Source organism: Ancylobacter sp. (assembly GCF_965229075.1).
Taxonomy (GTDB): Bacteria; Pseudomonadota; Alphaproteobacteria; order Rhizobiales; family Xanthobacteraceae; genus Ancylobacter.
On the sequence record NZ_CBDDIO010000001.1, the window covers coordinates 54,057 to 105,346 of the forward strand.

The 51,290-nt window shown below is 63.5% G+C and carries 74 protein-coding genes and 2 pseudogenes (2 of these 76 cut by a window edge); 51 read left to right on the plus strand and 25 right to left on the minus strand.

Annotation, left to right across the window (positions count from 1 at the left end; all coding sequences use genetic code 11):
• From ACO07Z_RS00290 to ACO07Z_RS00300, 3 genes are all read left to right on the plus strand, one after another.
• Positions 1–256, plus strand: the end of a protein-coding gene (locus ACO07Z_RS00290) for an FCD domain-containing protein (RefSeq protein WP_421696856.1). The gene continues 524 nt to the left of window position 1, outside the view; the window shows 256 of its 780 coding nt (coding positions 525–780); its start codon lies beyond the left edge, outside the window; it ends in the stop codon at positions 254–256.
• A 166-nt stretch (positions 257–422) separates the two neighbouring features.
• Positions 423–965, plus strand: coding sequence for a superoxide dismutase family protein (locus ACO07Z_RS00295; protein WP_421696857.1), 543 nt, complete (start codon positions 423–425; stop codon positions 963–965).
• Positions 966–1,214: 249 nt separating this feature from the next.
• Positions 1,215–10,292 carry an autotransporter-associated beta strand repeat-containing protein gene (locus ACO07Z_RS00300; RefSeq protein WP_421696858.1) on the plus strand — a complete coding sequence of 3,026 codons (9,078 nt, stop codon included), beginning with the start codon at positions 1,215–1,217 and terminating at the stop codon, positions 10,290–10,292.
• A 24-nt stretch (positions 10,293–10,316) separates the two neighbouring features.
• Here the strand turns inward: ACO07Z_RS00300 and ACO07Z_RS00305 are convergent, their stop codons facing one another.
• Complete coding sequence (locus ACO07Z_RS00305; protein ID WP_421696859.1) at positions 10,317–11,216, minus strand: DMT family transporter; 900 nt, start codon at positions 11,214–11,216, stop codon at positions 10,317–10,319.
• 112 nt (positions 11,217–11,328) lie between these two features.
• Here ACO07Z_RS00305 and ACO07Z_RS00310 point away from each other — a divergent pair, with 112 nt between their 5' ends.
• The gene (locus ACO07Z_RS00310; RefSeq protein WP_421696860.1) at positions 11,329–11,709 is read left to right on the plus strand and encodes a DUF6481 family protein; all 381 of its coding nucleotides are present in this window, start codon (positions 11,329–11,331) and stop codon (positions 11,707–11,709) included.
• Positions 11,710–11,715: 6 nt separating this feature from the next.
• Here the strand turns inward: ACO07Z_RS00310 and dcd are convergent, their stop codons facing one another.
• Positions 11,716–12,273, minus strand: a complete 558-nt coding sequence (gene dcd / locus ACO07Z_RS00315; protein WP_421696861.1) for a dCTP deaminase — start codon at positions 12,271–12,273, stop codon at positions 11,716–11,718.
• Between the two features lie 256 nt (positions 12,274–12,529).
• Between dcd and ACO07Z_RS00320 the strand changes: the two genes are divergently transcribed.
• From ACO07Z_RS00320 to ACO07Z_RS00330, 3 genes are all read left to right on the plus strand, one after another.
• On the plus strand, positions 12,530–13,099 hold the full coding sequence (locus ACO07Z_RS00320; protein ID WP_421696862.1) for an NADPH-dependent FMN reductase: 570 nt from the start codon (positions 12,530–12,532) through the stop codon (positions 13,097–13,099).
• A 1,255-nt stretch (positions 13,100–14,354) separates the two neighbouring features.
• Positions 14,355–14,984 carry a hypothetical protein gene (locus ACO07Z_RS00325; protein WP_421696863.1) on the plus strand — a complete coding sequence of 210 codons (630 nt, stop codon included), beginning with the start codon at positions 14,355–14,357 and terminating at the stop codon, positions 14,982–14,984.
• Positions 14,950–16,161 (plus strand): DNA-packaging protein, encoded by a 1,212-nt coding sequence (locus tag ACO07Z_RS00330; protein WP_421696864.1) that lies wholly within the window; start codon positions 14,950–14,952, stop codon positions 16,159–16,161. The genes ACO07Z_RS00325 and ACO07Z_RS00330 overlap by 35 nt, the downstream gene beginning before the upstream one ends.
• 44 nt (positions 16,162–16,205) lie before the next feature.
• Here the strand turns inward: ACO07Z_RS00330 and ACO07Z_RS00335 are convergent, their stop codons facing one another.
• From ACO07Z_RS00335 to ACO07Z_RS00445, 23 genes are all read right to left on the minus strand, one after another.
• On the minus strand, positions 16,206–17,216 hold the full coding sequence (locus ACO07Z_RS00335) for a tyrosine-type recombinase/integrase (protein ID WP_421696865.1): 1,011 nt from the start codon (positions 17,214–17,216) through the stop codon (positions 16,206–16,208).
• Positions 17,217–17,910: 694 nt separating this feature from the next.
• Positions 17,911–18,210: a hypothetical protein gene (locus ACO07Z_RS00340; RefSeq protein ID WP_421696866.1), complete on the minus strand. Its 300-nt coding sequence runs from the start codon at positions 18,208–18,210 to the stop codon at positions 17,911–17,913.
• Positions 18,207–18,476 (minus strand): hypothetical protein, encoded by a 270-nt coding sequence (locus ACO07Z_RS00345; RefSeq protein WP_421696867.1) that lies wholly within the window; start codon positions 18,474–18,476, stop codon positions 18,207–18,209. The genes ACO07Z_RS00340 and ACO07Z_RS00345 overlap by 4 nt, the downstream gene beginning before the upstream one ends.
• Positions 18,473–18,715 (minus strand): hypothetical protein, encoded by a 243-nt coding sequence (locus ACO07Z_RS00350; RefSeq protein WP_421696868.1) that lies wholly within the window; start codon positions 18,713–18,715, stop codon positions 18,473–18,475. Before ACO07Z_RS00350 ends, ACO07Z_RS00345 begins: the two co-directional genes overlap by 4 nt.
• A gap of 239 nt (positions 18,716–18,954) precedes the next feature.
• On the minus strand, positions 18,955–19,209 hold the full coding sequence (locus ACO07Z_RS00355; protein ID WP_421696869.1) for a hypothetical protein: 255 nt from the start codon (positions 19,207–19,209) through the stop codon (positions 18,955–18,957).
• On the minus strand, positions 19,202–19,411 hold the full coding sequence (locus ACO07Z_RS00360) for a hypothetical protein (protein WP_421696870.1): 210 nt from the start codon (positions 19,409–19,411) through the stop codon (positions 19,202–19,204). Before ACO07Z_RS00360 ends, ACO07Z_RS00355 begins: the two co-directional genes overlap by 8 nt.
• Positions 19,411–20,088 (minus strand): Lar family restriction alleviation protein, encoded by a 678-nt coding sequence (locus tag ACO07Z_RS00365; protein ID WP_421696871.1) that lies wholly within the window; start codon positions 20,086–20,088, stop codon positions 19,411–19,413. Before ACO07Z_RS00365 ends, ACO07Z_RS00360 begins: the two co-directional genes overlap by 1 nt.
• On the minus strand, positions 20,081–20,353 hold the full coding sequence (locus ACO07Z_RS00370) for a hypothetical protein (RefSeq protein WP_421696872.1): 273 nt from the start codon (positions 20,351–20,353) through the stop codon (positions 20,081–20,083). The genes ACO07Z_RS00365 and ACO07Z_RS00370 overlap by 8 nt, the downstream gene beginning before the upstream one ends.
• A gap of 1 nt (position 20,354) precedes the next feature.
• Positions 20,355–21,320, minus strand: a complete 966-nt coding sequence (locus tag ACO07Z_RS00375) for a hypothetical protein (protein ID WP_421696873.1) — start codon at positions 21,318–21,320, stop codon at positions 20,355–20,357.
• Positions 21,310–21,627 (minus strand): hypothetical protein, encoded by a 318-nt coding sequence (locus ACO07Z_RS00380; RefSeq protein ID WP_421696874.1) that lies wholly within the window; start codon positions 21,625–21,627, stop codon positions 21,310–21,312. Before ACO07Z_RS00380 ends, ACO07Z_RS00375 begins: the two co-directional genes overlap by 11 nt.
• Positions 21,624–21,764 carry a hypothetical protein gene (locus ACO07Z_RS00385; RefSeq protein ID WP_421696875.1) on the minus strand — a complete coding sequence of 47 codons (141 nt, stop codon included), beginning with the start codon at positions 21,762–21,764 and terminating at the stop codon, positions 21,624–21,626. Before ACO07Z_RS00385 ends, ACO07Z_RS00380 begins: the two co-directional genes overlap by 4 nt.
• A gap of 306 nt (positions 21,765–22,070) precedes the next feature.
• Positions 22,071–22,244 (minus strand): hypothetical protein, encoded by a 174-nt coding sequence (locus ACO07Z_RS00390; RefSeq protein WP_421696876.1) that lies wholly within the window; start codon positions 22,242–22,244, stop codon positions 22,071–22,073.
• A 263-nt stretch (positions 22,245–22,507) separates the two neighbouring features.
• On the minus strand, positions 22,508–22,927 hold the full coding sequence (locus tag ACO07Z_RS00395; protein WP_421696877.1) for a hypothetical protein: 420 nt from the start codon (positions 22,925–22,927) through the stop codon (positions 22,508–22,510).
• Positions 22,928–23,167: 240 nt separating this feature from the next.
• On the minus strand, positions 23,168–23,473 hold the full coding sequence (locus ACO07Z_RS00400) for a hypothetical protein (protein WP_421696878.1): 306 nt from the start codon (positions 23,471–23,473) through the stop codon (positions 23,168–23,170).
• A gap of 7 nt (positions 23,474–23,480) precedes the next feature.
• Positions 23,481–23,660 (minus strand): hypothetical protein, encoded by a 180-nt coding sequence (locus tag ACO07Z_RS00405; protein WP_421696879.1) that lies wholly within the window; start codon positions 23,658–23,660, stop codon positions 23,481–23,483.
• Positions 23,657–24,025, minus strand: a complete 369-nt coding sequence (locus ACO07Z_RS00410; RefSeq protein ID WP_421696880.1) for a hypothetical protein — start codon at positions 24,023–24,025, stop codon at positions 23,657–23,659. The genes ACO07Z_RS00405 and ACO07Z_RS00410 overlap by 4 nt, the downstream gene beginning before the upstream one ends.
• Before the next feature lie 89 nt (positions 24,026–24,114).
• Complete coding sequence (locus ACO07Z_RS00415) at positions 24,115–24,411, minus strand: hypothetical protein (protein ID WP_421696881.1); 297 nt, start codon at positions 24,409–24,411, stop codon at positions 24,115–24,117.
• A gap of 33 nt (positions 24,412–24,444) precedes the next feature.
• Positions 24,445–24,675: a hypothetical protein gene (locus tag ACO07Z_RS00420; RefSeq protein ID WP_421696882.1), complete on the minus strand. Its 231-nt coding sequence runs from the start codon at positions 24,673–24,675 to the stop codon at positions 24,445–24,447.
• 36 nt (positions 24,676–24,711) lie between these two features.
• On the minus strand, positions 24,712–24,939 hold the full coding sequence (locus ACO07Z_RS00425) for a hypothetical protein (protein ID WP_421696883.1): 228 nt from the start codon (positions 24,937–24,939) through the stop codon (positions 24,712–24,714).
• A gap of 81 nt (positions 24,940–25,020) precedes the next feature.
• Complete coding sequence (locus ACO07Z_RS00430) at positions 25,021–25,257, minus strand: hypothetical protein (protein WP_421696884.1); 237 nt, start codon at positions 25,255–25,257, stop codon at positions 25,021–25,023.
• Positions 25,257–25,538 carry a DUF6948 domain-containing protein gene (locus ACO07Z_RS00435; protein ID WP_421696885.1) on the minus strand — a complete coding sequence of 94 codons (282 nt, stop codon included), beginning with the start codon at positions 25,536–25,538 and terminating at the stop codon, positions 25,257–25,259. The genes ACO07Z_RS00430 and ACO07Z_RS00435 overlap by 1 nt, the downstream gene beginning before the upstream one ends.
• Before the next feature lie 173 nt (positions 25,539–25,711).
• Positions 25,712–25,924, minus strand: a complete 213-nt coding sequence (locus ACO07Z_RS00440) for a hypothetical protein (protein WP_421696886.1) — start codon at positions 25,922–25,924, stop codon at positions 25,712–25,714.
• Between the two features lie 7 nt (positions 25,925–25,931).
• Positions 25,932–26,261, minus strand: a complete 330-nt coding sequence (locus tag ACO07Z_RS00445; protein ID WP_421696887.1) for a helix-turn-helix transcriptional regulator — start codon at positions 26,259–26,261, stop codon at positions 25,932–25,934.
• 93 nt (positions 26,262–26,354) lie between these two features.
• Between ACO07Z_RS00445 and ACO07Z_RS00450 the strand changes: the two genes are divergently transcribed.
• From ACO07Z_RS00450 to ACO07Z_RS00665, 44 genes and pseudogenes are all read left to right on the plus strand, one after another.
• On the plus strand, positions 26,355–26,561 hold the full coding sequence (locus ACO07Z_RS00450; RefSeq protein ID WP_421696888.1) for a helix-turn-helix transcriptional regulator: 207 nt from the start codon (positions 26,355–26,357) through the stop codon (positions 26,559–26,561).
• Positions 26,558–27,295, plus strand: a complete 738-nt coding sequence (locus ACO07Z_RS00455; protein WP_421696889.1) for a hypothetical protein — start codon at positions 26,558–26,560, stop codon at positions 27,293–27,295. The genes ACO07Z_RS00450 and ACO07Z_RS00455 overlap by 4 nt, the downstream gene beginning before the upstream one ends.
• Positions 27,258–27,719 (plus strand): hypothetical protein, encoded by a 462-nt coding sequence (locus ACO07Z_RS00460; RefSeq protein ID WP_421696890.1) that lies wholly within the window; start codon positions 27,258–27,260, stop codon positions 27,717–27,719. Before ACO07Z_RS00455 ends, ACO07Z_RS00460 begins: the two co-directional genes overlap by 38 nt.
• A gap of 184 nt (positions 27,720–27,903) precedes the next feature.
• On the plus strand, positions 27,904–28,593 hold the full coding sequence (locus ACO07Z_RS00465) for a GIY-YIG nuclease family protein (protein ID WP_421696891.1): 690 nt from the start codon (positions 27,904–27,906) through the stop codon (positions 28,591–28,593).
• Positions 28,590–28,865 (plus strand): hypothetical protein, encoded by a 276-nt coding sequence (locus ACO07Z_RS00470; RefSeq protein WP_421696892.1) that lies wholly within the window; start codon positions 28,590–28,592, stop codon positions 28,863–28,865. The genes ACO07Z_RS00465 and ACO07Z_RS00470 overlap by 4 nt, the downstream gene beginning before the upstream one ends.
• Positions 28,866–28,884: 19 nt before the next feature.
• Positions 28,885–29,295 (plus strand): annotated as a pseudogene (gene ssb / locus ACO07Z_RS00475) (single-stranded DNA-binding protein); the annotation flags it as partial.
• A 113-nt stretch (positions 29,296–29,408) separates the two neighbouring features.
• Positions 29,409–30,176, plus strand: coding sequence for a hypothetical protein (locus ACO07Z_RS00480; protein WP_421696893.1), 768 nt, complete (start codon positions 29,409–29,411; stop codon positions 30,174–30,176).
• Positions 30,173–30,880, plus strand: a complete 708-nt coding sequence (locus ACO07Z_RS00485; protein WP_421696894.1) for an ERF family protein — start codon at positions 30,173–30,175, stop codon at positions 30,878–30,880. The genes ACO07Z_RS00480 and ACO07Z_RS00485 overlap by 4 nt, the downstream gene beginning before the upstream one ends.
• A gap of 2 nt (positions 30,881–30,882) precedes the next feature.
• Positions 30,883–31,749, plus strand: a complete 867-nt coding sequence (locus tag ACO07Z_RS00490; protein WP_421696895.1) for a hypothetical protein — start codon at positions 30,883–30,885, stop codon at positions 31,747–31,749.
• 1 nt (position 31,750) lies between these two features.
• Complete coding sequence (locus tag ACO07Z_RS00495; protein WP_421696896.1) at positions 31,751–32,188, plus strand: hypothetical protein; 438 nt, start codon at positions 31,751–31,753, stop codon at positions 32,186–32,188.
• Entirely contained in the window at positions 32,185–32,556 is a 372-nt protein-coding gene (locus ACO07Z_RS00500) for an HNH endonuclease (protein WP_421696897.1), read from the plus strand. Before ACO07Z_RS00495 ends, ACO07Z_RS00500 begins: the two co-directional genes overlap by 4 nt.
• Positions 32,517–32,927, plus strand: coding sequence for a RusA family crossover junction endodeoxyribonuclease (locus ACO07Z_RS00505; RefSeq protein ID WP_421696898.1), 411 nt, complete (start codon positions 32,517–32,519; stop codon positions 32,925–32,927). The genes ACO07Z_RS00500 and ACO07Z_RS00505 overlap by 40 nt, the downstream gene beginning before the upstream one ends.
• A gap of 333 nt (positions 32,928–33,260) precedes the next feature.
• A pseudogene (locus ACO07Z_RS00510) lies at positions 33,261–33,509 on the plus strand (helix-turn-helix domain-containing protein); the annotation flags it as partial.
• Entirely contained in the window at positions 33,506–33,775 is a 270-nt protein-coding gene (locus ACO07Z_RS00515; protein WP_421696899.1) for a hypothetical protein, read from the plus strand. The pseudogene ACO07Z_RS00510 and the gene ACO07Z_RS00515, both read left to right, overlap by 4 nt.
• Positions 33,772–33,966 carry a hypothetical protein gene (locus tag ACO07Z_RS00520; RefSeq protein WP_421696900.1) on the plus strand — a complete coding sequence of 65 codons (195 nt, stop codon included), beginning with the start codon at positions 33,772–33,774 and terminating at the stop codon, positions 33,964–33,966. The genes ACO07Z_RS00515 and ACO07Z_RS00520 overlap by 4 nt, the downstream gene beginning before the upstream one ends.
• Entirely contained in the window at positions 33,956–34,636 is a 681-nt protein-coding gene (locus tag ACO07Z_RS00525) for a DNA-methyltransferase (RefSeq protein ID WP_421696901.1), read from the plus strand. The genes ACO07Z_RS00520 and ACO07Z_RS00525 overlap by 11 nt, the downstream gene beginning before the upstream one ends.
• Positions 34,636–35,229 carry a hypothetical protein gene (locus ACO07Z_RS00530; protein WP_421696902.1) on the plus strand — a complete coding sequence of 198 codons (594 nt, stop codon included), beginning with the start codon at positions 34,636–34,638 and terminating at the stop codon, positions 35,227–35,229. Before ACO07Z_RS00525 ends, ACO07Z_RS00530 begins: the two co-directional genes overlap by 1 nt.
• Before the next feature lie 115 nt (positions 35,230–35,344).
• Entirely contained in the window at positions 35,345–36,127 is a 783-nt protein-coding gene (locus tag ACO07Z_RS00535) for a hypothetical protein (protein ID WP_421696903.1), read from the plus strand.
• Positions 36,124–36,408, plus strand: coding sequence for a hypothetical protein (locus ACO07Z_RS00540; protein WP_421696904.1), 285 nt, complete (start codon positions 36,124–36,126; stop codon positions 36,406–36,408). Before ACO07Z_RS00535 ends, ACO07Z_RS00540 begins: the two co-directional genes overlap by 4 nt.
• Entirely contained in the window at positions 36,395–36,607 is a 213-nt protein-coding gene (locus ACO07Z_RS00545; RefSeq protein ID WP_421696905.1) for a hypothetical protein, read from the plus strand. The genes ACO07Z_RS00540 and ACO07Z_RS00545 overlap by 14 nt, the downstream gene beginning before the upstream one ends.
• Entirely contained in the window at positions 36,604–36,804 is a 201-nt protein-coding gene (locus ACO07Z_RS00550) for a hypothetical protein (protein ID WP_421696906.1), read from the plus strand. The genes ACO07Z_RS00545 and ACO07Z_RS00550 overlap by 4 nt, the downstream gene beginning before the upstream one ends.
• Positions 36,804–37,013 (plus strand): hypothetical protein, encoded by a 210-nt coding sequence (locus ACO07Z_RS00555; RefSeq protein WP_421696907.1) that lies wholly within the window; start codon positions 36,804–36,806, stop codon positions 37,011–37,013. The genes ACO07Z_RS00550 and ACO07Z_RS00555 overlap by 1 nt, the downstream gene beginning before the upstream one ends.
• A gap of 110 nt (positions 37,014–37,123) precedes the next feature.
• Positions 37,124–37,816, plus strand: coding sequence for a transcription termination/antitermination protein NusG (nusG, locus tag ACO07Z_RS00560; RefSeq protein WP_421696908.1), 693 nt, complete (start codon positions 37,124–37,126; stop codon positions 37,814–37,816).
• 1,080 nt (positions 37,817–38,896) lie between these two features.
• The gene (locus tag ACO07Z_RS00565) at positions 38,897–39,133 is read left to right on the plus strand and encodes a hypothetical protein (protein ID WP_421696909.1); all 237 of its coding nucleotides are present in this window, start codon (positions 38,897–38,899) and stop codon (positions 39,131–39,133) included.
• 789 nt (positions 39,134–39,922) lie between these two features.
• Complete coding sequence (locus tag ACO07Z_RS00570; protein ID WP_421696910.1) at positions 39,923–40,141, plus strand: hypothetical protein; 219 nt, start codon at positions 39,923–39,925, stop codon at positions 40,139–40,141.
• A gap of 4 nt (positions 40,142–40,145) precedes the next feature.
• Complete coding sequence (locus ACO07Z_RS00575; protein WP_421696911.1) at positions 40,146–40,415, plus strand: hypothetical protein; 270 nt, start codon at positions 40,146–40,148, stop codon at positions 40,413–40,415.
• Positions 40,412–40,624: a hypothetical protein gene (locus ACO07Z_RS00580; RefSeq protein WP_421696912.1), complete on the plus strand. Its 213-nt coding sequence runs from the start codon at positions 40,412–40,414 to the stop codon at positions 40,622–40,624. The genes ACO07Z_RS00575 and ACO07Z_RS00580 overlap by 4 nt, the downstream gene beginning before the upstream one ends.
• Positions 40,624–40,992, plus strand: coding sequence for a hypothetical protein (locus ACO07Z_RS00585; protein ID WP_421696913.1), 369 nt, complete (start codon positions 40,624–40,626; stop codon positions 40,990–40,992). Before ACO07Z_RS00580 ends, ACO07Z_RS00585 begins: the two co-directional genes overlap by 1 nt.
• A gap of 7 nt (positions 40,993–40,999) precedes the next feature.
• On the plus strand, positions 41,000–41,275 hold the full coding sequence (locus ACO07Z_RS00590; RefSeq protein WP_421696914.1) for a hypothetical protein: 276 nt from the start codon (positions 41,000–41,002) through the stop codon (positions 41,273–41,275).
• Positions 41,276–41,296: 21 nt separating this feature from the next.
• Positions 41,297–41,761, plus strand: a complete 465-nt coding sequence (locus tag ACO07Z_RS00595) for a hypothetical protein (protein ID WP_421696915.1) — start codon at positions 41,297–41,299, stop codon at positions 41,759–41,761.
• Positions 41,706–43,265: a phage terminase large subunit gene (gene terL / locus ACO07Z_RS00600; protein WP_421696916.1), complete on the plus strand. Its 1,560-nt coding sequence runs from the start codon at positions 41,706–41,708 to the stop codon at positions 43,263–43,265. Before ACO07Z_RS00595 ends, terL begins: the two co-directional genes overlap by 56 nt.
• A gap of 2 nt (positions 43,266–43,267) precedes the next feature.
• Complete coding sequence (locus ACO07Z_RS00605) at positions 43,268–45,391, plus strand: cell envelope integrity protein TolA (protein ID WP_421696917.1); 2,124 nt, start codon at positions 43,268–43,270, stop codon at positions 45,389–45,391.
• Complete coding sequence (locus tag ACO07Z_RS00610; protein WP_421696918.1) at positions 45,375–45,842, plus strand: hypothetical protein; 468 nt, start codon at positions 45,375–45,377, stop codon at positions 45,840–45,842. Before ACO07Z_RS00605 ends, ACO07Z_RS00610 begins: the two co-directional genes overlap by 17 nt.
• Positions 45,839–46,033 carry a hypothetical protein gene (locus ACO07Z_RS00615; protein WP_421696919.1) on the plus strand — a complete coding sequence of 65 codons (195 nt, stop codon included), beginning with the start codon at positions 45,839–45,841 and terminating at the stop codon, positions 46,031–46,033. Before ACO07Z_RS00610 ends, ACO07Z_RS00615 begins: the two co-directional genes overlap by 4 nt.
• A complete protein-coding gene (locus ACO07Z_RS00620; RefSeq protein ID WP_421696920.1) occupies positions 46,033–46,431 on the plus strand; it encodes a hypothetical protein in 399 nt (132 codons plus the stop codon). Before ACO07Z_RS00615 ends, ACO07Z_RS00620 begins: the two co-directional genes overlap by 1 nt.
• Positions 46,431–46,667 carry a hypothetical protein gene (locus ACO07Z_RS00625; RefSeq protein ID WP_421696921.1) on the plus strand — a complete coding sequence of 79 codons (237 nt, stop codon included), beginning with the start codon at positions 46,431–46,433 and terminating at the stop codon, positions 46,665–46,667. The genes ACO07Z_RS00620 and ACO07Z_RS00625 overlap by 1 nt, the downstream gene beginning before the upstream one ends.
• On the plus strand, positions 46,667–46,870 hold the full coding sequence (locus ACO07Z_RS00630) for a hypothetical protein (protein WP_421696922.1): 204 nt from the start codon (positions 46,667–46,669) through the stop codon (positions 46,868–46,870). The genes ACO07Z_RS00625 and ACO07Z_RS00630 overlap by 1 nt, the downstream gene beginning before the upstream one ends.
• A complete protein-coding gene (locus ACO07Z_RS00635; protein ID WP_421696923.1) occupies positions 46,867–47,103 on the plus strand; it encodes a hypothetical protein in 237 nt (78 codons plus the stop codon). The genes ACO07Z_RS00630 and ACO07Z_RS00635 overlap by 4 nt, the downstream gene beginning before the upstream one ends.
• Complete coding sequence (locus tag ACO07Z_RS00640) at positions 47,100–47,345, plus strand: hypothetical protein (protein WP_421696924.1); 246 nt, start codon at positions 47,100–47,102, stop codon at positions 47,343–47,345. Before ACO07Z_RS00635 ends, ACO07Z_RS00640 begins: the two co-directional genes overlap by 4 nt.
• Positions 47,342–48,214, plus strand: coding sequence for a hypothetical protein (locus tag ACO07Z_RS00645; protein WP_421696925.1), 873 nt, complete (start codon positions 47,342–47,344; stop codon positions 48,212–48,214). The genes ACO07Z_RS00640 and ACO07Z_RS00645 overlap by 4 nt, the downstream gene beginning before the upstream one ends.
• Positions 48,214–48,831 (plus strand): hypothetical protein, encoded by a 618-nt coding sequence (locus tag ACO07Z_RS00650; protein WP_421696926.1) that lies wholly within the window; start codon positions 48,214–48,216, stop codon positions 48,829–48,831. Before ACO07Z_RS00645 ends, ACO07Z_RS00650 begins: the two co-directional genes overlap by 1 nt.
• Before the next feature lie 140 nt (positions 48,832–48,971).
• Positions 48,972–49,544, plus strand: coding sequence for a hypothetical protein (locus tag ACO07Z_RS00655; RefSeq protein ID WP_421696927.1), 573 nt, complete (start codon positions 48,972–48,974; stop codon positions 49,542–49,544).
• A 12-nt stretch (positions 49,545–49,556) separates the two neighbouring features.
• Entirely contained in the window at positions 49,557–50,465 is a 909-nt protein-coding gene (locus ACO07Z_RS00660; protein ID WP_421696928.1) for a Mu-like prophage major head subunit gpT family protein, read from the plus strand.
• 27 nt (positions 50,466–50,492) lie between these two features.
• Positions 50,493–51,290 carry the 5' portion of a hypothetical protein gene (locus ACO07Z_RS00665; protein ID WP_421696929.1) on the plus strand. Its footprint extends 93 nt past the window's final position, so only the first 798 of its 891 coding nucleotides appear in the window; it begins with the start codon at positions 50,493–50,495; its stop codon lies off the right edge, out of view.

Here is a 51,290-nt window from a genome sequence, read left to right on the forward strand (position 1 = left end):
CTCGGAGATGCTGCGCCGGGACATCTTCTTCAACCGCACGAGCCTTTTCGCCGAGGCCACCTTCCGCGAGGCGCTGCTCGCCCAGCACAAGGCGATCGGCGAGGCGGTGGTGGCCGCCGACCCGGAGGCGGCGGAGAAGGCGATCCACCACCATCTCACCTTCACCGGTGATGCCGTCGCCCGCACACGGCGCGACGCGGCGCGCGTCGACCTCGCCGTGCGCCGGCTCAATCGCTCGACGCTGCTATCGGGCTGAACACGAGCGAAAGCGCGGGAGGAGGGGAACGGGCCTGTTGCCGTAACGTTAGCCCTCCACAAGGGGCGACGGCGCGCGGGCCTTCCAGCGCCGGCCGCCGGCGGGATGCGCCACGTGGCGGCAGGCCTTGCCGGCGCGCCCCGCAACCCCGCTACAGGAGACGCTTATGCGCCGCTCGACCCTCGCCTTTGCCGCGTTCTGCGCCGCCGCAACCCCGGTTCTCGCGCAGACGGCGGGCTCGGATGCCGCTCGGGAAAACACCGCTTCCGCTAGCCTCATTGATGCCAAGGGCGAACAGCTCGGCAACGCCACGCTGCGGCAGACGCCGCATGGCGTGCTGATCTCGGTGGAGCTTGAGGGCATACCGCCCGGCCCGCACGGCTTCCACATTCACGAAATCGGTCGCTGCGACCCGGCCGACAGCTTCGAATCCGCAGGCGGGCATTACAATCCCCACGGCAAGCGCCATGGCCTGCTCGACCCTGACGGGCCGCATGCCGGCGACATGCCCAATCAGTTCGTCGGGCCGGACGGGGTGCTGAGCGTCCAGGTGCTCAACACCTTCGTAACGCTGGAACCCGGCCCGGGCTCGCTGTTCGACGCCGATGGCTCGGCGCTCATGATCCATTCCGGCCCGGACGACTATACGAGCCAGCCCGGCGGCAAGGCCGGCGATCGCATCGCCTGCGGGGTCATCGAGCGACCCTGACGCGGTTTCCGAGCCGTCGCCGCAAAGGTAGCGTGGCAGGCCGGTCACGCCGGAAAACAAGATGCTGTCGAGTGGTATGTGCGTGTTGAACGGTTTCCGCACGTGTCTATGGTGTGTCTAAACTGCGACGAAGTTGCGTTCCGAATGTCGGGAGGCGTGACCCGTCGCAGGCTGTTCTGCCGGAGCGCGACGGCGTGCGTGCCATGTCCGGGAGGGCGCAGCATGATCTGACCCGGCGGGCGCGTTTCCATGAAGTCTCGACCTTTGCGATCTTCGCATTCGCTGGCGTCGCTGCGCGCCGCGCTCCTCGCCTCTGCCGCCCTCCTCGTCGCCTCGCCGGCGCTGGCTCAATCCATGAACGGCGCCACCAACCCGACCGGGCCCGGCGGCAACGGCACGGCCTATCTCGAAGTGCCGCCGGGTGGCGGCGGCGGTGGCGGTGGCGGTGGCGTGACTGGCGGATTCGGCGCGCCGGGCAATATGCCGGAGTTCGTTACGATCAATGGCGATGGCGGGGTCGGCGGGTTCGTGCCGGGCATGCCGGGCCTCGATGGCGGGGATGGCGATCTCGGCGGCGCCGGTGGTGGCGGCGGCGGCGGAGCGCACGGCTATTTCGGTACCGAGGCGCCGAGCGGGGACGCGATCGGCGGCCAAGGCGGCGATGGCGGTGAGGGCGGCGAGTTCAACGCCAAAGATATTCAAGGTATCGCCGGCGGTGGCGGCGGCCCGGGTGCTGGCGGTTATGGCGCCTCGATCCAAATCCAAGGGACCGGAACGACGCTAAACCTGCCGAACGCGATGATGGGCGGCGATGGCGGCGACGGTGGCAGCGGCGCTTCCATCATTTGGGAAAATGACGGCATTTTCTATCCGCTCCAGGGTGGCGCCGGCAATGGCGGCGATGGCGGCACCGGCCTTTATCTCTATGGCTCCGGCGGTGGCGCCAGCATTCTCGGTGAAGCCAAGGGCGGCGACGGCGGCATTGGCGGGCATGGATATCTCCCAACCTTCGGGGGCATCGGCGGCAGCGGTCTCGAAGTCGCCGGCACGGCCGCAAACGTGATCATCGAGGCAAGCGGGCAGGTCACCGGTGGTGATGGCGGCATCTCGCTGTCCGGTACCGGCGGGTCGGGCGGGGCCGGTATCCTCATTTCCGGCGATAACAACGTCGTCACACTCGCCGGCAGCGCCACCGGCGGCACTCAGGGCGGCAATCCCTCGGGTCAGGCGCTGGCGGTTTACATCACCGGGCAGGGCAACTGGCTCGTCCTCACCTCGACCTATAGCCAGAGCGGCGGTATTTACGCCCAGGGTGGCGGCGCGCTGGCGCTTGGCGGCTCCTCGCCGGGAATCTTCGACGTCAGCGCGATCGGCTCTGCGATCACCAATTTCTCCTTCTACACCGTCATCGATGGGGCCTCCTGGACGCTGATCAATGAGCCAGAAAGCTTGGTCAGCTGGGACATCCAGGACGGCGCCCTGTCGATCGCCGACCCGCTGTCGCTCGGCGGCTATGGCACGCTGACCATCAGCAATTCCGGCCAGCTGACGACGACCGCCTCCATGTCGATAAACCAGCCGATCGACTTGAGCGGCGGCAGCGGTTCGGGCGCGACCTTCGACGTCGCAAGTGACACGGTGCTGATCCTTGGGGAGGAAATTCAGGGGCCCGGCAATTTGATCGTCACGGGCGGCGGGATGCTCGCCCTTGGCGCCAATAACCAGTACACCGGCACGACAACGGTCGAGCAGGGCACGCTCGCTGTCGGTGGTGCCTTCCCGTTGGGTCAGGTGCCGAGCACGCTGAGTCTCGAAGATGGCACCACGCTCGAATTCGCTTTTCAGGGGGATGCCCCGGCAACAAATCTCACGGGCGCTGTCACCCTCGCGGGCAATGTGACCATTTTCTCCCCTGACGCGACCACAGGAACGATCAGCGGCAACATTAGCGACGGCAGCAGCAGCGGCGGTCTCACCCTTAGCGGGCCGGGCACCGTGTTGCTGAGTGGCACCAACAGCTTCACCGGCCCGGTGACGGTGGCGGCCGGTACGCTGATCGCCGGCTCCGCCACGGCGCTGGGCTCGAACGGCACCGTGACGGTGGACGAGGGCGCGACCCTCCAGCTCAACACCTCCATCGCCACAGGCGGGCTGGCGGGTGCGGGCGCGATCATTATCGGCACTAATACGCTTACCATCGGCGCCAACAACACCTCCTCCAGCTTCGCCGGTAGCTTCTCCGGCACGGGCAACCTCACTAAGGCCGGCTCGGGCACCCTGACCCTGCAAGGTGTCAATGCCGATGTGAGCGCGCTGACCATTGAGGGCGGCACGCTGGCCCTCGATTCCCAGTCGGTTCTCGGTTCCGGCACCATCGTCGCCCTCTCCGGCGGTGCGGGCTCCACTTTGCAACTCGGTGTGAACCAGACCGTGGCGGGCCTCAGCGGCGATGGCAGTCTGGTCCTCGGCAGTGCGTCCTTTACGCTCAATTCGGCCAGTGACTTCACCTTTTCCGGCGGTATCTCCGGCGTCGGCGGCAGCCTGGTGAAGTCGGGAGCCGGCACGCTGACGCTCTCCGGCAGCAACAGCTTCACCGGGCCGACCCTGATCAGCGGCGGGACGCTGGTTCTGGCTGGCGGCGCGGCGCTCGGCGATCAGACGACGGTGACGGTGGCCGGCGGCGCGCAGGTGCAGCTGCAGGCCAGCGAGACCGTTGGCGGGCTCGCCGGCAGCGGAGCTGTCTTGCTTGGCGGCAACACGCTCAGCTTCGGTGGCAACGGCGCCAATACAGGCTTTGGCGGTTCGATCAGCAATGGCAGCCTCGTCAAGCAGGGCGCGGGCACGACCGTTCTCACCGGCAGCTACAACCTCTCGGCCCTCACCATCGCCGCCGGAACGCTGCAGATCGGCGACGGCGCCTCCGCCACGACCTTCCAGGCCGTGCCCATCGAGAACAACGGCACGCTGGTTCTGAAGCCGGCGCAGGATCTGCTGATGTCGGAGGTGATCTCCGGCACGGGCGGGGTGACGGTGAATGCCGGCAACGCGCCGGTCACCTTCACCGCCGCCAACACCTATACCGGCGCCACCACCATCACGGCGGGCACGCTGAACCTCGGCAACGGGGTCCTTGTGGGCTCGGTGGCCGGCGATGTGGTCAATAATGGCACGCTCGCCTTCAATTCCAGCACGTCGCAGAGCTTCGGCGGGGCGATCTCGGGCACGGGCGGCGTGAGCGCCGTGGGCGGCGGCACAGTCACGCTGACCGGCGCCAATTCCTATGCCGGCGGCACCGCGATCAGCAATGGCTCGACGGTGTCGGTCGGCAGCGACGGCAATCTCGGCGCGGCGAGCGGCGGCATCAGCCTAGCGAATGGCACGCTGGCCGTCACTGGCTCCTTCAGCAGTGGGCGCCAGGTCGTGCTCGGCGGCACCGGCGGCATTGCGGTCGCGACCGGCCAGACGCTGACCTTGACGGGCGCGATCCGCGAGAGTTCGCCCTCGCAACTGGTGAAGTCCGGCGATGGTGTGCTCGTTCTCAGCGGCTCGAACAGCTACACCGGCGGCACGCTGGTGTCCGCCGGCACGCTGGTGGTGTCGAACGACGACAATCTCGGCGCGATCGTTGGCGGATTGACCCTTGATGGCGGCACACTGGTGGCCAGTAGCAGCTTGTGGTCCTCGCGCTCGGTAACCCTGGGCGCCGGCAACGGCACCATTGATATCGCCGCCGGAAACATGTGGTTCCTGCAAGGCGCTATTGGCGGCAGCGGCAACCTGACGAAAACCGGCGACGGCGAACTTACATTGATGGCCGACAGCAGCTTTACTGGCAGCACGACCATCGAGGGAGGCAAGCTGGCGATCTATGGCGCCACAGTGGCGACCAGTTCGGTCAGTGTCGCCAGTGGCGCGACGCTGCAAGGCTTTGGCGCCATTGCCGGCACCGTGTCGGTGCTCGCCGGCGGCACGATGGCCGGCGGGGTATCGGGGCAGCCCAACCTGAAGAATGTCGCGCTCGTCACCGGCTCGCTGACCTTGGCCAATGGGGCCAATGTGGCTCTGCTGCTGGGCGCCGGCGGGAATACCGGTGTGGCCGAGGTGAGCGGCGATCTCGTGCTTAGCGGCACGCTGACCGTTTCCGGCGAGGCGATGCACGGCGCCGGCATCTACCGCGTCTTCACCTATACTGGCAGCACTAGCGGCAGCTTCGCTTCGGTCGACCTCTCGGGCCTTGTCGATTCCGGTTCCTATACCGGCACGATCGAGACCGGCAATCCCGGCCATGTGAACCTGCTGCTGCGCGATACCAGCCCGCTGCAGCTCTGGACCACGGATGGTGGGACGAGCTTCGGCGGCTCCGGCACCTGGTCCTCGACCGGGGACACCTGGTATCTCGCTTCCTCCGGCCAGACCATTCCGTGGGGTGGAGAGACCGGCGTCTTCACCGGCACCGTCGGCACCGTCACTATTCGCGGCGAGCAGACCTTCCAGAAGCTTGAATTCGTCACCGACGGCTATGTTCTGAAGGCCGATGGCACCGAGCCGACGTCGAGCCTGCACGTGAATGGCGGCGGCGTGCTGTGGGTGGAAGGGCATGATGTCACCGCGACGATCAGCGCGCCCATCAGTGGCACGGGCGGCATCGAGAAGGTCGGCACCGGCACGCTCATTCTCTCCGGTGCCAACAGCTATGTCGGCGGCACCAAGATTTCCGGCGGCTTTGTCAGCGTCGCCAGCGCGGCGTCCCTCGGCGACGCCGGCAATGTTCTGACCCTTGCCAGCGGCGGGCTGGAAACGACCGGCTCCTTCGCCCTTGGCAGCGCGGTGGTAATCGAGGGCTTCGGCAGCCTGAAGCCGGGGGCGGGCGAAACGCTCGGCCTTTCCGGCACCATCAGCGGCACGGGTGGCCTGCGCAAGGAAGGGCTCGGCACGCTGGTGCTGAGTGGCACCAATACCTATGCCGGGGAGACGGTGATCGCCGAGGGCACGCTGCAAGTGCAGGGCGGCGCCGCGATTTCCAACGCATCCGCCGTGCGCATCGAGGCGGCGGGCACGCTGCAGCTGGGCGCCAATGAGGGCATCGGCTCGCTCGCCGGCAGCGGCACGGTGAACCTGCAGAGCCATACGCTTTCGGCGGGCTACGATGCCACCAACACCACGTTCTCCGGTGTTCTCGCCGGCACGGGCGCGCTGGTGAAGATGGGGGCGGGGACACTCACCCTCACCGGCAGTAATAGCTATTCCGGCGGCACTACCATTTCCGCTGGCACCCTCGTCATCGGCAATGGCGGTACCTCCGGCAGTGTCGTCGGCAACGTGACCAGCAATGGTCTGCTCGCCTTCCATCGCTCAGACTCCATCACCTTTGCCGGCACCATCAGCGGCACGGGCGGGGTCGCGCACATCGGCAGCGGCACGCTGGCGCTCACCGGCGCCAACAGCTATGCGGGCGGCACGCTGGTTTGGGCCGGCACGGTGCAGGTGAGCGCCGATGCCAATCTCGGTCAGGTCTCGGGGGCGCTGACCTTGGCGGAGGGCACGCTGTCGACGACAGGCAGCTTCACCACCGCGCGCAACCTCGTTCTGTACGACGGCGGCACGCTGAAGGTGGCCACCGGCACCACGCTCGGGCTGACCTCGGCGGTCACCGGCAGTGGCGGGTTGACGAAGCAGGGTGACGGCACGCTGATCCTGGCCGCCGACAACAGCTTCACCGGCAAGACAATCATCCGGGCCGGCGTGCTGCAACTGGGCAATGGCGGCACCACGGGCTCGGTCAGCGGCGCCATCGTCAATGACGCGACGCTGGTTCTCAACCGTAGCGACAGCTTCATCTTCGCCAACAACGTCTCCGGCCAGGGCACCGTGGTGCAGGCCGGCACCGGCGCGGTCATCGTCACCGGGGACATTGACAGCCTGGGCGGCCTGCAAATCCAGCAGGGCGTGGTGCAGATCGGCAATGGCGGAACCACGGGGCAGGTGGCCGGCGCCATCGTCAATAACGGTATCCTCGCCTTTGCACGCTCGGATCAGACGGTGATCGGAAACACCATTTCCGGCAGCGGCACCGTCGTACAGATCGGCGCCGGCGACCTGTTCCTGACCGGAAGCAACAGCTATTCCGGCGGCACCGGCATCGGTCCCGGCAGCACGCTGCATGTGACCGCCGACGCCGCTCTCGGCGCGTCGACCGGGGGGCTCATCTTCGGCGGCGGCACGCTCTCCGCCGATCTCGGCTTCGCCAGCGCGCGCACGGTGACCTTGATCGGCGGCGGCACGATCAGCGTCGCCAATGCGGCGGTGCTCACCTTGTCCGGTGCGATCGGCGGCGCGGGGAGCTTCACCAAGAGCGGCCTTGGCACGCTGGTGCTGACGGGCAGCAACAGCTACACCGGCAACACCGTGGTGGAAGCCGGCACGTTGCAGATCGGCGACGGCGGAACCTCGGGAACACTCTCCGGCAATGTCGCGACCGCCGGCATGCTGGTCTTCAACCGCTCCGACAACATCCTCTATGCCGGTGCCATTTCCGGCACGGGTTCGCTGGTGCAGGCGGGGGCGGGCGCATTGGTGCTGACCGGGACGAGCAGCTACACCGGCGGCACGCGCATCACTGCCGGCACGCTGGTGCTCGGCAATGGCGGCACCTCGGGCGCCATCACCGGCAATGTCGCCAATGACGGAACGCTTGCCTTCAACCGCGCCGATGCCGTGACCTTTGCCGGTGTCATCTCCGGCAGCGGGCAGGTGGCGCAATATGGGTCCGGCACGCTCACCCTGACGGGGGTGAACACCTATGCCGGCGGCACGACCATCGGGGCCGGTGCCAGCTTGCAGGTGGCCTCCGATGGCAATCTCGGCGCGGCTACTGGTTCGCTGACGCTGAGCGGCGGCATTCTGGCGCCGACCGCCTCCTTCACGAGCACGCGCGCGGTGACGCTCAACGCCAGCGGCGGGTTCAGCGTCGGCACGGGCGTCACGCTGACGCTCACGGGCACGGTCGGCGGCAATGGTGCGCTCTACGTCGCCGGTGGTGGAGCGCTGGAACTGGCCGGGATCAACAGCTATGCTGGCGGCACCTCCGTCTCCGGCGCGACCCTGGCGGTGCACGCAGATCACAGCCTGGGCAAGGCGGGCACCGCGCTGGCGCTGAATGGTGCCACGCTTCAGGTGCTGCACAGTTTCTCTTCCGCACGCAATGTCATCGTGAGCAGCGCGGGTGCGTCGATCGATGTGGGCGCGGACCTCTTCCTCAACCTTTCCGGCACCCTCTCGGGACCGGGCGTGCTGGCCAAGACCGGCGCGGGGCGCCTGACCCTGACCGGCGACAACAGCTATGGCGCACTGGCCATCCTCGGCGGGACGGTGGTGGGCAATACCGTTTCGCTTGAGGGCAACATTCTCAACAATGGCGCCCTCGTTTTCGATCAGGCGTCGACGGGCACCTTCGCCAATATCATCGGCGGCACGGGCACTCTCACGCTCAAGGGCGAGGGAACGCTGGTTCTGACCGGCACCGCCGCGCCGGGGGGCGGCACCACCATCGATGGTGGGACGCTGAGGATTGGCGATGGCGGTACGGCTGGCTGGCTCAGTGGCTCCATCGTCAACAAGGGCACGCTGATCTACGATCTTGCCGGGCGCTACACCTTCCCGGTCGCGCTCAGCGGCACCGGCCGGGTCAAACTGGAAGGCGGCGGCACGGTCGATTTCACCGGCTCGGATTACAAGGGCGTCGTCGAGACCGACGATGCGCGTGTGCTGGTGCAGCGCGGAACCGACTCGCAGGTGAGCTTCCGTGTCGGCGCGCACGGCGTTCTTGGTGGCGTCGGCACGATCGGCTCGGTGGATGTGCTCGACGGCGGTGTCATCTCGCCCGGCTTCTCACCGGGCACCCTCAACATCAATGGCACGCTGACGCTGGCGGCCGGGACCACCTATCGGGTGGATATCTCGCCGGGTCGGGGTAGCGATCTGCTCGCCGTCAGCGGCGCCGTCGGCATCAACCTCGACAGCACCCTGGAGCTGCATGCCGAGCGCGGCACTTATGCCAACTACAAGACCTATACCGTGCTGACCGGCGGCGACGGCGTGCATGGCCTCTTCGGAACGGTGACGAGCAATTTCGCCTTCCTCGATCCGCTGCTGTCCTACACCGACACCGAGGTCATCCTGAACCTCGTGCGGCGGGACATTCCGTTCTGGCGCGAGGCGCGGACGTGGAACCAGATTGTCACCGCCAATGGCATCGAGTCGCTCGGGGCGGGCAACGAGATTTACGACGCGGTGGCCTCGCAGCTGAAATCCGAGGCCTATATCGCCTTCGATGCCCTCTCCGGTGAGATCTACGCCTCCACCGCATCGGTGATCCAGCAGCAATCCGTGTTCACCCGCGACGCGGTGGGCGCGCGGCTGCGGCAGGCCTCTTTCGAGGGCGCCGGCGCACCCCTGGCCTATGCCGGCGACGGGCCGCAGACGGCGCGGCTCGGGGCCGACGGCGCGACGGTCATGTGGATGCAGGGCTTCGGCGCGCAGGGCTCCCTCGGCTCCGACGGCAACGCGGCAGCGGTTGCGGATTCGATCGGCGGCTTTGTCGGCGGCTTCGACGCCGCCTTTGCCGCCGACTGGAGGCTCGGTGCCTATGGCGGCTACAGCCGCTCCTGGCTCGACGTGTCCGGCCGCGCCTCGTCCGGCTCCATGGACAATTACGAACTCGGCCTCTACGGCGCGACGCAGCAGGGTCCGTGGGCTCTGCGGCTCGGCGGCGGCTATGCCTGGCACGACATGTCGTTCTCCCGCAGCGTGGCCTTCCCCGGCTATCAGGCGTCCAATAGCAGCGACGCCAATGCCGGTTCGGCCCAGCTGTTCGGCGAGCTCGGCTATGACCTGCCGCTGGGACCGGTCGATCTGGAGCCCTTCCTCGGCCTCGCCTATCTGCATGTCGAGGGCTGGAACACGGTCGAGCGCGGGTCCAACTCGGCGCTGACTGTGGATGCCGGCGCCATGGACACGTTCTATTCGACGCTGGGGCTGCGCGGCGGGCAGAAGATCGACGTGCACGGCGTGCCCATCGTCGCCAGCTTCACGCTGGGCTGGCAGCATGCCTTCGGCGATACCGTACCGGCGGCGGTGATGAGCTTTGCCACCGGCTCGGCACCGTTCAGCATCGAAGGGGCGCCCATCGCCACGGATACGTTCATCTTCGGCGGCGGGCTGGCCTATGAGCTGAACCCGAACACGCGGCTCAGCCTGCGCTATGACGGGCAGATCGCCACCAGCGCCCAGCAGAACGCCGTGAGCGGGGCGTTGCAGATCCGCTTCTGAGTGGCGCTGCGCTGCGTCCGGGGCTCAGGCGCCGGGATGTTCCACCACCGCCTCGGCCCGCCCGAGGCGGATGACGCCGAGCACCAGCGCGCAGCCGATGCCGATCACCACGCCGCCGGCGATCTGCGGCAGGGTGAGCGGTTCGTCGAGCAGCAGCGTGCCGATGGTCACGGCGACCCCGGTGACGCCGAATTCCACGCTGATGGCGCGGGTGGGGCCGATGGAGGCGATCAGCTGGTAGAAGATCACATAGGTGATGGCGCTCATCAGCACGCCGGCGACGAGCAGCGAGGCGATATCCAGCAGCCCCGGCATGCCCGGCAGCGGCACGAAGGCGATCAACGGCAGGATGAGCACGCCGCCGAAGAAGAACGCGCCGATGGTGATCTCCCATGAGCCGGTCTTCGCCAGCCGCCGCCCGGCATAGACGCTGCCAAAGGCGGCGGAGAGGGTGGAGCCGAGCGTCGCGGCGCAGCCGATGATGAACGATGTCGTCACCGGCTGGGCGGGAAAGCCCACCAGCAGCACGATTCCCACCGCGCCGAGCCCAATGCCCACCAGCCCGCTGAGCCGGAACTGCTCGACCCCCCACGCCGCCGCGATCAGCATGGTGAACAGCGGGATGGTGGCGACGAGGATCGCCGACATGGCGGTGCCGATGCGTGGCAGGCCATAGGATATCAGCCCGAGCTGCAGGGCCACGGTGGCGAGGCCCACCATGAACAGCGGAAACGGGCCGCAGGAGAAGTCGAGCTTCCGCCCGGAGGCGCGGGCGGCGAGGTAGAGCGTGCCAGCCGCGAAGAAGGAGCGGAACGCCACGGAGCCGGCCCAGCCGAAGGCGTGGATATTGTGGTCCATGACCACGAAGGACGATCCCCAGACGAGCGCCAGGAACAGGTAGGAAGCCAGGTCTTTCGGACTCATCACGCGTACACCGCTCGCCAAGCGAGGCGGCTCGCATGGCCGGATCGCGCGCGAAAACTAGTTGCTCGCAGGCGGCTGTCAATTGGCGCAAAAAAGAGATAAGGGAAGCGGCATGAAATCAGTCGATTCCTTCAAAGACCGCCAGAAGAATGCCGCCGAAGCCCGCGCCCGGCTGGTGTCCCGCCTTGCCGAACGCCCGAGCCCGGACGACCCGGCGATGATCGCCCGCGCGGCCGAGCGCAAGGCCGCTGCCGAGGCGCGGCAGGCGGCGCAGGCGGCGAAGGCCGCCGAGAAGGCCGCCCGCAAGGAGGCCGAGGCCGAAGCCGCGCGCCTCGCCGCCGAGGCTGCCGCTGCTGACGCGGCCGCTGCCGCGGAAGCCGAGATCGCGGCCAAGGCGGCCGCCATCGAGGAAGCCGCCGCTGCCGCTGCCGCCGCCAAGGCCCGCCGCGACGAGCGCTACGCCGCCCGCAAGCAGCGTGTCGGCCGCCGCTGAGGCCGTTCAGCCGGCCGCGCGCTGGCCGGCGAACTGCCCGCCATAGCCGCGCTGGGGTACACCCAGCGTCTGCTCCAATATCAGCTGGCACACCTTCATCCCCGCCCGCAGGCGGATGGGGCGCGGCCCGAGATTGATGATCTCGAGCTGGATCTGGCCCGTCGATCCGGCGTGGATGGTCGGTGCGGTGAGGTGGACGATGAGGCCGATGCGGGCGAGCGAGCTCTTGCCCTCCACCCGCGCCGCCAGCCGCGCCCCCGGGCGCAGGTCCACCCGCTCCAGCGTCCAGCCCAGCACCAGCCGCCCGGGGTCGAGCACGAAGCCTTCCGTGCCGATGTCGATGTCGCCCGCCATGCGGGTGATCGCCTCGCGGAAGCTGTAGCCCGGCCCGGCGGGGTCGATGACCGGGTCTTCCCCCGGCGCGGGATCGCGATATAAAGTGAGCCGGGCGTCGAGCCGCAGGTCGACGCCGTTCGGCGCATAGAATTCCGGTGGCGGCGGCGGGTCGATCAGCACCGAGCCTTCGGCCATGGCGTCGAGAATGTCGCGGTCGGTCAGGATCACGGGCAAAGCTCTCGAAAAGAGGTCTCTCGATAAGAGGTCTTGCAAGACGGGCGGGCTTCCCGCAGTGCGGGAGTGCTAACATGGCCTCACCCCCCGGCAAATGCCATGCCCGATGCGGCTCCCCGGCCGCCGCTCGGTCGATTGCGTGGCGGCAGAAGGCGATTTGCACCGCATCGCAATAAAGAGCTTGAGCGAGAGCGCGCGCCGCCACAAGTTGGGCGCCCCGACCCAACCCCTGCTGTGGAGTTCCCCTGTAATGACCGACCGCCCGAAGCTTCTCGGCATTTCCGGCAGCCTGCGCTCCGGCGCCTATTCCACCGCCGTGCTGGAAGCGCTGAAAGCCGCGCTCGCCCCGACGGCGGACCTCACCGTGCTGACGCTGAACGACGTGCCGCTCTACAATCAGGACGAGGACGGCGCCACCCAGCCGGCCGGCGCCGCCGCGTTGCGCGCCGCCATTGCCGCTGCCGACGGCGTGATCTTCGCCTCGCCGGAATATAATTACGGCCCCTCGGGCGCGATGAAGAACGCGGTGGACTGGGGCTCGCGCCCCTATGCCAAGGGCACGCTGCTCGGCAAGCCGGTGCTGGTGCTCACCTCCTCGCCCGGCTCCACCGGCGGCATCCGCGCCCAGGCGTCGCTGCGCGAATCGCTGAGCGCGGCGGGCGCGCGCATCGTCGCCTATCCGCACCTCGCCATTCCCAATGTCGGCGACAAGATTGCCGACGGCGCCTTCACCGACGAGAAGACGGTGAAGTTCCTCACCGGCGGTGTCCAGGCGCTGATTAAGGAAATCCACCTGCTGGCGGCGCACGCCAAGGGCTGAGGCGGGCGGTTGTCGCTCGCACGCCCTCAGGACCGGGCTTGACCCGGCCACCCAGGCTTTCCGCCATGTGCCGTTGGGAAGGCTGGATCCCCGGGTCAAGCCCGGGGATGAGGGCGTGGAGTCGGGTTTCGGCCGAAGACTCTCCCGTACGTCGCAGCCGGCGCGGCACGCTGTGCCGCGGGCCCGGGACACGACGGTGCCCCCATCCACGGCGCCTGCGTGCTTCGAGGCCGGCGCAAGCGCCGGCACCTCAGCATGACGGGCGGCGGCTGGTGAGCGTCGTCATCCTGAGGTGCGAGCGCAGCGAGCCTCGAAGGATGCTGCTCTCGGGGTCGCGCTGTGGAGCGGCTGGATGCGGCCGAAGAGCTTTCCCTGGGTCCCGGATCGGCGCGGCACGCTGTGCCGGTGGTTCGGGACACGAGGCCGCTTCGTTTCGCGAGACGCCGCCGCTTGCACACCCTCAGGACCGGGCTTGACCCGGCCCTCCAGACGTTCGGCCGAATGGCGTCGCAAAGGCTGGGTCCTTCGGGTCAAGCCCGGGGATGAGGGGGCGTGGAGCCGGGTTTCGGCCGAACGGTTTTTGTTGGACCCCGGATCGGCGCGGCACGCTGTGCCGGTGGTTCGGGACACGAAGGTCCCCTCATCCACGGCGTCTGCGTGCTTCGAGGCCGGCGCAAGCGCCGGCACCTCAGCATGACGGGGCCGGGGCTGATGAGCGTCGTCATCCTGAGGTGCGAGCGCAGCGAGCCTCGAAGGATGCTGCTCTCGGGGTCGCGCTGTGGAGCGGCTGGATGCGGCCGAAGAGCTTTCCCTGGGTCCCGGATCGGCGCGGCACGCTGTGCCGGTGGTTCGGGACACGAGGCCGCTTCGTTTCGCAGGACGCCGCCGCTTGCACACCCTCATGGCCGGGCTTGACCCGGCCACCCAGGCTTTCCGCCATGTGCCGTTGGGAAGGCTGGATCCCCGGGTCAAGCCCGGGGATGAGGGGGGCGCGGAGCCGGTTTTCGGCCGAAGAGCTTCCCCCGGATCCCGGATCGGTGCGGCGCGGGGCGTGACGACTTCAGGGCATAAGGAACATAATTCCTAAACTAGGAAATTAATCCTTGACAGCGTCGCGCTGGTGGGGTAGCTTTCCCCCATGCTCCACAACTGCGTCAGAAGCGGCGGGATGAACCTCCGGCCCCGCGCGGTGGTCATGTTTCAGCCGGCCTTCGGGCCGGCTTTTTCGTTTCCGTTCCCGAGCGGCGGAGGTGGCATGTCGGTTCCCGGGCGGTCCGTTTCGCCGGAAGCGCTGGAAGAGGCGCGTCGGCTCTATGAGCGTACGAATGTGCCGGTGCAGCAGGTGGCGGATCTGCTCGGCATTTCCAAATCCACCTTCAATCTCCGCCGCCAGCGCTGGGGCTGGACGCCGCGCATGGCGCGCATTCCCGGGGCACCCGCGCCGCGCGCCGATCCGCCCCCGCAAGACCTGCCCCCGCAAGACCTGACCCCCCAAGACCCTCTCGCGGGCGACCTGCCGGCCTCCGGGCCGCCCCCAGCTACGGGAACGGCGGCCGCTCCGGCCCCGGCGGAAGCGGTGCCGGCCTCGCGCGGCGAACTGATCAACCGGCTGGTGCGGCGGATCGAGCGCGAGATCGCCGCGCTGGAGCGGCTGGTCGCGCTGGCCGGCCTCGCCGTCGCGGCGCGGCCGGAGGCGAGCCAGGCCGACAGCGAGCGCGCCGCGCGCACGCTGGCCATTCTCGTGCGCTCGCTGCGCGAACTGGCGGCTCTGGACAGAGAACAGCCCGACGGGAGCGACGATGACGCCGACCGCGACGCCGACGCCTTCCGACGCGAGCTTGGCCGCACGCTTGAGCGCGTGCTGGCGAGCGGGGAAGCTGCCTGAGGCGCTGGAAGCGCTCGACGCGCCGACGCTCGACTGGCTGCGCCATCACTGGCCGCTGATCGGCCGGCCCTCGCAGCGCCCGCCCGACAGGGCGCAGGGCGGCGGCGACTGGCTCACCTGGCTGATGCTGGGCGGGCGCGGCGCCGGCAAGACACGGGCGGGCGCGGAATGGGTGCGCGCCCTCGTTCACGGCGGCGCCGGGCCGAAGGCCGGGCGGCTCGCACTGGTGGCGGAAAGCCATGCCGATCTGCGCGATGTGATGGTGGAGGGCGTCTCCGGCCTCCTCGCCATCCACCCGCGCGGCGAGCGCCCGAACTGGGAGCCGACGCGCCGGCGCCTCGTCTGGCCGAACGGGGCGGTGGCGCAGGGCTTTTCCGCCGACGACCCCGAGAGTTTGCGCGGGCCGCAATTCGACGCCGCCTGGTGCGACGAGCTGGCGAAATGGCGCTACGCCCAGGCCGCCTTCGACATGCTGCAATTCGGTCTGCGCCTCGGTGAGCGGCCGCGCCAGATGGTGACGACCACCCCGCGCCCCACCGCGCTGATCCGCGCCCTGCTCGCCGACCCGCGCACGGCGGTGACGCGGATGGGAACGGCGGAAAACGCCGCGCATCTGGCGCCGCGCTTTCTCGACACCGTGGTCGGCCGCTATGCCGGCACGCGGCTCGGCCGGCAGGAACTCGGCGGCGAACTGATCGAGGACCGGCCGGACGCGCTGTGGAACCGCGCGGCGCTGGAGGCGGGGCGGGTGGAGGCGGAGGTGGCGCGCCCGATGCAGCGCATCGTGGTGGCGGTGGACCCGCCGGCCTCCTCCGGCAAGCGGGCGGATGCCTGCGGCCTTCTCGCGGCGGGGATCGACGCGGAAGGCGTCGTGCATGTGCTGGCGGATGAAAGCGCGCAGGGCCTCTCGCCCAATGGCTGGGGCGGGCGCGCCATCGGCCTGTTCCACAGGCTGGAGGCCGACCGGGTGGTGGTGGAGGTGAACCAGGGCGGGGAGATGGTGCGGACCATCCTCGCCGGCATCGACCCCACCGTGCCGGTGAGCGAAGTGCGCGCCACGCGCGGAAAATGGCTGCGCGCCGAACCGGTGGCCGCGCTCTACGAGCAGGGACGGGTGCGCCATGTCGGCCCGTTCCCGGCGCTGGAAGACGAGATGTGCGATTTCGTCTCAGTCTAGCAAACATAAGCCTTTCAGGCCATATGTTTTGCAAAGTTTTTCAATCAAGCGTTCCGCCTGCGTTCCTTGAGGTGCACCACGGACGCCTTGCCGTTCGCCTTCTTGTCGGCAAACCGGCAGTACCTTTCGATCATGGCGAGCGACATGCCGACCTGATCCTGTATCTGCGTGCTGGTGAGGCCGGCCCGGCGCAGCTCCACCACGCGGGTGCCGCGCAGTCCATGAAGCGTGCAGCCGGCAAGATCCGGGATCGCGTCGCGCTGCTCCGCGAAATGCCGGTCCAGCACCTTGCGCGTCATCGCTCGCCCCTTGTCGTTGCGAAGGTAGGCGCCCGGCGACACGGGCCATGTGGCCATTTCCGCCGCCAGAACATCATCAATCGGGCACCAGATTTCCACGCCGGTCTTTTGCTGCGACAGGCGGAATCCTCCTTCATCAAGGAAGGTCGGACCAAGCCGCACCACGTCAGAGCCGCGCTGGCCCGTATAGCGGGCAAGGAAGAACGCCCGGCGCACCATGCCGGTGAGGTGCTCTTCAGCCGCCTCTAGCTGGGCATCGGTCCAAGGCTTATGCCCGCCCGTCTTGTCATAGGGCTTCACGCCGGCCGTGATCGAGGCGGCGAACTTGCGCCGCGCAACTCCCCATGTCGATATCGCTCGCAGGACGCCTAGAACGGTGTTTGCCGTGCCAGGGATAGAAGCGAGCCCGTCCATTAGCTCCAGAACGTTCGCCGGGCCTAGACCGTCTGCGGGGAGCTTCCCCCATGCCTTCTTGGCGATGCCGAGGCCCCGCAGATATTGCTCCTTGGTCCCCTTGGCGAGCTTGGTGAACTGCGGCGAGATTTCGTAGGCGTCGCACACGTCGGCGAACGTCTCGATCCGCCCGCCGGTCAGAAGCCCTTGGGCCTCGCGGAGCTTTACCCAGAACTCGGGCTTGTGCGGGTCGCTGCCAAGAGCAATAGGCTTCTCAGCGCTCGGCGTGTTCCGGCCGGGCTGGTAGTAAAAATACTCCCGCCCCCGCGAGACGACGCGGTGCACGCCCTTAGGAAGCTCCACGGCGCCTCTCCTGCGCGAATTTCGCGGCATCCCTCGCCCCCTGCGTATAAGCGTCGACAGGGGCGGCATCGTTGCCCTGTGGCGACAGCGATGCAAGGCTCATCTGCACCGAAGCCCAGCACCAGCGGACGCAGCCGTTCGACAACCGGATAGGGCGCGGCAGCACGCCACGGCTCACCATCTCGTCAACGGTGCTCTCCGACATGTCCAGTTCGGAGGCGAGGCTTTTGCGGCTCAGGTATGAGGCTGGCATTTGTCAACGAGCCCTATTATCGCAGACAAGACAAGAGCGGCGCCTAGCAGGTAAGCCCAGCGGCGCCCGGTGCGGTGGGGGTTCATGGCTTCCACCCAACCAGTTCCGCGACCTTCACAAGCGTCTCGGCATCCGCGTAACGGACCCTATCCGCTATCGCCCAAGCGCTATTTTTGTAATCTGCGTGGAATCGCTCGCGCTTGCCAGCAATTACGTCGCGGCTACAGTATCCTCGCACAGGACGTGAGCGGCCCGTTTTTATGTCAAACTTGGCGCCTGAGCATTCAAGAGACATGCGGGTTTTTGCAGTGACCTTCTCAGCGGCCCAAACCCCACGCCCCGCGTATTTCCCATCGACATTGCGTGTGCGTTCAGAGTGGTACCGCCAAACAACGGACCCGACATCAGCATCGGCGAGAGTTTCGACAATTTGCTCTTCCATCACCCCACCTCCCCGGCAAGAGCGCGGATGGTTTCAACGATGTCTCCGAGAAGGACCTCGCACGCCTTCGCTTCCTCTTCGTTGAAAGCTACCCACGCGCACCCTTTCGCTGCAACGATTGCCCTTTCCAGCACCGCACGCTCTATCGCAGGCAGGGCGGCGGTGAGGGCCCTCTCCATGTCTCGGCGGCGCCCGGCGCGATGCGGCTCTGGCCATCCTGCCCACACCGATTCGGCATAGCCAGCCCTCGCCATCGCCTCCACCACTTCCGCCATCTGCTGTTCTGTGAGTAGGGTCACCACAGATCCTCCGAATAGAGCATGGCCCCAAGCTGCTCGTCGGGGCGCGTCTGGCCGGCGGCTTTGGCAACAGCAAGCGCATCCGCCCGTTCGAGAAAGCGACCTTCACTTGTCGTGAAGCCCTGCCCTCGCATCGGGCCTTCGGCGCTGTCGCCTATGAATGCGGCAAGCGCAAAGATGTGGTGGTGGCGGTGTGGTGCTGGCAGCGCCCAAAGGCGGCCCTTCCCGTCCATTATCGCCACGCCTGTGATGCGTTCTGCGGTCATTCCTGTTCCTCCTGGGGGAGAGCGGCGCGGGTGGTGGGACGCACGAACATCGCCACCATCAGGCGGGTCCGGCGCGCGTTCTTGACCGCATCCTTGTGCAAACCGCAGGTGTAGGGCGGTGTGAAAGCGTCTCCGTTATCGCATTCACAGCGCTTGTTGATCAGCCGCCGGGCCTCGGCATTTTCAGCGGCCCGGCGCGTGAACCATCGGCGCCCGCCTCCGTGCCAAACGACTGCCATGCTGGTATGGATCGCCCCCTCACTCCCCATCCCCGCCTCCCTGTGCGCTGGGAGGGGTGGGGAGGTGGTACTGCCATGAGAAGTCCGGCCCTCCACAGAGGTACTGGTGTTTCTGCATGCAGCGCCGCCGGCACCAACGAAGCCAGACAAGGCGTTGGTCATAAGTGCGGACGGGCTTCCATGCGAACCAGTCGTGCCACGGACCAACCGGCTCGGTGAACATCATGCGCGGGTTCGGATCACTCCCCATCGCGCCCTCCTGCGGTCTTGCGCTCGCCCGTGGCGCGGGACAGAAGCTCCAGCACCAGATCGGGCGGCACGCCTTCCGTCACGACGGGCGCGGACTCCATGTCCTTCATCGCCTGCCGGTAGCCGGCGGCGAACGCGGCGACGCGACTGGCCGGGATGCGCCCGCGGCGCAAAGCTGCGTCGGCAGCCTTCTCGGCGCGCTGGATGGCCTCTCCGACCGAGTCGACGGTGACGCTCTTAGACATCGCGCCCTCCTGCGGGAGGGGCGGGGGTCTTGCCGAGCAGCATGGCGGCGAGCCGTTCAATGCGCTGTGCATCGGCCCGGATCACCCGGAGCCGCAAGAGCGCATCATCCGGCGAGCCATCGCCCATTTCGATGGTGCCGACGATGCCATCCGCGACGCTGCGGATCGTTTCGGTCATCTCGCGGCGCTTGTGCTTTTTCATCACTCCGCCTTCCCCTTGTCGGCGAGGGTGCGGATAGACTCGTGAATCTCGGCGGCTGCCGACGCGGCGCTTTCAAAGACGGCCACGTCGTGGTCGCTTCGCCCAGGCTCTTTGGCTTTGCGCTGCCATTCTAGCCCGCGAGACAGCGCCGCCCCCATAACCTCCTCCAGCGCCGCCCTCCTCGCCTCGGCGCGGATCGCTGCCGCGTCGAGGGGGTGGGCGTAGAGGGGCAGTGATGTTGCCATTGAGCGGATCACGCCGCGAAGCTCGATCTCCGCAGCCGCCTTAACATCGTCAGGCAGTGTGCGGGCCTCCTGATCGCCGTAGCTGACCCAGCCAGTGCGAAGCGGGCCATACGAGATGCGCGCATGCCAGAAGTCGCGGGGATAGCGATAATCGTCTTCACGATAGGACCATTCAATCTCCGCATCGTTGACGATGCGCTCGATATCCAGCGCCACCGGCTCAGCCGCCGGAGCGGGCGGCGAGGCGCGGCGGTTCCAGGCCGCCCGAACAGCTGCTCGGGTTTTGGGGCCAGTTGAGTGCCCATAATCTATGCCCGCCTCGCAGTTTACGGTTTTGCACCAGATCGCATTGTCTCCTCGGTCATCTAGATCGGTGCTCCCGCAGAACGGGCACGGCAGCAACGTCGCCTCGGCCGGTGTGCGGTCAGTCATGGGGCGTGTCCTTCAAAAGCTCAGCGCGACACTCATCAAGGCCGGTGACGACGATTCCTCGATAAGCCGATACAAAGTCGGCTAGCTCGCCTAGGCATTCGTAGAACGGGTCCAATACGACTGGCTCATGGAGGCCACGTAGTGCATCCCAAGTGCTTCGGTCCTTCAGCCGGATAAACCGAAACTGCGTAGGGTGCAGCCCGAAGTCGACCATCACACCATCGCGGGGAAACCCTTCGGGCCAAATAAGGATATGTTTGCCCATCTCACCCTCCCGCCTTGGCCGGCGCGAGCGCGGCGCGGGCGATGTCTTCTGCCTTCCGCACTACGCTTGGCGCGGTGTACCAGGTAGGGCCTTGGCCGACGTTGGCTATTTGGTAGAGAGCAACATCCTTCCGCTTCACCTCGGCCTTGAGATAGTCACGCTCGGCTTCGGCGGCTGTGGCGCGGGCACGGGCCTTGTGGTAGCGCTCGCCAGCTTTCCAGACAAAATTCCACATCTTGTTCGCGACATCGCGAGCGGCCATCTTCGGGGCTTCCGCTCGCTGCGCTCGACGGTGCATGTCGTCCGCGCGAGCCTTTTGCGCCGCCACCTCGGCCTGTAGGGCCTCAAGTGCGTCGACGGCTTCGGGGCCATCCGGGTTGATCAGGCGGAACCCGCCGCCTTCCTTATCCGTGTGCCAGCGCAGCCTTGCAGACAGCCCCGGCACGTCGGGCGCGGGGGTGGCGCCATGGACGGCTGCGTTGATCACAGGGTCGGCAAGCCATTCCTTGGCAATCGCGTCGTGCCTCTGTGCCGCCCCCTCCTGCGCGCCGGCGGGTTCGAGGGCGGAGAGGATGCGGTGGTCGTGGTGCGCTTGGGCGCCCTCAATGCCACGAAGGCCCTTGATGAGCGTATCGTTGAAGTATACCGCGCCGTTGGAGAGCGTGACGAGATAGACCCCTCCCAAGGCGTCGCTGCGCATTCTGACGTCAGGGAGAGGCGGCCCCCCGAAGGGGTTCACGTGCTGTCTCTCTGTGCGTGTCCATTCCAGCTCCTTGACCCTCACCCGCCCGGCCATGGCGTCCTGCATGGCGCGGGCGCCGAGGAGAGCGAACTTGTCATATAAATCGTGGGCGTATGGTTCACCACGTCTCGCGAGCACAGCGAGGTCATGGTCTCTGCGGTCAGACCAGTAGGACGCCATCGCCTCTCGCGCCACTTCTCGCGGATCGGGCATGTCAGCGGTCATGGCCGGGCTCCGCGTTGAGGGCGGCGACTTCCTGCGCAATGGCGTTGCGGCTTATTTCGATGGTGTTCCGGCAGTTCCTCTTTGCCGTCTCGACCAACTCATCGATCCCGAACCGGGCAAGGCTAGACAGAACGGTTTCTGCCTCTTTTCCGCCTGGACAGGCGCTTGCAGAGTGCAGTCGCAGCTCAACTGTGAAGCTGTCGCGGTCCCGCGCCGAAAGTTGGTGCCCGTATTCTTCCAGCCATTTTAGCGCGCGCTCGTTCTTTTCGATCTCGTTCGCCGCTTGGACAATGCGTGTCGTGTTCACGATGCGTCTCCGTGAATGACCAGCGCCGCGACCCGCAGGAGGCCGTCCAGCATGGTGGTCTTGTGAATGAGGAAGCCGGCGATGCAGACGGCGCCGATGGCAGCGCAGACGAGGGAAACGCGCGCCTGAAGGCTCATTTGGCGCCCTCCTTCATGGCCGCGTCGCGGGCGGCGGGGAGAGCGCCTCTGCCATTGCAGATATCGCAGCGTCGTTCGCATTCGTCGCACCCACCCTCGGGGGCGATGCACGCGTATTCCTCGAAGCAGCACGAGACGTAGCCATCACCGCCGCAGTTCCAGCACTCGACGGGATCTGGCTCGAAGCCCGCGCCATTGCAGCTTGGGCACATCTCGGCGGGCGCAGGCGGCGCGGCGCCCATCCACCTCTGACCGCACGGACATTCGTACTGCGTCACCGGCCGCTCTCCGGCCTTCGCGGGGGCGTCAGTCATGGGCGGCACCACGGCGCGGCACGATCACCACGTCACCATGCACGCCCTCGTCATCGTAGGAGGCGGCGCGGACGTAAGACCGGCGGGTGGTGAGGTAGATGACGGCCCCGCCAAGGAGCAGCCCAAGCGGCAGGCATGCGGCAAGAACAATCTCAATAGCGGACATGTCACGCTCCAAGGCCAACGCACCAGCCGAGAACGACGGCAAGCACGAAGGCGATACCGATGAATTGCGGGATGACGTAAGGAAGGTTGCGGAGGTCTTCGGGGGTCATGACAGACCTCCGGTCAGCAAGAGGATCAGCCCGAGCGAATTCCAGCCGGCGGCGTAAGCGTTCACAGACGCCGAAAGCTTGGTTGGGCTAACGATCCAAAAATGGATGTTTAGGCCAAGGACAGCCGCCATAACGGAGGCCCACAATGCATCGCTCATTTGGACGCCTCGCGAGCTTTGGCGAGGGCGGCGCGGGCAAGACCGCGTATGTTTACCGCCTTCCAGAAGGCTTGCCGCTCCGGCTCTTCTAAGTGGTTGATGAGGATCATGCGCGCTTCCTCAGCCTGCTTTTCGCAAGCAACCAAAGCCTTTACCATCTCATCTAAAAGCGCCCTGTCTACGGCGGTGGGGTAGGGAGTGACGACACGGTAGGCGACGGTGTCTTCGCCGAAGCCTTCGTGCTCCCACGGCTCCGCAACAACTGACCGCATTACCTCCGGCTCATAAGTGAGCGTTTCGCGCTCACTCCGCAGAAGGATTTCTACCTCAGCCCCCGGCACCGGGTTCGGGCCACCGTGCCACTCAACCCAGCCCTCTCCGGGCGGGTACCAAGGGGTGTTCTGAGTGTCGGACATCACTTATCCTCCTCCTAGCAGTGACAATTGCCGGCGATTGCCGGATTGCCGCGGGGGCTCCCGCACATGCCGCACCGGCCTTGCGCGCGGAGACGCCGAGCGGCGAGAACAGCAGCGCTGGGCTGATGGTGGGTAATCGCCTCTCCGCACCGCTCGCACTTCGGGCCGAACGAGGCTGTGCCGCAGCAGCTTGAAAACGGGGTCGAATTGAACTTGTTGGCGCAGTACGTGTGAGCCATCTCACTCACCCTCCGAGAGGGTGCGGGCGGCGGCGATGGCTTCGTGCAGATCCTCAATTTTGTCAGCGACAAGGTTGAGGGCGCGAGACATGGCCTCGTCGCGATTTTCCATCTTTGACGGCAGGCCAAGAGGATAAGTGTCAAACCAAGGCCCGCAATGCATCGTCCAGTTGTCAGGATCTGCGCGGTGACTGCGCATGACGAAAATTCTGGTGTAGGGCGTAAGCCGAAGCTCCCAAGTAGACGGAACCCGCTCCTTATCGTCCCGCGAATATGACGTGATGTCTTTCCACTTTGCGCTCATCATCAATCCCTCAGAACGGCACGGCGTATTCTTCGCCGCGCTCCGCTTGTGATTTCAGGGACGCGAGAACTACCGTGGCTCGCGTGATTGCTTGTTCGTCGCCTGTCCATTCGGCATCGCTGAGATCGCGCTCTGCGTCGCGGATGGCTGAGGCTATGGGGCGTATGTCGTGGGAGGACTGGCGCATCATGGCGTAAATCCACCATGATCAATGATGACCTGAACGACTGTCTCGATTGGAACATACCCATAGACAGTACTGGTAGGGTCTTGATTTTCATCGCCCTCAATAAAGGGCATCAATGCGTCGACCTTCTCGCTAGGGAATCCAACCTCAACTTGATACCACGGGCCTTTGCTGTCGCGTGGTTGGCAATAATGACCGTCACTCGCTTGAACAGACATCGAAAACCCATCAGCGCAAACAATGCGCGGGACTCTCGTCAGAAATGGTTCGAGACCATACTTTCTGGAGAAAGCAACAGCCTCCGCTGTAAGGCGCTTGCTGGGCTCAAGAGCGGCTTCCAAGCGCTGGGTAACCTTATCTTTGCTCATGGCTCACTCCGCAGCGGCACGGCTGGCGGCGACATAGGCGTGCCAAGCCTCAAGGAACGCGATGAATTCAGGCGAGGGCGCCATCTCGGCTACTCCGCTGCAATCTGGTGGGGTACAGCCGGGCGCTCGCTATCAAGGCGGCACATCTCGGCAATGGAACGGTTGTGAAGCGACCAGTTGGGCTCTTCGCGCCAGTACTTCGCCTCTTCAACGAGGTCGTACATGTCGTTGAGTTCGGCCTGAGACATCAGCATCTCGGCGCGGGTCACTGTTCCGTACAGCGTGGCGCGGATGTTGCCGTTCCAGTCCATTTCGACATCGACATAGAAGGACTCGTCATCCCGGCAGACTTCGGTGACGAAGGGCGTGAAATCAGGCCAACCCATTGTCTTGTCCTCTGGGAGAATTGCGCCGGGGTGTCAGGCGCGCCGGTTGCGCTGCTTTTTGCCGATGTGCGGGACATACTTGTTGGGGCGAGGCTGGGCCGGCCAATATTTCGCGCGCGGGCCGACACGAAGGTCAGACACATCCCACAGGCCGGTAAGCGACCGTGACCCGATGCCGTTACCGCCACCACTCCGGCCATCCGAAACCACGGCTTTGAACTCGGCGCGGCGTGCGGCTCGATATGCGGAAGCAGGCTTAGCCATCTGTCTCTCCATCGCGGAAGGAAATGCGCCGGGCCGTCAGGCCCGATCTGCTTTGCGGTCAATGTCGGAAGCGGCGGAGGTGTCGCTCTCCCGGACAAACAATTCATCCCGGCGAACCTTCCGGCACTTGATGCCGGCAGCGCGATACGCGGAAATCCGCGCGGCGCTGGGGTTGATCATCCAGCCGACGTAGCGCTCACCGTTGATGGTGCGGAAGCAGTCGGCCGTATCGTTGAACCCGGATGAGTTTCTGCGGCCGGACATTTCCATCTCCATCCTGAAATAAATGCGCCGGGCCAGTTGGCGAGGGGGATTGGGGCGGCCCGGCGCGCTGAGTTTTGGGGCTCAGTCGCCGTCGCCGTCGCCGTAGCCGTAGCCGGAGCCGTCGCCGGAGCCGTCGCCGTCGAGCGCAAGCGCTTGCAGGACGGTCTTCGTCTCCCCGCGCTTGCGGGCTTCCTTCATGGCGACTGCGACGGGGAACGCTGCTGGCCAATTGGGGGAGGCGGACTCCATGACGCCATTCCGGCACGCGCCGCCACGGATCAAGTCGTCTGCCGTGATGATGCGGGCGAGGGCGTCCATCACGCCGCGACCCACTTCGACCAAGCCGCCTCGGTGATCGCGAACACGCCGGTCACATCGTGCAGGACCGGGATGTCGGCGGCGGCGCTGATCTTGCTGGAGCCGGTCGGGCCGGTGTCGCAGAGCTGCATGACGCCCTTGGTCGTACCCCAATAGATCGCCATGCGGGCAGACTTGAGGGCGAGGGTCTTCTGCGTGAGGTCGGCGTCGGCCGGGACGAGGCCGGCAAACACGCCCTTGTGGGCGGTCGTGACGAGAACGGGGCGGCTTGCGTCTGTCATTGATTTCTCCATCGCGTTGAAGTGGCGGGCCTCTTTGGCCCGGCGCGTCGCTTCATCTGAGGCGATGAGGAGATATTGCCATCACGGTAACCGCGCGTCAACAGCAATATTGCCATCATGGCAACAAAACCGACACGCCAAAACGGGCCAGCGTTGCGCCAGCCTGATTCAGATCAGAGCTTGATCCAGAGGACGATGGCTATCCCGGCGAGGCAGCCGCACACGAGAGAAAGGGCCAGCTTGATCTCGCCAAGCAGCTTGTTCGTGTGCCCGATGCGAAAATGGATATAATAGAGGTAGGCGTTATCAGACGGGTGATGGGCGATCCCGTCATAATCCCTGGCGATGCCGGCTTCATCCTCGATCTCGCGCGGGCTCTTGGCCATGGGGCTATTAGCGTCGCTTCAGGGATTCGAGCACCGTCCAAGCGGCAGCCTGCTCGGCGCCTTGCATCTGCCGCAGCAGCTGGTCGGCTGATCTCGTTTCAGGGTGGCGGTAAAAATCTTGAGGCTCAACCCTAACTGTCGAAAGGCTCGATAACGCGTCAGCCAACTCGGCTAGGATATCTGTACTCATAAGGCGCTTGGAGTTTTCCCATCGGGAAATCGTCTCCTTGGTCGTGCCGACTGCCTCCGCAACCTGTTCCTGTGTCAGGTCCAGATGGGTGCGCCACTCCACAAGATAGAGGCGGCGGGGGTTACGGGCTACGACTCTGGTCACCATGTCGGCAACATACCACCGGCTTGTCGATAGATCGTCGACCGTGACGGCAACATAGCGCTTGACCAGAACTTGCCGTCACGGTAACTTCGGATCATGCAGACGCAGAGCCCCATACGCCAGTATCGCAAGCAGCACTCTCTCTCGCAGGAGAGCCTTGCCAAGCAGATCGGTGTGACGAAGACGACCATCTGCCGGTGGGAGAGTGGCGCACGGTTCCCGGATCGCGAGTTTTGGCCTCGCATCCATGAGGCTACCGGCCTCTCTCCGAATGACCTGCTAGGGATTGGGAGTCAGCAATGACCGCCCATACTTCGGCTCATCTGCGGAACACTAAGGGCTTCGCGCGCTTGAGCGTTCAAATCGCGCGCCGCTTCCAGCGGGAGAACGATTTTAGCAACGACGACGTGCTCGTACTGGTCCGTTCCCTGAACCCGGTGGCGAGCAGAGAAGACGTACCGAACGATACTGCCGACTATTTCGATTTCAACGACGCCATCCGCGAAGATGTCGCTAATTGGCGTAGGCTCGGTCACGAGCCGTTCACCGCACGCCTGGATTCCCATACTGGCACCACCAAGGAACTTTTCCACCCCGGTGGACAGTATTTGGAACGGCTTCAATCCGCTATCCGTATTCATGGTGGATTGACGAAAGCGCCGCTTCGTGGGCGTGCACACAAATTAGTTGCAAAACGGTATCTTGTTGATCCTAAAGCGATTGTACTGACACAATCAGCGGTTTCGGCTGAGCGCGAGGTGGCTGCCACCACCTCATTGCCCGGCGTCTCGTCTCTTCCTGATGATCTCCCGCATAAGCGAGCCTGCCAGCTCGCCAAGAGGAACCATCTCATTCCTTCGGCCGCCCTCTCCCAGCGGCCCAACTTGGCGCCCGATCTCCCGTTCCTGGTTGATGGTCGGGTGCCTCTTCTTCATCCGTCCGTGCCCTCCGGTGTGTCCTCGTCCTGTGGTTCAGACAAAACCACGGGGACGTTTGCAGATGCACAAAAAGTCTTTGACAGGTCGTCAAATGTTTAGCGATGCCGCCTGCGTCGATTATGCCGCCAAATGGTCGTCGGTGATCATCAAGGATCACTATCGAGGCCCCGGCGATATGGAAAACGCTCTGCGTTCCGCCGCACAGGAAGCAAAGGTTCCGTACGGGTTCCTTTGGCGGCTCAAATATCGGCTGGGGAGCGTCAAGACCGTTTCTCCCGCTGCACTATTCAGTCTCGCGAAAGCCTATGGCGCAAAGCCGCGCCGCCGGGAAATGGCTCGCGATCCCTTGGCCGATGCGGTTGCGGCCGAACTCATCAAGTTGGCGGAGATGTTCCGTGAAGTGGATACGCGAGCTAGCCGCGCGGCGGCTGATGAATTGCTCGATACGGCATGCGAAATGGGCTGCGAGACTTGCCCGGTGGGCGAAGCGTGCCGCTCCGTGGGCGATCAGCGGGAGGCGTGACGATGCTTGACGCAGAAGACCGCCTCCCTCCCAAGCCGCCTAAGCACGGGAAAAGCTACATCGCCAAACAGAGGCGAGGCGCTGAGGCTTATGCCCGCATGCGCCGCGAGGCAGACCCCTCACGTCCCCAGCCCTCTATGCCTCGCGTTGCTTGGCTTGAGCGGCCTATGCCGAGGGTGGGCTGATGCTGGCGAAAACTGAAGAAGAAGGCGTCATCATCCCTGACGATGGCTTTGCCAGCGTCATCAGGGGGCAACACGATAACCGGATGCGGCTTCACATTGAAGCCCTTGGCGGGTCTTGGCCGATTGAGCGGAAGTCGTCTCCCGTGCGGCAAATGGGGCCTCGGTTGTCGAGGGCACCCCGCAAAGATGAGTTGTCTCTAGCAGAAGCAGAAAGGGTTCTCCGCATCGGAGCGACTTTGGCGTGGGTGGCTGAATACGACGATGGGGAGTGGACCGGCGCGCGAACGATGACCCTTCTCTGCCGGCTCTGGGGTCTGTGCAACACCAGCGCGCGGCACGCTCTGGGGGACGCCATAACAGACCCGTCCGCCGCCGCAGAGGCGTGGCAAGTTTACCTGTCGCGACCGGACCAGCGGATTGTTGGGGTTGTTTACGTTGCAGAGCGTCGAGACGACCCGTCGATTATTAAGGTTGGATTTTCGACGAACGTCCATCGCCGCATGAGGGAGCTTTCTTCAGGGCAGCACGCGACGATGAGGCTATTGGCTTCGTATCGCGCCACCATGCTCCACGAATGGGCGGTGCACCGCAGCTTGCCATACAGCCGGGAAATGAAGTCGGAATGGTATCGCCGCAAGGATATCCCCCTGTGGCTCTTGCCGACAGAAGTTGAACGGAGGGCTGCATGAGCACGCCCGAACTGCGCCGCGCGCTTGCTTCTGAAATCGACCGCCTCGATGCGGAAATCGAGGTTTTGCAGAACGATAAGCGCGAATATTTCAAGTCCTACCGCGACGCGCACGGGAAAGCCGAATGCGATGCCGCAAAGGTTGCGATCAAGCGCCGTCAGAAGATGGCGTCCGGAAAGCTGGATGAAATCGAAGAGCGCGAGGCGCTGGCGGACGAGGTATTCCTCGATATCGCCCCTCGCGTACGCGCGGCGCGCCACGAGGCGGCTTAACCCCAAACTGGAGGCCATGATGGCCGGTAGCGTCAACAAAGTCATTCTGATCGGCAACCTGGGACGCGACCCGGAAACGCGCACGTTCCAGAACGGGAACAAGGTCTGCAATCTCCGCATCGCCACTTCTGAGACGTGGCGGGACAAGGCCACGGGCGACCGCAAGGAGCGCACCGAGTGGCACGCCGTCACGATCTACAATGAAAACCTGATCAAGGTTGCGGAGCAGTACCTTCGCAAGGGTTCCAAGGTCTACGTCGAAGGGCAGCTTGAGACGCGTAAGGCGACGGATCAGGGCGGCGGCGAGCGGTACTTTACCGAGATTGTGCTACGCCAGTTCCGTGGCGAGCTGACCCTGCTGGATGGGAAGGCTGAAGCCGAAGGGGCTACGGGCGGCAAACGCTTTGCCGGCGGTGAAAGCTCTAACGGCTTTGAACCCGTTTTGGATGACGAGATCCCCTTCTGACCGCAGCGCAGCGAGCGATTGCCGCTCGGCTCGCACACCCCTGCGCAAATCCGAGCGGCTCTCACAAGGAACAGATCATGAATACAGCAATAGCCCATATCCCGGCAAGCTGGGGCGAGCCGGGCCACAACAACCCGCCGGAGCCCACGCCATTCGACCTGTCGAAGCAGGAGATCGACGACCTGTACGCCGAAGCACAGAACTGGCTTGACGGCGATCCGATCACAACCCCGGAGCAGGCCGAAGCCGTCGACAAGCTCCGCAACCTGCTGCGTGAGGCGATGAAGACCGCCGACCGGCGCCGCGTGGAAGAAAACAAGCCCTTCGACGACGGCAAGGCCGAAGTGCAGGCCCGCTATGCCCCGCTGATCGCAGACACCAAGACGACGAAGGGCAAGGCCGTCACCGCCATTGCATTGTGCGGCGAGGCGCTGCTTCCGTACCTCAAGAGGGTTGAGGAAGAAAACCGGGCCAAAGCAGAAGCCGCCCGGCGGGAAGCCGAGGAGAAATCCGCAGCGGCACAGGCGTCTTTCCGTGAGTCTGCCGCCGCCGATCTTGCTGCGCGTGAGAGAGCCGAAGCGCTGGCGGCAGAAGCCGCAAAGGCCGAACGGGCGGCGTCCAAGGCTGAGAACACTAAGGCGCATGTGCACGGGGGCGCCCGCGCGACCGGCCTTCGCACCAAGACGGTCGTCACCGTCACTGACGAAACCGCCTTCGCCAAGCATGTCTGGACGCACCATCGCGAAGAAATGAGCGAGTTCTTGGCTTCTCTCGCCACTCGGCTGGTCAACGCAAAGTTCTCTGGCCTCCCCGGCGTCAAGGTTGAACTGGAGCGCGTGATATGAGCGAGATCATCAAAGCCGTTGCCGAAGTAATGGGCAAAGTCGGAAGCGTCGAGAAAAAGGGCAAGAACGATTTCCACCGTTACGCCTACGCGACCGCTGCCGACATCCAGCACGCTTTGCAGCCGCACCTTGCCGCCGCCGGTCTAGTTATCTTCCAGAACGAAATTGGACGGGAGTTCCTATCTGGCGGGGCGGCCATCGCGGTGCAATATGCGTTCACGTTGGCTCACAGGTCTGGCGAGGTGTGGCCCGAAAAGCCAGTTCACACTGGCGTCGCCGCCGCGATGAATACCAAGGGCGGCTTCGACGACAAGTGCATCAACAAGACGTACACGGCGGCACGCAAATACTTCCTGCTGGCGCTGTTTCAGATCCCGACCGGCGACTATGACGACGCCGACGCGGACGAGGATAAGCCGAAGGCGTCGAAGCCGGCAGCCGCAAAGCCCACGACGACGGCTTCTAAGGATAACACCCCGTTTGATGACGCCGGCTCTTCTGATGCCGTCGCTATTGAGGAAGACATGCGAGCCGCCGTCCTTCTGGCGAAGGACCTTGCGCACCTTGAGGCGATCCGCACAGACCCCGAATTCAAGGCCGGGTATCGGGCACTTTCGGAAGACGCTCAGTCGCGCATTCAAACCGAGCTTCGGCACAAGCGTGATGAGCTTCGGCAAGAAGCTGACGCCAGGGAGGCCGCATAACCATGAAGACGAAGACAATAAAGAAGGTTCTCCGCGCGAAGGTCAATGAGTGGCTGGCTTCCATAGAGGACGTCGCGGTTCGCGAGCTTGCTAGCAAGAACACCATCATTACCGGTGGCGCTATTGCATCCATGCTTTTGAATGAGCCGGTGAACGACTTTGATGTCTATTTTCGGAACATGCGCGCGGCTGAGGCGGTCGCGCGTTATTATGTGGCCGAATTTGCTAAGGCCGGTCATCCCCTTGGTTTGGATATTGAGGCCGGCCGGATACGCATCACCACGACGAGCGGGCATCGCGGGGAGACTAGTGGTCAAGTTGAGGCCTTAGGCTCTGACCAGATTGATGACGTGTACGAACAGGCTGAAGAGGCGGCCCTTCAGACTGAAGATGATGGCGCTCCGAAGTATCGCCCTGTCTTCATGTCAACCAACGCCATAACCCTGAGCCACAAAATCCAGATCGTTCTGCGATTCTACGGAGAGCCTGATGCGATCCATGAGAATTACGATTTCGTCCACTGCACTAATTATTGGTCCAGTTGGGATGATAGCATAACGCTTCGCCAGCCGGCGCTTGAAGCGCTTTTAGCGCGAGAGCTTCGCTATGTCGGCAGCAAGTATCCGGTTTGCTCTCTAATCCGTCTCCGTAAATTCATCAAGCGGGGGTGGACAATCAACGCTGGGCAGATTCTCAAGATGGTCATGCAGGTTTCGGCGCTTGACCTAACCGACCCCAAGGTTCTTGAGGATCAGCTTACTGGAGTTGACTCGGCTTATTTCATTCAGCTTATGACCAAGCTTCGCGAGAATGATCCTGAGAAAGTAAACGCGGCTTATCTGGTCGAGATAATCGACAGGATGTTTTAACATGGCCCGCTTCCTCGCCTCAAAGCAACTCGGAGTCCTGCGCCCTGTCGACGAACAGGGCGAGGAAGCCATGCGCCACATCAAGCACGGTTCCATTGTTGAGGTGGAGGTGCGCACTAAGCGCCGGATGAAGCACCACCGGAAATATTGGGCGCTCATTTCCAAGGTGTGGGAGAACGTCGATCAGGACGACTTCCCCACGCCGGACAACCTGTCCGACACCGTAAAGCTGTGCGTCGGCATCCGTGAGCCGCTGATCCTCCCCGATGGGGCCGTGTCCTATAAGCCCGGCTCCATCGCCTTCCACAACATGGATCAGGCGGAGTTCTCCGCCTTCTATGACCGCGTTTGCGATTTGCTTATCCGCCGGTTCCTGCCGGGCGTGACGAATGAGCAGCTTCGCCACGAGGTGGAACTGATGATCGGGGTGGCAGCATGACCGCCCGCAGCACAGACGAATGGATCGGCGCGAGTCCTGACGCTGCTATTCCGAAACGGGTCCGACTGCGCGTCTTTGAGCGCCACGGGGGCATCTGCCACCTGTCCGGCCGTAAGATCGTGCCGGGCGACGCATGGGACTTGGACCATGTAACCGCGCTGGTGAACGGCGGCGAGCACCGGGAAAGCAATCTGGCGCCTGCCCTGCGCGACAAGCACCGGGAGAAGACTGCCTCCGACGTGGCTGAGAAAGCCCGCACGGCACGCATCCGCGCCAAGCACTTGGGCATCAAGAAGCGCAGCACTTTCGCCTGCTCGCGAGATTCAAAGTGGAAGAAGAAGCTAGACGGATCGGTGGTGCCGAGATGATCACGCTTGCGCTTCCTTTCCCCATCAGCACCAACGCCATATGGCGCTCAGGCCGCAACCCTAAGACGGGGAAGGTCTGCACCTTCCGTCAAAAGCGCTACCTCTCGTGGCGCAACGCGGCAAGCGGGTTTTTCTATGAGCAGGGCGGGAACCGCTTGCCTAAGATTACGGGCCATTTCCGCGCGCACATCGTCCTCTCCGAAAAGCATCGGGGCAATAAGGACGCCGACAATTTCTGCAAAGTCCCTCTCGATTTCCTTCAGTTCGTCGGCCTGGTGGCCAACGACAAGCTCTGCGACCGAACAGTCGTTGAATGGGGCCATGTAGAGGCCCCCGCCGGCTGCATCGTCACTCTGTCGCCAGTGGAGTAGCCCATGCTCAACGTCCCTGTCCCCTCAAAGCTACATATCCGCCGCGCTGTCGAGCCTATGGAGGCTATCACCGGAGCGGAGGCCCTTGCGCGCTTCAATGCCACGCGCGCCCGCACCGTCCCTGTCGCTCGCCCCATAGCCGTTAAGTGGCGCCCTCATCTGTATGACGAAGAATTCGGGCCAAAATGGAAGGCGACGGTTGTGGCCAAAGATGTTTGGTTCGCCCCGCCGGCAGAAAAACCCGCCGCTTTGTCTGATGGTCGGGATTGGCTGCATCTTGCCAGTCGGCTGTCTTGCGACCGCGTGATTTCCGCTACAGCAAAATACTACAGTGTTACACGTTCTGACTTGGCGTCGCAGCGGCGAACCGCTAATGTAGTGATGCCGCGACAAGTCGCAATGTACCTGTGCCGAGAGCTAACAGGAAGAAGCCTTCCGTTTATCGGAAGTCGTCTAGGTGGCCGCGACCATACGACGATTTTGCATGGCGTCAGGAAGATATCAGAAATGCTTGAGGCGGGTCACCCTCTGTTGCACGCGGATATTCTTGATATCAAATATATGCTGGGGAAGCCGAAATGATCGCGCGCCCCGGCCTATCCAAAATCCTCGCCAGCATGGATGCTCTCGTGCGCCTTGACGCGCCCGCCGTGTGCCATCGCGCCAAGGCGCTGCGGAAGTCCGAAGCCGAGCTTCTGTCGGTCGATCTCAAGCACGCCCGCGACTTCATCGCCAAGGCCGCCGCACGGCCCCAGGAAGCCCGTTGGCTGATGGAAGGAACGCAGGTCGCTCCGGTGGCCGCAATCCAGTCTGCCGCCCGGCAGATCGCAGAGGAGGGCGGGGAGTGAGCGACGCCACGGAACCCTACGATTGGTCCGAAGACGGCCTCGGAAACTATGCGCTCGCTATCCTTGCCATGCGCGAGATCGGCGTGCGCGAAGGAATGTACGCCCCCGTGGATGACCGCGAGCGCCGGCAGGCCGAAGAAGGCCCCGTCCGCACCATTGATTGCGTGAAGGAGGCGACAGATGCGCGTTGAGCATATCGGCGACTGCACGCTCTACCTAGGCGATTGCCGAGACATTCTCCCGACAATTGGCCGGGTTGATGCCGTGGTTACTGATCCGCCTTATGGCATAGGCCGGGACGGCAAGCCCCGTTCGTCAAGCCGCCATGGTGGACACAAGGGTTATGAATTTAGGGGGTGGGATGACGGTCGCCCATCCCAAGAGACGTTTTCGACCATTTTGAGTTTGGCTTCCTCAGTAGTCATTTGGGGCGGGAACTATTTTGCTGACTTGCTTCCCGCGACTAGTAAATGGCTGTCTTGGGATAAGGGGCAAAGGATAGATCAGGCTGACGCCGAACTTGCGTGGACAAGCCTGTCCGGCGCCCTCCGGGTCATCACACTTAACCGTGCCGAGATTAATCAGGACGGTGCCGTTCACCCCACGCAAAAGCCCGTCCGGTTAATGGAGTGGTCGCTCGCCCAAATAAATGCATCGGGTGTTGTCCTCGATCCATTCATGGGGTCCGGCTCCACCGGCGTAGCATGTGTTCGACGCGGTTGTGGGTTTGTTGGGATTGAGCGCGACGCAGAATATTTCGACATAGCCTGCGAGCGGATCCGCAAGGCTTACGCCCAACCTGACATGTTTGTAGAGCGCCCGGCGCCGGCAAAGCAGCTTTCTATGCTGGGGGACGAGTGATGAGCTTCCGCAGGCTGGGCGATACAATCACGAAGCCAAACGGTGAAAGCCTCGGGCTAGACGGTGCCGGTTCCACGCGAGCCGTTTTCGACTTCGCCTGGGAGAAAATGCGCAAGCGTCTTGCCTCGCGTGGCGCGGGAGAGGCGTCCGTAAGGGCGGCCCGCAATCATGCCATCATCGCGATCCAGTTGGGACTCGAAATCTGCGATAGCCCGATAGAGCGGACTCTGCTGCCGGCGCTCGTGTGCGCCGATTTTGGAGTTATCAGCGACCTCCCGGCAAAGATGCACGACCCCCGCCGCGAATGTCTTCCTGATGGCCCTGTGGTCATTACACCGCAGTTTGGCTTTGCCCGCTCGCGCATGGATTTCGCTGTCGCCGTTCGCTATAGCGGGCGCCTTCAAATGTTCTGCATTGAATGCGACGGCGCCGCCTATCACTCGTCTGCCGACAACATCGTTCGCGACGGCTATTTCGCATCGTGGGGGATCCCCACCACTCGCGTTTCCGGGCGTGAGATTTATGCCGATACCTTCGCAGCTGCGCAGAAGGCGCTAGCCCCCGTCCACTCGTGGGCATTGCACATTGGGTAGCGCCATGAGCAGCGGGCCCTGGATGAAGTTTTACCCCAGAGACTGGCGCGGCGACCAGGCCCTTAGGGCTGTCTCTATTGCCGCACGTGGCCTTTGGATCGAGTGCCTTTGCATCATGCATGAAGCCAAGCCTTACGGTCATCTTCTCCTGAACGGAGAACCGGTAGGAGGCGACGCTCTGGCGCGCATGACAGGAACCACCGTGGACGAGGCTCAAGCCTTGATGGCTGAGCTTCGACAAGCTGGGGTTTTTGGCCTGACGCGTGCAGGCATCGTTTTCTCACGGCGCATGACAAAGGATCACGCGGCTTCGCAAAAAGGCAAGAAATCAATCGAAAAGAGGTGGTCGCAAGCGTCTGATAAACCAAAGGAAAACGACGAACCTAATAGGGTCCCTATAGGTGAACCTAATACTCAGAAGCCAGATGCCAGAGAAGAGAGGATAGATGCTAACGCATCTTGTCCGAAGCCGGCCAAAAGCCGGACTTCGTACCCGCAGGATTTCGAGGAGTTTTGGAAGGGATATCCAACAGACAGCCTGATGAGCAAAAAGGGAGCCGCCGCTCAATTCGCCCGGCTATCGCGTGAGGACCGGGCCGCAGCGATGGAAAGCCTCCCCGCATTCCGGCGCTACTGCGAGCAGAACACAGATTATCGCCCGGTTCACGCCGAGCGGTATTTGAGCCAAAGGCGCTTCGATGGGTTCGTGCAAGCAGCCCGCAAAATGAACGCGTTTGAGCAAAAAGTTGTTGTCAAATTTGATACCCCGCAGTGGAACGCGTGGGACAAATATCTTAGAATGACGACAGGGAAAGGCCCGCAAAGATCAGAGCGCTTGGGCGGCTATTACTTCGATAGCGAATGGCCGCCCTCTCAACAGGGAGCGTTACACTCATGAAGGGCCTCAAGGCGAACGACTTCATGTGGCTCCGCGCGGCGGCGATGGTTCAGGACGGGTTCGCTCCCGGCTTCGCATGGAACGCGGCGCCGATGGTCTATGACCGGCTACAGACCTTTGGCTTGGTCGATCAGACATGGGCGCCGTCAGGCGGGACCGAGCGGGACGGAAGCCCGCACATGCGAGCGCAGGCCGTGACGAATGCGAAGGGCCTGCACGAGATCGAGCGCCGGGCAGCGTTCAACGTCAACAGGATGGGAGGCCGCAATGCAGCGGGTTGAGCTGAAAGTCGAAATGCAGTCGGTCACGCTCGGCGGGGAGTACGGCGACGAGGTGTATTCCGGTTGGTGGGTGTGGCCTGCCGACATGGCCATGGTCGCGGCGGGGGTGGAGGGCTTGCTGTTCGGACCCTTCGACACGAAGGCCGAAGCCGAAGCGGCTGAGTTACAGATCGTCATTGAAGATGGGACTCTGCAATGACCGCAAAGCGCATCGTGGTTCATTTCGAGGACGAGACGGGGAGCCTGATCGTCTCGCAAATTCAGAAGCACAAGCCCGATATCGGCGGAACCGCCAGACTTTGCGGCAGGACCTACGTGATTGACCGGGAAAGGCCAAGCCGGACCTCGCACGACTACTACGCCCGGCCTGAGAGCGAAAAGCGGGAGATGGCGTGATGCGCCGCTGGATTGATGAGACTGGCATAAAGCGTTGCGACGCCACGCCCCGCACCCACATGCGCCCAAGCTTTGCGTTCATCGCCACGGCGACGGGAGGGCTGATCGTCCCGCATGCCGCCCTGAGGTTCACTTACGACCAGGCTGAAGTCTTCCCGATAACCGTTACGAGCCGAAACGCCCCTCCTGTTGGCAGCGATGACGAATGACGCCCAAACACGCCCCGCTAGCAACCGGACAGCCTAGGGGTACAAAACGCCTGCCAGCTGCGCTCCTAGACGATTTTAGAGCATACCCCGTTTCCCTGCCAGGAGGCATCATGGCCCGCAAAAAGCCCTCGATCATCGGAGCGATACGAGCCCGCCAGCGCGAGGGGCGTGAGCGTCGCCGCCATATCGACAAGTTCCCGACCAAGCTGCCGGGCGCCGAGCATATCCTAGAGCTTGTCGAGAGCGAGGAACTACGCTGGTACGCCCTTCTCATCGTCCCGCAGAAAGAAGCCGCCGCGCAGGAAATGCTCGCCCGCAAAGGTATCACATCCTACTGCCCCATGGATTTCAAATGGCGCAAGGCGAATAAGTTTGCGGTCGATCAAACGCTTTTCAGCTTCCCCCTGATGCCGGGGTGGTTGTTTGTCGGGATGCCGCATGAGTGCCAGCCTTGGCACGACGTGGTGAGCCTCGCCATGGTGCGGGCCGTTGTCGCGCATGATGGGTGGCCGGTCCAGATCCCCAAGCCTGCGATGTTGCGCATGGTGACCCGCTTCCGCAATGGCGTCGTGCGGGCGGATGAGGTGGAAGACCTGCGCCCCAAGAGAAAGCTCCAAGCCGGCGACACCGTGAAGATGCTGGAAGGCCCCATGCGGAGCTTTACGGCGAAGGTGGTTGAGATGAAGGGCGGGGTGGCGCGGGTTATGTTCTCTCTGTTCGGTATGTCCAAGCCTGTTGAGGTTGCGTCTGAGGCCGTGGAATACGTGGCGCCGGAACCGAAAGAGCTTGAGCCTGCCGCTTGACTTATTTGCGGCGCGTGTCTAAAAATACGCTCGGCCGCGCGCGAATCAGTTGCGGCAAGGGCGACCGAGGTCCCTGCGCTTCGACGCATACCGCGATCCAGAAGGCCGGGCGCTTGGGTGCGCTTATGGTTTTCGCGCCCTGCGAAGCATTGTCTAGCGCAGCGGGTGGACTAAACCCGTCTTTCGATCCTAACTTCGGCATGCCCAGACATTCCGAAGAGCCACCTAAAACCGGCCCGGCTTTGGTGAGTGCAAGTCACCTCTGCCGGGCCGCCAGTCAACGCAAAGCACATTACGACGCGAAGATGGGGTTGGGCCGGCACCGCTCACGGCCAATGCTTTGGTAGCTCCCCATTTCGTCAAGCCGCCGGTGCGGTCGCGTCGAAACGAACGCCGAGAAGGGTACAGTGCTGCGACCGAGGCCCCGTCAGGATTCTCGCAGCCGTGTGGCAGAGTGGGTGAAAGACCCCTAGATGCCTTGGGGACGCGAAACTGGTCAGTAGGTGGAGAAGCGCTAAGCCGATCCGCTGAATACCAGCTCGACAATTCGCCCGAATGGGCGTCCGGTGAGCGGTTTGTACGATGCCTTCCGCTGTGGCCCTTCGGGGGACCAAAAAGGGCGCGTGACAGGCGGGGAGAGACCCGCACATGTTTCGCCCTCACGGGCAAACGAGATGGCCGGCGGCGTGCTTGAGCGGCGTGGACTTGCTCCGCTCACTCCATGGAGAACGTCAGCCGATAAGCCGACCCACCGGCCCGGCCATACAGTTTGACGAGACGACCTGCCCTGTGGAAGGGAATCGCGGCTCAAGGCTTCCACCAGGTAGCCGCGAGAGTTGGAGAACGGGTCCGCTAAAGTGCTTGTATGCGGACGGCCTCTTTCCGGGAAGGCTTCAGAGGCGCCGACTAAGCCCAGGTCATACAGTTCGACGCGGCGCGGACAGGCCCGACGCGCTTAAATTCCAGAGGCGCACCTGAGCGCGTCGAAGCCTACCAAGGCGGACCATCTCCACCGCCTTGCATGTGGGAGCCGACCCTGCACGGCGCTTGCACCACACCACCACATCAAAGGGCACGCCTATGATGCTGACGCAGAAGGGTTGGTTCGGCCTGTGCCCGGTCTACATAGGCGACCTTCACACGGGTTGCCCTCTGTTGGTCGAGCGGCATTGGTCGCTGCTCCCACTGATGATGCTGTCCGAATGGTTCTTCGCTGCGATCATGTTCGTGAAATCCTGGCAGGACCCGGAATGGGAGCCGGCTTGGCCCATCAAGGTCACGGGCGATATCGAGCCGCGCCCCGCTCCGGGTGAATGATGCCCATCACGCTTGTCTGCTCCCCAGAGCTAGCCCGCTGGCTCACAAGCGCCCCGTGCCCAAGCTTCTGGGGTTCGTTGCACAGCTTCATGGTCAAGGCGCACGATCCTAGCGCAGGCGTCTACCTCTGGCCGCGCGTTGCTGAGACTGAGGGCATGAAGGGAATGGGAGGCGGGAAGTAATGGAACAGGTGTCAAAGTCTGCGAGCTTCGACTATCCAGAGGAAGCCGCATCCGTCCGCGATCTTCTCCGCACATTGCTGAAGCCAGAAGTTGACGCCGGGTCTTCGATGGATGGAGGCGGTGGGAATGGGAGCGCAGACCTTTGGGTAAAACTCGGTGGCCGCGAATATTTCATTAGCGTGTCGTCTATCGACGACGTAGAATGAGAATGTACTGTCTCCATGGTACATGCGTTGGGCGAGGGCTCTGGGGTGCACGGGTGTCCATTATCCAATCCGGGCCCTCGCTTTCGCTCATGATCGGCGAATAGTCGATTGACCCACCTCATCCTCACCATCTGCCTCTTAGCAGACCCCACCACCTGCCACGAAGAGCGCATACCCACAGAATCCCGCCAGTCCATGCCTATGGAGTGCATGGGGGCGATGACTGAATGGGCGGTGCAGCATCCTAAGTGGCGCGTGGTAAGCTGGCGCTGCGGGGTGCGAGAGGAAGCGATATGAGCCTAGGCGCGCGACAGTTCACCGCCATCGTTGGTGGGGAAGGCTTTTGCCCTCACCCAAATGTCGATTATGGTTCATGGGTTGAACCAGAAAGCGCGGGCTCCATGAGCATCGAAGAAATTCTTCAACGGGGCGCGCGGCAAGATGTTTGCAGCACCGAGTTGGCAATGCTGGAGCGCTCTGGGCTTAAGCTGAAGCCTGATGCGGCGCGCAACCTTTATGACGAGTCTGTCAAGCGCAACCTATTCCATCGCGATGCCCACGATGAATTCAAGCGTGTTGCCAAGGCCCAATGTGTCGCGCCCGAATGGATGACGGACTAATCAAATGACCTGGGAAGAGTTCTCCGCCCAAACCAAGGCCATCGCAGACGCCTACTCGCAGGAACACAGTGCTGCGGTTCTGTGCGTCACGACCGGAGGCCCTACTGGATTCTGCGGCGCGTCGGCCTTCCATGGCTGCACAAAGCGCGACATCTGGCATTTCCTCGCCGCGCTCCAGTCCATGGAGCGGTCGGCGCGTGACGCGTTTCTAGATGGCAGCGACGCGGATCCTGAAGCCGCGATCCGTGCTATTGATGCGGAGGTGGCGGCGTGAGCGCTGAAGCATCTGATCACGAAAAGCTGTCGATTGCCGACATGCAGCGCTCGTGCGCTTATTACAGCCGCGTTGCAATGAACGGTTACGACCCGCTGCTGATGACCGCGTCGAAGGCCGAGCTTCAAGCCGAAGCGCGCCAGCGCCATGCGGCCATGGCGCGCCGGCTGGTGCAGCTTCTGGACAAGTTTGCAGGGGTAAAGGCGTGATGGCTATTGGCGATCCGTACCCGATTTGGTGGCTTGAAGCTGGACGGCCTGCGATGGCGAAATGGATAAGCCGCTTCGAGCTTGAAGGGCAGTTCCCTAGCGATATGGAACGATACGCTGACGAGCAGGTTGAATTTCTCGCTCAATTGCACGGCAATCCCGCTGGCGTTCCTATGCCCGGCCCCGAACAGAATGATATGGCCGACGCAGTTTATTGGGCGATGGATTTTTCGACCGATGCGGATTTTTACGCAGCCCGCGCTAAAGTGCGCCGCACCGCCACCGGTTGGTCGTTTGAAGATATCGAATACCTGCGGCCCCCCTTCGTCTCCTACATGTACGGCATCCCGCACCCGGACGATATGTGAGGCGCCGATGTTCGCTGTGCCGCCGCCCTTTGATGCGCCCAATCGTCTACAGTTTAAAACGCAAGAAGAGTACGACGCCGCTTATCGCGCATATCGCGAGGAAGACAGATCGCGTTTGGCGATGGTCATTTTCGAGATGGTTGTTATCGGCGGTGCGGCAATCGGCTTTCTGGTGTCCGGTCTGTACTCGGTCTTCGGCTGGGCCGGCATCGCCGGTGGAGCTTTGCTCGCTGCGGGCCTGCTTGGGTTGTATCGGGTTATCTGCTTGCTGATCCGCCTTTGAAAACAATCAAACGAAATCAAAATGGCCCGTGGCGGTAAGCGAGAGGGTTCCGGCCGCAAAAAAGGTTCCCTCACTGTTCGCACTCAAGAGGCGGCGGCCCGCGCTCTAGCAGATGGCACAAGCCCTCTCGACGTGATGCTGGCAAATATGCGCCATTTCCAGCAAGTAGCGATGGATGCCGAAGCGACGCTTGAGGGGCTAACGGTCCAAGAGATCACGGGACGCGCCTCATCTCCCGAAGAGCAATTTAAGCTGTTGCTAGCGAAGGCCAAGGAAGCCGCTGGCTTGCGGCAGATGGCTCACGATTGCGCCCGCGATGCGGCGCCGTACATCCATCCGAAGCTGAGCACCATCGCTCACACGGGCGCGGACGGCGGCCCGATCAAGACGCAATCCACGTTGGATTTGTCCTCTCTGACGGATGAAGAGCTTGCTGCATACCGCATTGTCGCTGCCGCCGCTCAGCGAGATCGAAAAGGAGATTGATCGGCGCGAGTGCCGCGACCTGGCGACGTTTGCTCAACGCGCTTGGCATGTGTTGGAGCCGGCCTCAGAGCTGAAATGGGGATGGGCGCTTGATGCCATGTGCGAGCATCTGGAGGCGGTCTCTTATGGGGAGATCACGCGGCTTCTGATGAACGTGCCACCCGGTTGCATGAAGTCGCTTTTGACGGGCGTGCTTTTCCCTGCTTGGGAATGGGGCCCGCGAGGGCTGCCGCACCTCCGGTTCTTGGGAACGTCGCATAAACAGGAACTGGCCGTTCGCGACAACCTAAAGTGCCGCCGCCTGATTCAGTCCGAGTGGTTCCAAGAACGTTGGCCGATCACGCTGACCGGGGACCAGAACGCGAAGACCAAATTCGAGAATGACGCGACCGGTTTCCGGGAGGCTATGGCCTTCACGTCGATGACGGGTGCGCGTGGCGACAGGGTGCTGCTCGACGACCCACTATCGGTCGACGCGGCGCGTTCGCCAACCGAATTGGAAAACGCGGGGGAGACGTTCACTACGTCGCTCCCAACGCGCCTCAATAATGATGAATCCGCGATCATCGTTATTATGCAGAGGCTGCATGAGAACGACACGTCAGGGATTATTATAGAGCGCGAGCTGGGCTATGTGCACCTTTGCTTGCCGATGGAATATGACCCGGCCCGACACTGCACTACGTCGATAGGATTTTCCGATCCTCGCACCGTCGAAGGGGAGCTTCTTTTCCCGGAGCGCTTCAACCGAAAGAAGGTCGAAGAACTCAAGAAAGTTCTTCGAACGGCGGCGTCCGGCCAGCTCCAGCAAAACCCGCGCACGAAAGAAGGAGACATCTTCCAAGAGGATTGGTGGCAGATGTGGCCGCCGGGAGGTGAGCAGTTCGATGACGAAAAGCGCCCCCTTAAGCGATTGGAATTTCCTGAGCTGAATTACGTGCTTGCTTCGGTCGACACCGCGATGACCGAAAAACAAGAGAACGATGCGTCTGCAATGACGGTATGGGGCGTCTGGTCGGATGAGCGCGGTAATCCAAAGATCATGCTTCTTGCCGCGTGGGAAGATAGGCTACAGTTTCGCCCGCTAGTTGAAAAGATTATCGCTACGTGTCGCCGATGGCGTGTCGACCGTTTGCTGGTCGAAGCTAAAGCCAATGGGATATCTGTTGCTCAGGAGATCATTCGCCTTTGTATGGGCGAAGAGTTCGGGACAACATTGATCCAAGTGAACGCCTCCGAGTCCAAGGAAGCGCGTGCCTATTCGGTCCAGCACCTGTTTGAAAACGGGCTAATATACGCCCCGGATCGGAAATATGCGCAAAAGGTCATCGAACAGTGCGCCGTGTTCCCGAAGGGCAAGCACGACGACCTCGTGGATTCGACAACGCACGCCCTGCGCGCCCTGCGCGACATGGGGTTGGCTAAACTGGTGGAAGAACATGACGAAGACATGCGCCGCGAGTTTGGCCCGAAAGGCCCGCATCGGCCGATTTATGACGTGTGATAATGGCTGATGTCGAACTGCCCGTCTCCGGCGGGATCATAGGCGACCCGTTGCCCACGACCAAGACAGATCAGGTCATCTCTGTCGAGACGAACGAAGACGGGGACGTTGTGGTTGAGATCGGCGACGTGGAGCCGGGCGAAAGCAAGATTGAGACCAAGTTCGGCGACAACCTCGCAGATGTCGTGCCGCTCTCGTGCCTGTCCACCCTCGCGCAAGACCTGATCGACGGAATCGAGGCGGATCAGGGAAGCCGGCAAGAGTGGGTTGCGGACTACACCGCCGGCATTGAAATGCTGGGGCTGAGCCTGAGCGCGGCAAACCGCTCAACGGGCACGATGGCGACCAGCACGAGCGTGTCAAAGGTGCAGCACCCGTTGCTGCTGACTTCGGTCGTGCGGTTCCAGTCCATGGCGGGGGCGGAGCTTCTTCCCGCCGCCGGGCCGGTGAAGGTGTCAAATTCGGTTGATGAAACCGAGTCCTCCAACGTAAATGCCATGCATTTTCAGGAGGATATGAACTACTATCTGACTGTCACGGCGTCGGAATATTACCCGGACATGCGCCGTGGGTTGTTCTACCTCGGCTATGGCGGGACGCTGTTCAAAAAGGTTTATCACTGCCCCGAGCGCCGGCGCCCGGTTTCTGACTGCGTGTATCTGCCGGATCTGATCATCTCCAACGATGCGCAGGATATCCAGACGGCAATTCGTGTCACGCACGAAACGAAGCTGACCAAGGGGCAGATGAAGCGGCTTCAGATGGCCGGCGTCTATCGCGATGCCTCGCTGTCCACCCCGACCGAGAACGCCTCGGAAATCGACCAGGCCGTGGCGGCGACCGAGGGGATTTCCTCCGTCACCAAGCGCACCGAAGATCAGCGCTATACGGTCTATGAGACTTACACCGACCTAGACCCGGAAGAGTACGGTTTGCCGGAAGATGGCCCCGAAGGCCTCCCGCTGCCTTACCGGATCGTGGTCGAGAAGGAAAGCCGCGAAATCCTCGCCATCCATCGGGATTGGAAGGAGGGTGACGAGGAGTTCCGCCGCCGCAAGACGTTTGTGAAGTACGGGATGATCCCCGGCCTTGGCTTCTACGATGTCGGCTACTTGCATTTGCTCGGCCAGCAGGCGAAAGCGCTCACGGCGATCCGGCGCATTCTAATCGACGCGGGGATGTTCTCGAATTTCCCTGGCGGCGTGAAGGCCAAGGGGACGCGGCAGACCACAAACGAAATCGCACCCATGCCTGGGCAGTGGGTGGAAATCGACACCGGGCCGCTGCAGGACATCAGAAACGCCCTGATGCCGATGCCCTACAAAGAGCCGTCTGCGGTCCTGCTTCAGCTTGCGGAGGCCATTGAAGACGACGCCAAGGCTCTAGGCGGCGTTGTCGAGATGCAGGTAGGCGAGGGGCGCGAGAATGTCCCGGTCGGCACCATGATGGCGATGATCGAGCAGCAAACGCAGATCATGGCAGCGGTGCATAAGGGACTGCACGCCTCTCAACAGGAGGAGTTCCTGTTGTTGAAGGAACGGTTCATGGAAGACCCGGCGGCGCTCACTGCCGGCCGGAACAACCCTGACCGGGTGTATTCGTCGGCGGAAGAGATTGCGGACGCCGAGCTTGTCCCGGCATCCGACCCGAACGTGCCGGCGCAGATCCATCGCATTCAGCAGGCCAGCGTCATTGGCATGCGCGCGGCGGCGAAGCCTGAGCTTTACGACCCGCTCGCGGTTGAACATCGCATTCTGTCCATGATCGGCGTGTCGGACGGCGACAGCCTGCTTGTGGCGCCGACGCCTGTTCCTCCGCAGGCTGCCCCACAGGACGGCGCCAGCGTGCCGCCTGAGGTGCTTATGGCGGACGTGAAGGTGAAGGCTGCAGAAGTGCAGGCCCGCGCCCAAGGCGACCAGCAGGGCCGCGAACTGGATGCACGCAAGGCGCAGGTCGATGCGCTGCTTGAGGCGAAGCGGATCGAGGAAGACGCGCGCCAGAAGGAACTGGACCGCCAGTCGCGCGAGAGGATCGCCGCAGAGCGGGAAGCTACCCAGCGCATGAAGCTGGCAATGGAACCGGGCCGGTCGGACCTTACAGGATTGAACCATGCACAAGTACCGTGAGAAGGAACAGGACCGCGCCCGCGCCTATCTGAAGCGCAACGGGTACGGTGACGCCCCGCAGAAGGTGGACGGCACGTCCCCCGAAATGCCGGGCGAACAGCGGCGCCCCGTCAAGCGCAACGAAGACGATGTGAACTATGACGCGCCGATTCTGACCCAGCGCCTGGACAAGCGCGCACGTGGCGGGCGGGTGGAAAAGAAGTCCCCCCCGAACATCACGGTGAACGTGACCACGGCGGCTCCGGCCAAGCCCGCTGTCCCGCCGATGCCGCCCGTACCTCCGATGGCCTTGCCGATGGGTGGAATGCCTCCGCTCCCACCCAAGCCCCCGATGGGCGGCATGCCTGCCGGCCTCAAGCGCGGCGGCGCGGTGAAGATGACCGCAGGCGCCGGGACTGGTGAGGGCCGCCTTGAGAAGGCCGAAGCGGTGAAGCGCGAGCGCCGTAAGTGATCCCCGAAGACCTTTGGCCTGTCTTCCTGCGCCGCGTGCGGGAGGAAATAGCCAAGAAGACCGAAGACCTCGCTCTGACCGAGGCCAAAGACTACGCCCATTACCGCGACCTGTGCGGCTATCTGCGAGGGCTCCGCGAAGCCCTTGAGATCGGCCGCGACCTTCTGAAAACCTCCAACGGAGACAAGTGATGCAACGCGCCTTGCTGGTCGATCACGCTGACGACCCCAAGCAGGAAATCCTCAATCGGGTTGCCCCGTATCTTGACGACATTCAGCCGATGGCCGCGCAGGTTCTCGTCGGCATCTACCTTCGCCCAGAGAAGACCGCTTCCGGCCTCTATCTGACCGACAGGCGCCGGGAAGAGGACACGTACCAGGGCAAGGTCGGGCTGGTGCTCAAGGTTGGCCCTCTGGCGTTTACCGAGGACGCGCATCATCAGTTCGGCGGGGTCGTCCCGCGCGAGAACGATTGGGTGATCTACCGCATCGGCGACACCTTCCCGTTCGTGCTCGACGAGCAGCAGTGCCGTTTCGTGGAAGATGTGGCGATCAAGGCCATCATCCAGAAGCCTGATGTGGTGCTGTGATGTTCGGCTCCCTCAAGTCTGAAAGCCTCCCATCCAAACCGTTCGATGTCGTCATGATGGACGGTTCTACCGAACGCGTCTACGCCAGCGGATATCATGTTCTCAAAAGCGGTGTTCTCGAATTTTACACTGCCACTTGGACGCTGAAAGCGACCTTCGAGCGAACCGTCGCGGCTTTCGGCCCCGGATCTTGGAAAAAGGTCATGCGGGCTGATGAGTCAAAGGAAGCCGCGTGATGAAACAGTACCTTATTGTCAACTGTGACGACACTACCACCGTTGTCGAGGCGGCCGTTTTCGAAACCGGGATGAACGACGGCAGCCTCACTTTCTATGACGCCGAATTTAGCCCGGAGAATATGAGGCCGCGCAAGATTGCGGTTTTCTCAGCGGGATATTGGCGATCCGTCGTTGAGGCAGCCCAGGAGACCGCGCGATGACTGACATCATCCCCCTGCGCCAGCCGGACCCGACCGCAACGCCCATCGGCGTCGACATGGAGACGGGCAACGTCCTGTTTGAAGACGGCGTTTACGTCAAGCCTCTGTGTCTGTTCGACAAGTACGGCGATGTGATCTTTGACATGGACGGCGCCGCTGTCGTGGTGTGCGAGACGACATCCCGCCGCTGGATCATCGACCTTGAGGCGTTTGAGGGGCGCGCGCTTCAGTGAGCGGGCAAGACGCCATCCTAGACCTGTACCTGGGTCAAGCCTACGCCGCGCAGCATCTGGGCAAAGGCAACCCGGCCGACGTGTTCCGGCTTCTATCCGCCGCCCTTGAGGCAAACGCCGACCTCCGCGCCGAGGCCGAGCGCCGCCGTTCCATGTACGAAGCAGTGGGCCCCGTCCGCTGCGTCATCACCGCAAACCACCTCTCCGTGCTGGAGAAGGTGCTTAAGGAGGTCCGCGCGTGACCACTGAGAACACCGAGGAACTAGACGTTCCTCTCGAAATCGACGTTAAGCCGGAAGCCGCCCCCGAACCTTCCGTATCCAACGAGGAAATCCTCGCCCTTCGCCAGCAGATCGAGGCGGAAACCCGCAAGCGGGAGGACGCAGAGCGCCGTGCACAGGAGGCGGAAAGCCTCCGCGATCGAGAGAGCGCCGGGCGCGTCTCTGAGGCTGCACAGCGCATCGCGGCGCAGGAAACCGCTATTGTCAACGCCATCGCGGCGAAGACGGCGGAAGCGGAGCGCTTGGCCGAACAGGCTGCGGTCCTGTTTGAGGAAGGCAAGTTCCGCGAAGGTTCCCTTCTCAACCAGAAGGGCGGGAAGATCCAGGCTGAAGTCGACCGGCTTGAAGAGCTTCGCGGACGGCTTGTCGAAGAGAAGGCTCGCGTTGAAGAAGCCGCCAAAGCCCCGCGCGAAACCGACCCGCTGGCGCATCTGTCCCCGCGCTCCCGCGAATGGGCGCGTGAGCATCCCGAGTTCTTCCCGAATGGCCAGCCGACCCGTAAGGCCATCGCCGCGCACCATGCCGCGCTTGCCGACGATATCCAGCCGGACACCCCGGCATACTTCGACTACATCAACCGGCACCTGGGCTTGGTGAAGGACGAACCGGCTGAGCCAGCGCCGAAGGCAGAGCGCTCACGCCCGCCGGCTACAGCCCCCGTGTCACGCTCCGTGCCTGAATCGCGTTCGAGCAACACCCGCACCATCACGCTCACCCGAGCCCAGCAGGAAGCCGCTGAGCTTGCCCATCCCAACGTTCCCAAGAGCGAGGCCCACAAGCGCTACGCTCAGAACCTCGATGCGCTGCGGCGCGAAGGAGTCCTTTCCTGATGACCGGAACCGATCATTTTGAGGCCGCGCCGGCCCCTCGGGGATGGCCGAAGGGGAAGCCGCGCAAGCCGCAGACCGAAGTCGCCGAGGAAACCCCGGACGCGTTCCTTGAGGATATCCAGTCCCGCGTCGCCATGGACCGGGCGCGCATGGAAGCCGCACGCGAAGCGGAAGACGCCTCGCCACGCAACCAGGCGCGCTCTGGCCAGCGCAAGGAACAGCGCCTGAAGCGCGAGGCCATTTCGGAAGACCCGCTCCACATTCCCGATCATCTGATCCCGGACGGGATGTCTTATGAATGGAAGCGAAGCCGGATTGGTGGCAAGCCTGACCAACAACACTTGATGAACATGATGCGCCAGCACTGGCGCCCTGTGCCGGCGGAACGCCATCCCGAACTCGCTTGGGCCGACTCCACCTCCAAGTACATCGAAAAGGACGCCGTCATTCTGATGGAGCGCCCGGCGTACCTGACCGAGGAAGCCCAGAAAGAACGCGTCCAGCTTTCTCTCGATGCGATCAACAACCAGTTCCAGAAGCTGCGCGGCGACGCCAAAGAGCGCGATTACGAGCGCGCCTCTGTGAAGTCGACCTACACCGTCGACGACGACGAATAACCAATCCTTGCACAAAGCCTGTGCCGGACCAACGCGGATGCAAGTCCGCGACTGAGGGCTGATGCGCTTGACGCCCTCTTTCACCCTTCCCCTGGCCTTTTCACGCGCTGTGAGCGGGCCGCACCCTTCGGAGACCTCAAATGGCGAATATCCAGGCGCCTAACGGGTTTCGGGCTGTGCGCCGCATCGACGGCGCAGCCCTGAACTTCCTGACCAACGTTCGCTTGATCGCGAGCAATGACACGACCCCCATCGGCTACGGCGATCCCGTGACCTCGCTCAACACCGGCTACATCACCCGGTCGACGGCGGGCACCACGACCATCTCCGGCATCTTCATGGGCTGCGAGTATTACGATACGTCGCAGCAGAAGTGGATGTACATGCCCAATTGGCCGGGCACCTCGACCACCAGCGGTGAAATCCGCGCCTACATCACCAACGACGTGAACGTGGTGTTCGAAGCCCAGTCGAACGGCACCGCTATCGGTCTTGCCGACATCGGCGCCAACATCAACTTCGTGATCGGCTCGCCGAACACTTCGGGCATCTCCACGACCGCCCTCAACCAGTCGACGATCAACACCACGGCGACCTTGCCGTTCCGCATCGTCGGCATTTCCACCCGTGTCGGTACGGACCCGACTTCGTCCTACAACTGGGCCGAGGTCGTCCTCAACAACGCCGACTTCAAGACCACCACCGGCGTGTGAGGAGAGTGAACCATGCCCGTTAATGCATCGGCTATTCGCGACCTTCTTCTGCCGGGTCTCCGGGGGATTGAAGGCGAGTACAAGATGATCCCCACTCAGTGGGATAAGGTCTTTGAGCGTGGCACTTCCCGCATGGCGGTGGAGCGCACGGTTGAAGCCCGCTTCCTGGGCCTCGCCGCCCTGAAGTCTGAAGGCGGCTCGGTCTATTTCGACAACGCCGCTGGCGAGCGTTTCGTGTACAATCAGCGCCATGTCGAGCTCGGTCTTGGCTATGCCATCACCCAGATCGCCATGGAGGACAACCTTTACAAGGACCAGTTCCGCGCTGACAGCCTTGGCCTCTACAAGTCAATGGCCCAGACGAAGGAAATCCTTGGCGCGAACGTCCTCAACACCGCGACCACGTACAACCCGCAGATCGGCGGTGACGGCGTGGCCCTGTGCGCCACTAACCACCCCGTCGACGGCGCCACCTGGGCCAATAAGCCCACCGTGGACGTGGACCTGACTGAGGCGGCCCTTCAGAACGCGGCTATCGCCATCCGCTACTTCCCGGATCAGGCGAACCTCCGCGTGATGGCCCGCCCCGACAAGCTCGTGGTGCCCCCGCAGCTCGAATACGTCGCCCGTCGCCTGCTGGATTCGGACCTCCGTCCCGGCACCTCGGACAACGACGTGAACGCCATGAAGGCCACCGGCTACCTGAACAACGGGTACACCGTCATGGACTTCCTGACGAGCGCCTATGCGTGGTTCGTCACCACCGACATCAAGGGCTTGCTGTACCTCCAGCGCCGCGAAGTCGAGTCCGACATGCAGGTGGATTTCGCCACCAAGAACCTGCTTGTCACCGCGACTGAGCGCTACAGCTTTGGCTACAAAAATCCCAGGTCTATCTACGGAAGTTTTCCGTCCAGTTGACGTAACCAAAGCAAAAGGAATCCGGTTATGAGCGTTTCCGCTTGGACCGGCCCCCTCATTGCTTTTGGCAATGTCCAGGGGTCGGACTACAACACGCAGGGCGGCCCATCCCTGTTTCAGGGGGGCGGCGGTCTTCTCGACACCCGCCCCTTCTATGCCTATCAGACGGGTCAGAATGAGAACATTCCGATCTATGGCTTTCAGTCGAACACCATGGTTCCGGTGCTGGACTGGACGACTTCGGCGGCGGCTCCGGCCGCCTATGCCGCGTCTCAGACGCCGACAGCCGGCACCGCGCTCACGCTGGTGTCGTCCACCTCGGCGCCTGTCACCGTGGGCGTTAGCATCGTCAGCGCCACGACCGGTCAGACCGTCACCGGCCTGATCTCCATCCGTGGTTCGGCCGGGGCGGTTGCCTTCGGCCCGAACTCGGCGCCGGTCAACATCTGGAATCCCACCACGCTGGTGGCCCACAATGTCACCGTCACCTCGGCGGGCGATGATAGCGGCGCTACGTTCACCGTGGCCGGCTATGACATCTATGGCTATGCGATGACGGAAACCATCACTGGCGCGGCTGTGGGCGCTGCGGCGGGCAAGAAGGCGTTCAAGTACATCGCCTCAATCACCCCGGCCGGCACGCTTTCCGGCTCGGCGGTGACGGCTGGATATGGTCTTGTCACCGGGCTTCCCTTGCGGGCGGATGCCGGCGGCTATGTGGTCTATACGAACTCCGGTTCGATCACCACCACGCTCCCGACTTTCGTTGCGGCCGACACCAACACGGCGACGGCGACCACTGGCGACGTTCGCGGCACGATTGCC

What these genes read in the sequence shown, in the direction of transcription:
- ACO07Z_RS00305 (WP_421696859.1), bottom strand. Translation starts at nt 11,216, where the DNA reads ATGAGTCCGAAAGACCTGGCTTCCTACCTGTTCCTGGCGCTCGTCTGG.
- ACO07Z_RS00535 (WP_421696903.1), top strand. Translation starts at nt 35,345, where the DNA reads ATGCATGAAGCCAAGCCTTACGGTCATCTTCTCCTGAACGGAGAACCG.
- ACO07Z_RS00390 (WP_421696876.1), bottom strand. Translation starts at nt 22,244, where the DNA reads ATGTCCGCTATTGAGATTGTTCTTGCCGCATGCCTGCCGCTTGGGCTG.
- ACO07Z_RS00550 (WP_421696906.1), top strand. Translation starts at nt 36,604, where the DNA reads ATGACCGCAAAGCGCATCGTGGTTCATTTCGAGGACGAGACGGGGAGC.
- ACO07Z_RS00650 (WP_421696926.1), top strand. Translation starts at nt 48,214, where the DNA reads ATGACCGGAACCGATCATTTTGAGGCCGCGCCGGCCCCTCGGGGATGG.
- ACO07Z_RS00425 (WP_421696883.1), bottom strand. Translation starts at nt 24,939, where the DNA reads ATGTCCGGCCGCAGAAACTCATCCGGGTTCAACGATACGGCCGACTGC.
- ACO07Z_RS00345 (WP_421696867.1), bottom strand. Translation starts at nt 18,476, where the DNA reads ATGACCGCAGAACGCATCACAGGCGTGGCGATAATGGACGGGAAGGGC.
- ACO07Z_RS00555 (WP_421696907.1), top strand. Translation starts at nt 36,804, where the DNA reads ATGCGCCGCTGGATTGATGAGACTGGCATAAAGCGTTGCGACGCCACG.
- ACO07Z_RS00625 (WP_421696921.1), top strand. Translation starts at nt 46,431, where the DNA reads ATGTTCGGCTCCCTCAAGTCTGAAAGCCTCCCATCCAAACCGTTCGAT.
- ACO07Z_RS00480 (WP_421696893.1), top strand. Translation starts at nt 29,409, where the DNA reads ATGAATACAGCAATAGCCCATATCCCGGCAAGCTGGGGCGAGCCGGGC.
- ACO07Z_RS00355 (WP_421696869.1), bottom strand. Translation starts at nt 19,209, where the DNA reads ATGTCTAAGAGCGTCACCGTCGACTCGGTCGGAGAGGCCATCCAGCGC.
- ACO07Z_RS00465 (WP_421696891.1), top strand. Translation starts at nt 27,904, where the DNA reads ATGCTGGCGAAAACTGAAGAAGAAGGCGTCATCATCCCTGACGATGGC.
- ACO07Z_RS00470 (WP_421696892.1), top strand. Translation starts at nt 28,590, where the DNA reads ATGAGCACGCCCGAACTGCGCCGCGCGCTTGCTTCTGAAATCGACCGC.
- ACO07Z_RS00540 (WP_421696904.1), top strand. Translation starts at nt 36,124, where the DNA reads ATGAAGGGCCTCAAGGCGAACGACTTCATGTGGCTCCGCGCGGCGGCG.
- ACO07Z_RS00430 (WP_421696884.1), bottom strand. Translation starts at nt 25,257, where the DNA reads ATGGACGCCCTCGCCCGCATCATCACGGCAGACGACTTGATCCGTGGC.
- ACO07Z_RS00525 (WP_421696901.1), top strand. Translation starts at nt 33,956, where the DNA reads ATGCGCGTTGAGCATATCGGCGACTGCACGCTCTACCTAGGCGATTGC.
- ACO07Z_RS00415 (WP_421696881.1), bottom strand. Translation starts at nt 24,411, where the DNA reads ATGGGTTGGCCTGATTTCACGCCCTTCGTCACCGAAGTCTGCCGGGAT.
- ACO07Z_RS00350 (WP_421696868.1), bottom strand. Translation starts at nt 18,715, where the DNA reads ATGGCAGTCGTTTGGCACGGAGGCGGGCGCCGATGGTTCACGCGCCGG.
- ACO07Z_RS00450 (WP_421696888.1), top strand. Translation starts at nt 26,355, where the DNA reads ATGCAGACGCAGAGCCCCATACGCCAGTATCGCAAGCAGCACTCTCTC.
- ACO07Z_RS00630 (WP_421696922.1), top strand. Translation starts at nt 46,667, where the DNA reads ATGAAACAGTACCTTATTGTCAACTGTGACGACACTACCACCGTTGTC.
- ACO07Z_RS00440 (WP_421696886.1), bottom strand. Translation starts at nt 25,924, where the DNA reads ATGGCCAAGAGCCCGCGCGAGATCGAGGATGAAGCCGGCATCGCCAGG.
- ACO07Z_RS00300 (WP_421696858.1), top strand. Translation starts at nt 1,215, where the DNA reads ATGAAGTCTCGACCTTTGCGATCTTCGCATTCGCTGGCGTCGCTGCGC.
- ACO07Z_RS00500 (WP_421696897.1), top strand. Translation starts at nt 32,185, where the DNA reads ATGACCGCCCGCAGCACAGACGAATGGATCGGCGCGAGTCCTGACGCT.
- ACO07Z_RS00490 (WP_421696895.1), top strand. Translation starts at nt 30,883, where the DNA reads ATGAAGACGAAGACAATAAAGAAGGTTCTCCGCGCGAAGGTCAATGAG.
- ACO07Z_RS00375 (WP_421696873.1), bottom strand. Translation starts at nt 21,320, where the DNA reads ATGACCGCTGACATGCCCGATCCGCGAGAAGTGGCGCGAGAGGCGATG.
- ACO07Z_RS00420 (WP_421696882.1), bottom strand. Translation starts at nt 24,675, where the DNA reads ATGGCTAAGCCTGCTTCCGCATATCGAGCCGCACGCCGCGCCGAGTTC.
- ACO07Z_RS00405 (WP_421696879.1), bottom strand. Translation starts at nt 23,660, where the DNA reads ATGATGCGCCAGTCCTCCCACGACATACGCCCCATAGCCTCAGCCATC.
- ACO07Z_RS00515 (WP_421696899.1), top strand. Translation starts at nt 33,506, where the DNA reads ATGATCGCGCGCCCCGGCCTATCCAAAATCCTCGCCAGCATGGATGCT.
- ACO07Z_RS00360 (WP_421696870.1), bottom strand. Translation starts at nt 19,411, where the DNA reads ATGAAAAAGCACAAGCGCCGCGAGATGACCGAAACGATCCGCAGCGTC.
- ACO07Z_RS00660 (WP_421696928.1), top strand. Translation starts at nt 49,557, where the DNA reads ATGCCCGTTAATGCATCGGCTATTCGCGACCTTCTTCTGCCGGGTCTC.
- ACO07Z_RS00565 (WP_421696909.1), top strand. Translation starts at nt 38,897, where the DNA reads ATGATGCTGACGCAGAAGGGTTGGTTCGGCCTGTGCCCGGTCTACATA.
- ACO07Z_RS00545 (WP_421696905.1), top strand. Translation starts at nt 36,395, where the DNA reads ATGCAGCGGGTTGAGCTGAAAGTCGAAATGCAGTCGGTCACGCTCGGC.
- ACO07Z_RS00395 (WP_421696877.1), bottom strand. Translation starts at nt 22,927, where the DNA reads ATGTCCGACACTCAGAACACCCCTTGGTACCCGCCCGGAGAGGGCTGG.
- ACO07Z_RS00590 (WP_421696914.1), top strand. Translation starts at nt 41,000, where the DNA reads ATGTTCGCTGTGCCGCCGCCCTTTGATGCGCCCAATCGTCTACAGTTT.
- ACO07Z_RS00455 (WP_421696889.1), top strand. Translation starts at nt 26,558, where the DNA reads ATGACCGCCCATACTTCGGCTCATCTGCGGAACACTAAGGGCTTCGCG.
- ACO07Z_RS00635 (WP_421696923.1), top strand. Translation starts at nt 46,867, where the DNA reads ATGACTGACATCATCCCCCTGCGCCAGCCGGACCCGACCGCAACGCCC.
- ACO07Z_RS00620 (WP_421696920.1), top strand. Translation starts at nt 46,033, where the DNA reads ATGCAACGCGCCTTGCTGGTCGATCACGCTGACGACCCCAAGCAGGAA.
- ACO07Z_RS00575 (WP_421696911.1), top strand. Translation starts at nt 40,146, where the DNA reads ATGACCTGGGAAGAGTTCTCCGCCCAAACCAAGGCCATCGCAGACGCC.
- ACO07Z_RS00320 (WP_421696862.1), top strand. Translation starts at nt 12,530, where the DNA reads ATGACCGACCGCCCGAAGCTTCTCGGCATTTCCGGCAGCCTGCGCTCC.
- ACO07Z_RS00485 (WP_421696894.1), top strand. Translation starts at nt 30,173, where the DNA reads ATGAGCGAGATCATCAAAGCCGTTGCCGAAGTAATGGGCAAAGTCGGA.
- ACO07Z_RS00445 (WP_421696887.1), bottom strand. Translation starts at nt 26,261, where the DNA reads ATGGTGACCAGAGTCGTAGCCCGTAACCCCCGCCGCCTCTATCTTGTG.
- ACO07Z_RS00435 (WP_421696885.1), bottom strand. Translation starts at nt 25,538, where the DNA reads ATGACAGACGCAAGCCGCCCCGTTCTCGTCACGACCGCCCACAAGGGC.
- ACO07Z_RS00365 (WP_421696871.1), bottom strand. Translation starts at nt 20,088, where the DNA reads ATGACTGACCGCACACCGGCCGAGGCGACGTTGCTGCCGTGCCCGTTC.
- ACO07Z_RS00295 (WP_421696857.1), top strand. Translation starts at nt 423, where the DNA reads ATGCGCCGCTCGACCCTCGCCTTTGCCGCGTTCTGCGCCGCCGCAACC.
- ACO07Z_RS00585 (WP_421696913.1), top strand. Translation starts at nt 40,624, where the DNA reads ATGGCTATTGGCGATCCGTACCCGATTTGGTGGCTTGAAGCTGGACGG.
- ACO07Z_RS00610 (WP_421696918.1), top strand. Translation starts at nt 45,375, where the DNA reads ATGCACAAGTACCGTGAGAAGGAACAGGACCGCGCCCGCGCCTATCTG.
- ACO07Z_RS00410 (WP_421696880.1), bottom strand. Translation starts at nt 24,025, where the DNA reads ATGAGCAAAGATAAGGTTACCCAGCGCTTGGAAGCCGCTCTTGAGCCC.
- ACO07Z_RS00325 (WP_421696863.1), top strand. Translation starts at nt 14,355, where the DNA reads ATGTCGGTTCCCGGGCGGTCCGTTTCGCCGGAAGCGCTGGAAGAGGCG.
- ACO07Z_RS00400 (WP_421696878.1), bottom strand. Translation starts at nt 23,473, where the DNA reads ATGATGAGCGCAAAGTGGAAAGACATCACGTCATATTCGCGGGACGAT.
- ACO07Z_RS00460 (WP_421696890.1), top strand. Translation starts at nt 27,258, where the DNA reads ATGCACAAAAAGTCTTTGACAGGTCGTCAAATGTTTAGCGATGCCGCC.
- ACO07Z_RS00385 (WP_421696875.1), bottom strand. Translation starts at nt 21,764, where the DNA reads ATGAGCCTTCAGGCGCGCGTTTCCCTCGTCTGCGCTGCCATCGGCGCC.
- ACO07Z_RS00655 (WP_421696927.1), top strand. Translation starts at nt 48,972, where the DNA reads ATGGCGAATATCCAGGCGCCTAACGGGTTTCGGGCTGTGCGCCGCATC.
- ACO07Z_RS00595 (WP_421696915.1), top strand. Translation starts at nt 41,297, where the DNA reads ATGGCCCGTGGCGGTAAGCGAGAGGGTTCCGGCCGCAAAAAAGGTTCC.
- ACO07Z_RS00570 (WP_421696910.1), top strand. Translation starts at nt 39,923, where the DNA reads ATGAGCATCGAAGAAATTCTTCAACGGGGCGCGCGGCAAGATGTTTGC.
- ACO07Z_RS00530 (WP_421696902.1), top strand. Translation starts at nt 34,636, where the DNA reads ATGAGCTTCCGCAGGCTGGGCGATACAATCACGAAGCCAAACGGTGAA.
- nusG (WP_421696908.1), top strand. Translation starts at nt 37,124, where the DNA reads ATGGCCCGCAAAAAGCCCTCGATCATCGGAGCGATACGAGCCCGCCAG.
- ACO07Z_RS00310 (WP_421696860.1), top strand. Translation starts at nt 11,329, where the DNA reads ATGAAATCAGTCGATTCCTTCAAAGACCGCCAGAAGAATGCCGCCGAA.
- ACO07Z_RS00605 (WP_421696917.1), top strand. Translation starts at nt 43,268, where the DNA reads ATGGCTGATGTCGAACTGCCCGTCTCCGGCGGGATCATAGGCGACCCG.
- ACO07Z_RS00495 (WP_421696896.1), top strand. Translation starts at nt 31,751, where the DNA reads ATGGCCCGCTTCCTCGCCTCAAAGCAACTCGGAGTCCTGCGCCCTGTC.
- ACO07Z_RS00370 (WP_421696872.1), bottom strand. Translation starts at nt 20,353, where the DNA reads ATGGGCAAACATATCCTTATTTGGCCCGAAGGGTTTCCCCGCGATGGT.